General features: G+C 59.3%; 58 protein-coding genes and 1 pseudogene (1 of these 59 cut by a window edge). 42 read left to right on the top strand and 17 right to left on the bottom strand.

The window, feature by feature from the left end:
• Together L6D63_RS24535 and L6D63_RS24540 are read left to right on the top strand one after the other, a co-directional pair.
• Nucleotides 1–188: pseudogene (locus L6D63_RS24535) on the top strand (lysis protein); the annotation flags it as partial.
• Between the two features lie 518 nt (nt 189–706).
• Complete coding sequence (locus L6D63_RS24540; RefSeq protein ID WP_131671887.1) at nt 707–2,338, top strand: Na+/H+ antiporter; 1,632 nt, start codon at nt 707–709, stop codon at nt 2,336–2,338.
• 21 nt (nt 2,339–2,359) lie between these two features.
• Here the strand turns inward: L6D63_RS24540 and L6D63_RS24545 are convergent, their stop codons facing one another.
• From L6D63_RS24545 to map, 4 genes are all read right to left on the bottom strand, one after another.
• A complete protein-coding gene (locus tag L6D63_RS24545; protein WP_047291859.1) occupies nt 2,360–3,007 on the bottom strand; it encodes a zinc metalloprotease in 648 nt (215 codons plus the stop codon).
• 261 nt (nt 3,008–3,268) lie between these two features.
• A complete protein-coding gene (dapC, locus tag L6D63_RS24550; RefSeq protein ID WP_047291860.1) occupies nt 3,269–4,468 on the bottom strand; it encodes a succinyldiaminopimelate transaminase in 1,200 nt (399 codons plus the stop codon).
• 207 nt (nt 4,469–4,675) lie between these two features.
• Entirely contained in the window at nt 4,676–7,378 is a 2,703-nt protein-coding gene (locus L6D63_RS24555) for a [protein-PII] uridylyltransferase (protein WP_047291863.1), read from the bottom strand.
• A gap of 41 nt (nt 7,379–7,419) precedes the next feature.
• Nucleotides 7,420–8,202, bottom strand: coding sequence for a type I methionyl aminopeptidase (gene map, locus L6D63_RS24560; protein ID WP_047291865.1), 783 nt, complete (start codon nt 8,200–8,202; stop codon nt 7,420–7,422).
• Nucleotides 8,203–8,575: 373 nt separating this feature from the next.
• On the opposite strand from map, the gene rpsB reads away from it, so the two are divergent.
• The 23 genes from rpsB to ispD all read left to right on the top strand — a co-directional run bounded on the left by rpsB (nt 8,576) and on the right by ispD (nt 34,710).
• Entirely contained in the window at nt 8,576–9,313 is a 738-nt protein-coding gene (rpsB, locus tag L6D63_RS24565) for a 30S ribosomal protein S2 (protein ID WP_003222119.1), read from the top strand.
• A 203-nt stretch (nt 9,314–9,516) separates the two neighbouring features.
• The gene (gene tsf / locus L6D63_RS24570) at nt 9,517–10,380 is read left to right on the top strand and encodes a translation elongation factor Ts (protein ID WP_025110889.1); all 864 of its coding nucleotides are present in this window, start codon (nt 9,517–9,519) and stop codon (nt 10,378–10,380) included.
• Nucleotides 10,381–10,592: 212 nt separating this feature from the next.
• Nucleotides 10,593–11,336 carry a UMP kinase gene (gene pyrH, locus L6D63_RS24575; protein WP_003222124.1) on the top strand — a complete coding sequence of 248 codons (744 nt, stop codon included), beginning with the start codon at nt 10,593–10,595 and terminating at the stop codon, nt 11,334–11,336.
• Nucleotides 11,333–11,890, top strand: a complete 558-nt coding sequence (gene frr / locus L6D63_RS24580) for a ribosome recycling factor (protein ID WP_047291868.1) — start codon at nt 11,333–11,335, stop codon at nt 11,888–11,890. Before pyrH ends, frr begins: the two co-directional genes overlap by 4 nt.
• A 13-nt stretch (nt 11,891–11,903) precedes the next feature.
• Complete coding sequence (uppS, locus tag L6D63_RS24585) at nt 11,904–12,659, top strand: polyprenyl diphosphate synthase (RefSeq protein WP_041072340.1); 756 nt, start codon at nt 11,904–11,906, stop codon at nt 12,657–12,659.
• The gene (locus tag L6D63_RS24590) at nt 12,659–13,465 is read left to right on the top strand and encodes a phosphatidate cytidylyltransferase (protein WP_095667395.1); all 807 of its coding nucleotides are present in this window, start codon (nt 12,659–12,661) and stop codon (nt 13,463–13,465) included. Before uppS ends, L6D63_RS24590 begins: the two co-directional genes overlap by 1 nt.
• Complete coding sequence (ispC, locus tag L6D63_RS24595; protein WP_095667394.1) at nt 13,462–14,652, top strand: 1-deoxy-D-xylulose-5-phosphate reductoisomerase; 1,191 nt, start codon at nt 13,462–13,464, stop codon at nt 14,650–14,652. The genes L6D63_RS24590 and ispC overlap by 4 nt, the downstream gene beginning before the upstream one ends.
• Before the next feature lie 54 nt (nt 14,653–14,706).
• Nucleotides 14,707–16,059: a sigma E protease regulator RseP gene (gene rseP / locus L6D63_RS24600; protein ID WP_047291874.1), complete on the top strand. Its 1,353-nt coding sequence runs from the start codon at nt 14,707–14,709 to the stop codon at nt 16,057–16,059.
• Nucleotides 16,060–16,133: 74 nt separating this feature from the next.
• Nucleotides 16,134–18,521 carry an outer membrane protein assembly factor BamA gene (bamA, locus tag L6D63_RS24605; protein WP_047291877.1) on the top strand — a complete coding sequence of 796 codons (2,388 nt, stop codon included), beginning with the start codon at nt 16,134–16,136 and terminating at the stop codon, nt 18,519–18,521.
• 45 nt (nt 18,522–18,566) lie between these two features.
• Nucleotides 18,567–19,070: an OmpH/Skp family outer membrane protein gene (locus L6D63_RS24610; protein WP_003222140.1), complete on the top strand. Its 504-nt coding sequence runs from the start codon at nt 18,567–18,569 to the stop codon at nt 19,068–19,070.
• Between the two features lie 3 nt (nt 19,071–19,073).
• A complete protein-coding gene (gene lpxD, locus L6D63_RS24615) occupies nt 19,074–20,129 on the top strand; it encodes a UDP-3-O-(3-hydroxymyristoyl)glucosamine N-acyltransferase (protein WP_131671886.1) in 1,056 nt (351 codons plus the stop codon).
• Between the two features lie 106 nt (nt 20,130–20,235).
• Complete coding sequence (gene fabZ / locus L6D63_RS24620) at nt 20,236–20,676, top strand: 3-hydroxyacyl-ACP dehydratase FabZ (protein WP_003222142.1); 441 nt, start codon at nt 20,236–20,238, stop codon at nt 20,674–20,676.
• Nucleotides 20,673–21,449, top strand: a complete 777-nt coding sequence (lpxA, locus tag L6D63_RS24625) for an acyl-ACP--UDP-N-acetylglucosamine O-acyltransferase (protein WP_047291883.1) — start codon at nt 20,673–20,675, stop codon at nt 21,447–21,449. Before fabZ ends, lpxA begins: the two co-directional genes overlap by 4 nt.
• Nucleotides 21,450–21,451: 2 nt before the next feature.
• Complete coding sequence (gene lpxB / locus L6D63_RS24630; RefSeq protein WP_047291885.1) at nt 21,452–22,582, top strand: lipid-A-disaccharide synthase; 1,131 nt, start codon at nt 21,452–21,454, stop codon at nt 22,580–22,582.
• 8 nt (nt 22,583–22,590) lie between these two features.
• Nucleotides 22,591–23,217 carry a ribonuclease HII gene (rnhB, locus tag L6D63_RS24635; protein WP_025110878.1) on the top strand — a complete coding sequence of 209 codons (627 nt, stop codon included), beginning with the start codon at nt 22,591–22,593 and terminating at the stop codon, nt 23,215–23,217.
• Between the two features lie 76 nt (nt 23,218–23,293).
• Nucleotides 23,294–26,815, top strand: coding sequence for a DNA polymerase III subunit alpha (dnaE, locus tag L6D63_RS24640; protein ID WP_095667391.1), 3,522 nt, complete (start codon nt 23,294–23,296; stop codon nt 26,813–26,815).
• 139 nt (nt 26,816–26,954) lie between these two features.
• A complete protein-coding gene (locus L6D63_RS24645; RefSeq protein ID WP_041072320.1) occupies nt 26,955–27,902 on the top strand; it encodes an acetyl-CoA carboxylase carboxyltransferase subunit alpha in 948 nt (315 codons plus the stop codon).
• A 123-nt stretch (nt 27,903–28,025) separates the two neighbouring features.
• Nucleotides 28,026–29,354 carry a tRNA lysidine(34) synthetase TilS gene (gene tilS, locus L6D63_RS24650; protein WP_131671885.1) on the top strand — a complete coding sequence of 443 codons (1,329 nt, stop codon included), beginning with the start codon at nt 28,026–28,028 and terminating at the stop codon, nt 29,352–29,354.
• A 274-nt stretch (nt 29,355–29,628) separates the two neighbouring features.
• Nucleotides 29,629–31,260: a CTP synthase gene (locus L6D63_RS24655; protein ID WP_003222153.1), complete on the top strand. Its 1,632-nt coding sequence runs from the start codon at nt 29,629–29,631 to the stop codon at nt 31,258–31,260.
• A gap of 4 nt (nt 31,261–31,264) precedes the next feature.
• A complete protein-coding gene (gene kdsA / locus L6D63_RS24660; RefSeq protein ID WP_007954807.1) occupies nt 31,265–32,110 on the top strand; it encodes a 3-deoxy-8-phosphooctulonate synthase in 846 nt (281 codons plus the stop codon).
• 156 nt (nt 32,111–32,266) lie between these two features.
• Nucleotides 32,267–33,556, top strand: coding sequence for a phosphopyruvate hydratase (gene eno, locus L6D63_RS24665; protein WP_041072316.1), 1,290 nt, complete (start codon nt 32,267–32,269; stop codon nt 33,554–33,556).
• A gap of 171 nt (nt 33,557–33,727) precedes the next feature.
• On the top strand, nt 33,728–34,006 hold the full coding sequence (gene ftsB / locus L6D63_RS24670; protein WP_007964293.1) for a cell division protein FtsB: 279 nt from the start codon (nt 33,728–33,730) through the stop codon (nt 34,004–34,006).
• Nucleotides 34,003–34,710, top strand: a complete 708-nt coding sequence (gene ispD / locus L6D63_RS24675; RefSeq protein WP_047291894.1) for a 2-C-methyl-D-erythritol 4-phosphate cytidylyltransferase — start codon at nt 34,003–34,005, stop codon at nt 34,708–34,710. The genes ftsB and ispD overlap by 4 nt, the downstream gene beginning before the upstream one ends.
• 88 nt (nt 34,711–34,798) lie before the next feature.
• On the opposite strand, the gene L6D63_RS24680 is transcribed toward ispD, so the two are convergent.
• Nucleotides 34,799–35,695 carry a LysR substrate-binding domain-containing protein gene (locus tag L6D63_RS24680; protein ID WP_047291896.1) on the bottom strand — a complete coding sequence of 299 codons (897 nt, stop codon included), beginning with the start codon at nt 35,693–35,695 and terminating at the stop codon, nt 34,799–34,801.
• 116 nt (nt 35,696–35,811) lie between these two features.
• On the opposite strand from L6D63_RS24680, the gene L6D63_RS24685 reads away from it, so the two are divergent.
• The 8 genes from L6D63_RS24685 (at nt 35,812) to rpoS (ending at nt 43,034) form a co-directional block, all read left to right on the top strand.
• The gene (locus L6D63_RS24685) at nt 35,812–36,924 is read left to right on the top strand and encodes an S-(hydroxymethyl)glutathione dehydrogenase/class III alcohol dehydrogenase (RefSeq protein ID WP_047291898.1); all 1,113 of its coding nucleotides are present in this window, start codon (nt 35,812–35,814) and stop codon (nt 36,922–36,924) included.
• 67 nt (nt 36,925–36,991) lie between these two features.
• Nucleotides 36,992–37,837 carry an S-formylglutathione hydrolase gene (fghA, locus tag L6D63_RS24690; protein ID WP_095667386.1) on the top strand — a complete coding sequence of 282 codons (846 nt, stop codon included), beginning with the start codon at nt 36,992–36,994 and terminating at the stop codon, nt 37,835–37,837.
• Nucleotides 37,838–37,881: 44 nt separating this feature from the next.
• Nucleotides 37,882–38,355 carry a 2-C-methyl-D-erythritol 2,4-cyclodiphosphate synthase gene (gene ispF, locus L6D63_RS24695; protein ID WP_027611044.1) on the top strand — a complete coding sequence of 158 codons (474 nt, stop codon included), beginning with the start codon at nt 37,882–37,884 and terminating at the stop codon, nt 38,353–38,355.
• Nucleotides 38,352–39,410 (top strand): tRNA pseudouridine(13) synthase TruD, encoded by a 1,059-nt coding sequence (gene truD, locus L6D63_RS24700; RefSeq protein ID WP_047291903.1) that lies wholly within the window; start codon nt 38,352–38,354, stop codon nt 39,408–39,410. Before ispF ends, truD begins: the two co-directional genes overlap by 4 nt.
• Nucleotides 39,398–40,147, top strand: a complete 750-nt coding sequence (gene surE / locus L6D63_RS24705; RefSeq protein ID WP_047291906.1) for a 5'/3'-nucleotidase SurE — start codon at nt 39,398–39,400, stop codon at nt 40,145–40,147. The genes truD and surE overlap by 13 nt, the downstream gene beginning before the upstream one ends.
• A gap of 41 nt (nt 40,148–40,188) precedes the next feature.
• Complete coding sequence (locus L6D63_RS24710; RefSeq protein ID WP_169841266.1) at nt 40,189–40,824, top strand: protein-L-isoaspartate(D-aspartate) O-methyltransferase; 636 nt, start codon at nt 40,189–40,191, stop codon at nt 40,822–40,824.
• A gap of 212 nt (nt 40,825–41,036) precedes the next feature.
• A complete protein-coding gene (locus L6D63_RS24715; protein WP_131671884.1) occupies nt 41,037–41,918 on the top strand; it encodes a peptidoglycan DD-metalloendopeptidase family protein in 882 nt (293 codons plus the stop codon).
• Nucleotides 41,919–42,023: 105 nt separating this feature from the next.
• Nucleotides 42,024–43,034: an RNA polymerase sigma factor RpoS gene (gene rpoS / locus L6D63_RS24720; protein ID WP_047291913.1), complete on the top strand. Its 1,011-nt coding sequence runs from the start codon at nt 42,024–42,026 to the stop codon at nt 43,032–43,034.
• Between the two features lie 577 nt (nt 43,035–43,611).
• Here rpoS and fdxA read toward each other — a convergent pair.
• From fdxA to L6D63_RS24780, 12 genes are all read right to left on the bottom strand, one after another.
• Nucleotides 43,612–43,935: a ferredoxin FdxA gene (gene fdxA, locus L6D63_RS24725; protein WP_003222178.1), complete on the bottom strand. Its 324-nt coding sequence runs from the start codon at nt 43,933–43,935 to the stop codon at nt 43,612–43,614.
• 163 nt (nt 43,936–44,098) lie between these two features.
• The gene (mutS, locus tag L6D63_RS24730) at nt 44,099–46,669 is read right to left on the bottom strand and encodes a DNA mismatch repair protein MutS (protein ID WP_236170405.1); all 2,571 of its coding nucleotides are present in this window, start codon (nt 46,667–46,669) and stop codon (nt 44,099–44,101) included.
• Between the two features lie 51 nt (nt 46,670–46,720).
• Entirely contained in the window at nt 46,721–47,710 is a 990-nt protein-coding gene (locus tag L6D63_RS24735) for a tyrosine-type recombinase/integrase (protein WP_236170406.1), read from the bottom strand.
• An 11-nt stretch (nt 47,711–47,721) separates the two neighbouring features.
• Nucleotides 47,722–47,916: a DUF4224 domain-containing protein gene (locus L6D63_RS24740; RefSeq protein WP_236170407.1), complete on the bottom strand. Its 195-nt coding sequence runs from the start codon at nt 47,914–47,916 to the stop codon at nt 47,722–47,724.
• Entirely contained in the window at nt 47,900–48,295 is a 396-nt protein-coding gene (locus tag L6D63_RS24745) for a hypothetical protein (protein ID WP_236170408.1), read from the bottom strand. The genes L6D63_RS24740 and L6D63_RS24745 overlap by 17 nt, the downstream gene beginning before the upstream one ends.
• The gene (locus L6D63_RS24750) at nt 48,288–49,025 is read right to left on the bottom strand and encodes a metallophosphoesterase (RefSeq protein ID WP_236170409.1); all 738 of its coding nucleotides are present in this window, start codon (nt 49,023–49,025) and stop codon (nt 48,288–48,290) included. Before L6D63_RS24750 ends, L6D63_RS24745 begins: the two co-directional genes overlap by 8 nt.
• Nucleotides 49,022–49,759: an Lcl C-terminal domain-containing protein gene (locus L6D63_RS24755; protein ID WP_236170410.1), complete on the bottom strand. Its 738-nt coding sequence runs from the start codon at nt 49,757–49,759 to the stop codon at nt 49,022–49,024. The genes L6D63_RS24750 and L6D63_RS24755 overlap by 4 nt, the downstream gene beginning before the upstream one ends.
• Nucleotides 49,756–50,094 (bottom strand): ead/Ea22-like family protein, encoded by a 339-nt coding sequence (locus L6D63_RS24760; protein WP_236170411.1) that lies wholly within the window; start codon nt 50,092–50,094, stop codon nt 49,756–49,758. The genes L6D63_RS24755 and L6D63_RS24760 overlap by 4 nt, the downstream gene beginning before the upstream one ends.
• Nucleotides 50,087–50,275: a hypothetical protein gene (locus L6D63_RS24765; RefSeq protein WP_236170412.1), complete on the bottom strand. Its 189-nt coding sequence runs from the start codon at nt 50,273–50,275 to the stop codon at nt 50,087–50,089. The genes L6D63_RS24760 and L6D63_RS24765 overlap by 8 nt, the downstream gene beginning before the upstream one ends.
• Complete coding sequence (locus L6D63_RS24770) at nt 50,272–50,571, bottom strand: hypothetical protein (protein ID WP_236170413.1); 300 nt, start codon at nt 50,569–50,571, stop codon at nt 50,272–50,274. Before L6D63_RS24770 ends, L6D63_RS24765 begins: the two co-directional genes overlap by 4 nt.
• A gap of 68 nt (nt 50,572–50,639) precedes the next feature.
• The gene (locus tag L6D63_RS24775; RefSeq protein ID WP_236170414.1) at nt 50,640–51,029 is read right to left on the bottom strand and encodes a LuxR C-terminal-related transcriptional regulator; all 390 of its coding nucleotides are present in this window, start codon (nt 51,027–51,029) and stop codon (nt 50,640–50,642) included.
• A 142-nt stretch (nt 51,030–51,171) separates the two neighbouring features.
• Nucleotides 51,172–51,894, bottom strand: a complete 723-nt coding sequence (locus L6D63_RS24780; protein WP_236170415.1) for an XRE family transcriptional regulator — start codon at nt 51,892–51,894, stop codon at nt 51,172–51,174.
• A gap of 88 nt (nt 51,895–51,982) precedes the next feature.
• Between L6D63_RS24780 and L6D63_RS24785 the strand changes: the two genes are divergently transcribed.
• The 9 genes from L6D63_RS24785 to L6D63_RS24825 form a co-directional block, all read left to right on the top strand.
• The gene (locus L6D63_RS24785) at nt 51,983–52,297 is read left to right on the top strand and encodes a transcriptional regulator (protein ID WP_236170416.1); all 315 of its coding nucleotides are present in this window, start codon (nt 51,983–51,985) and stop codon (nt 52,295–52,297) included.
• Nucleotides 52,298–52,441: 144 nt separating this feature from the next.
• The gene (locus tag L6D63_RS24790) at nt 52,442–52,768 is read left to right on the top strand and encodes a hypothetical protein (protein WP_236170417.1); all 327 of its coding nucleotides are present in this window, start codon (nt 52,442–52,444) and stop codon (nt 52,766–52,768) included.
• The gene (locus L6D63_RS24795; RefSeq protein ID WP_236170418.1) at nt 52,765–53,028 is read left to right on the top strand and encodes a hypothetical protein; all 264 of its coding nucleotides are present in this window, start codon (nt 52,765–52,767) and stop codon (nt 53,026–53,028) included. Before L6D63_RS24790 ends, L6D63_RS24795 begins: the two co-directional genes overlap by 4 nt.
• A complete protein-coding gene (locus L6D63_RS28675; RefSeq protein ID WP_309295587.1) occupies nt 53,025–53,486 on the top strand; it encodes a Cro/CI family transcriptional regulator in 462 nt (153 codons plus the stop codon). The genes L6D63_RS24795 and L6D63_RS28675 overlap by 4 nt, the downstream gene beginning before the upstream one ends.
• On the top strand, nt 53,483–54,265 hold the full coding sequence (locus L6D63_RS24805; RefSeq protein ID WP_236170419.1) for a phage antirepressor KilAC domain-containing protein: 783 nt from the start codon (nt 53,483–53,485) through the stop codon (nt 54,263–54,265). The genes L6D63_RS28675 and L6D63_RS24805 overlap by 4 nt, the downstream gene beginning before the upstream one ends.
• Nucleotides 54,262–54,876, top strand: coding sequence for a hypothetical protein (locus L6D63_RS24810; RefSeq protein WP_236170420.1), 615 nt, complete (start codon nt 54,262–54,264; stop codon nt 54,874–54,876). The genes L6D63_RS24805 and L6D63_RS24810 overlap by 4 nt, the downstream gene beginning before the upstream one ends.
• Nucleotides 54,873–55,109: a hypothetical protein gene (locus L6D63_RS24815; protein WP_236170421.1), complete on the top strand. Its 237-nt coding sequence runs from the start codon at nt 54,873–54,875 to the stop codon at nt 55,107–55,109. The genes L6D63_RS24810 and L6D63_RS24815 overlap by 4 nt, the downstream gene beginning before the upstream one ends.
• A complete protein-coding gene (locus tag L6D63_RS24820) occupies nt 55,106–55,597 on the top strand; it encodes an HNH endonuclease (protein WP_236170422.1) in 492 nt (163 codons plus the stop codon). The genes L6D63_RS24815 and L6D63_RS24820 overlap by 4 nt, the downstream gene beginning before the upstream one ends.
• Nucleotides 55,594–56,326 carry the 5' portion of a hypothetical protein gene (locus L6D63_RS24825; protein ID WP_236170423.1) on the top strand. The gene runs 44 nt beyond the window's last position, so only the first 733 of its 777 coding nucleotides appear in the window; it begins with the start codon at nt 55,594–55,596; its stop codon lies off the right edge, out of view. Before L6D63_RS24820 ends, L6D63_RS24825 begins: the two co-directional genes overlap by 4 nt.

Raw genomic sequence — 56,326 nt, forward strand, 5'->3', positions numbered from 1 at the left:
CAACCGACGCTGCCAAAGGCTGCGACGTGCCAACCACCTCCAGCACCGGCGGCTTGGATCATGCAGCCGTACGAGCCCGACTTGACCCGGCGCATGCTCAACGAATTATCGCCATCACCGACACCGGTGACCGTGGATTGATCGCGCTTCAGGCGTGTCAGGCTTATATGCGGGAATTGCAAAAATAGGAGTTGTGTTGGGTCGGCAGGACGCCGCAGGCGGGTGTGAAAGTCTTCCCCAAAACGCAACCGTTTGGGCCAATGTTTATTGGGTTCTGAACAGTCGCAAAATCGGGTGGTTTTCAGTGCTGATTTACGGCTCAAGGCCTTGATTTTAAAGGCCTTGATCGATTCTTATGCGGCATCCCAGGCTTTGATGCCGAAAAGGTGCAACGTTTTACTTGAAACGGTCAAGGAATCGCCCCCTTTACAGGTGCTGGAAAAAAATGGTGTCGGATTATGCCATGACCAACGCGTTTCGGGCGGCCACGGTTGTCGTAACGCTGCAAAACCTGTGGGAGCGAGCCCGCTCGCGAAGGGGCCGTGTCAGGCAATATCTCTGTTGAATCAGACACCGCATTCGCGAGCAGGCTCGCTCCCACAAGGGGACTGCGTTCCAGCAGTGCGACATAGGTGCAACGGTCAGACGCATCCTAAGCGGCTAATATGGCAGTTCAACGCTGTCGATTGTCTGAGATTTCCGCTTTATGCAAACCGCTTACACCGTCCTGATCCTGCTGATGCTGGTCAGCGTCTCGCGGCTGGTCGGACGGGTCATCCCGCTGCCGCTGCCCCTGGTGCAAATCGCCGCCGGTGCCTTGCTGGCCTGGCCGACATTGGGCCTGCACGTGGCGCTGGATCCGGAGCTGTTCCTGTTTCTGTTCCTGCCGCCGCTGCTGTTCTCCGATGGCTGGCGGATGCCCAAACGCGAGTTCTGGCATTTGCGTGGGCCGATCCTGACGCTGGCGGTCGGCCTGGTGCTGTTCACCGTGGTCGGTGCCGGGTACTTCATTCACTGGCTGTTGCCGACAATTCCACTGCCGGTAGCCTTCGCGCTGGCCGCGGTGCTGTCGCCGACCGACGCCGTGGCGGTGTCGGCGATCTCGCAGAACCGTTTGCCGACACCGCTGATGCACATACTGCAGGGCGAAGCCTTGATGAACGATGCTTCGGGTCTGGTGACGTTCAAGTTTGCCCTGGTTGCGGCGGTCACCGGAGTGTTCTCACTGGCCAATGCCAGCCTGACCTTCGTGCTGGTGGCGGTCGGAGGCTTGGCCGTCGGCGTGGTGCTGAGCTGGCTGGTCGGGCGTTTGCGCGCGTGGATGATCGCCCGGGGCTGGGACGATCCGGCCACCCACGTGGTGTTCATGTTGCTGCTGCCGTTCGCGGCTTATGTGTTGGCCGAGCGGTTGGGCGCTTCGGGCATCCTGTCGGCGGTGGCGGCGGGAATGATGCAGAGCTGGCTCGATCTGTTGCCACGACAGACCAGCACTCGCTTGCTCAACCGTAGCGTCTGGTCGCTGCTCGAATTTGCCTTCAACGGTCTGATCTTCCTGCTGCTGGGTCTGCAATTGCCGGACATCATCAAAGCGGTGGTCAGCCACGAGCCGACGTTGTGGCCGACGCTGCTGTACCGAGGTCTCGACGTGGTGGCGATTTTCCTCGCGCTGGTGCTGTTGCGCTTTATCTGGGTGCAGAGCATCTGGCGCCTGTCGGTGCTGCTGCGCCGTTTGCGCGGCAAGGGCGACCTGACGCAAGTGCCGACCGCGCGATCCTGCTGGCTGCTGACCGTCGGCGGTGTGCGCGGTGCGGTGACGCTGGCCGGTGTGATGTCGGTGCCGATGCTGATGGGGGCCAAGGCGTTCCCCGAGCGCGATCTGCTGATCTTCATCGCCGCCGGGGTGATTCTGTTGTCGCTGATTTGCGCCTGTATCGCTTTGCCATTGCTACTGCGCGGCATCGAGAAAAGTCCGGACGACAAGCGCCGTCAGGAAGTGCGCGACGCCTGGCGCAAGACCGCCGAGGCGGCGATCCATGCGCTGGAAACCGAAGAGGTCGCGCCGCAGGACGCTGCGCAGGCAGCACTCTCGGCCGAACTCAAGGCGCGGATCATGTCCGAGTACCGGCATCAGCTTGAGGTGTTCAACGATTCGGCGGAAGCCCAGGCGCTGGCGTTCCAGATGGATCTGCTGGAGCGCCGTTTGCGACTCAAGGCGTTGCGGGCGCAACGCCTTGAGTTGTATAGCCTGAGCCGTCATCACCAGATTGGTGATGACGTGCTCAGAGAAGTATTGAGCGAGCTTGATTTGAGCGAGGCAAATCTGGGGCAGGTCAAATAGTCCGATACGGACCTGGCGCGCTCACTGACTCGCGGGGTAGGGGTAAGCGTTCGACATGAAGGTTTTATCCTGTTCGCTGAGGTCCAGATTAATGAAGATCTGGAAGTCACCGAGCGTCCACGACTGGCTGACGGGATAGTGCATGATCGACTTCTGGTCGTACTCTGAGTAAATGCTTTCGTCGGGATTGCCGAGGTCAAAATACCAGTCGTGCAGTCGTTTGCGCGTCACGCTGGCCTGGTAGTTGTCCTCTTCCGGGTCGGCGGTTATTCCGTGTTGTTTATAAATGGCTGGTTTATCCCAGGGAATGTTTGCCGTGGGGTTGGTCTGTTCATGTTCTGCGCCGAGCATGTGACCGAACTCATGCATGACATTGGCTGCGAAATAACGTGCCTGGCTCGGTGGGTGTGGCCAGAGTCGCATGGTCGGCTCATCGGGATGTAACAGAGCATCGGTACCGATCAGAGAGGAAAACGTTCCCGGTTGACTGAGTATGCGGATATCGCCTTCTTCACCTTCGACGAAATCGAACTTCAAGTTGATGTGCGGCAACCAGTTGCTGGCGGCGGCGATCGTTTCGTCCTTGAATGCCTGCGTACCGTTGAGGAACGCGATGCGAAGTGTGCTGCCGGGAGTCCAGAATTTCGCCGGATTATTTTTAGCCCACATGTTTTTGAATCTCCCAAGTACATTTAATGTTGCGGGAGATGCGTGTGTGTTCGAATTGTTTGTTTGGCTGAAGCCAGGTTGATTGCATTACGGAACATCCATGTTTTCATTCTTCAGGTTTAACTTCTCGGGTTGCTTGTTGTTCCCGACAAGTTGCTTTGAATGACGGATGCTAGGGGCTGAGGTTGAATCGGTAAATTGAATATATGTACGGTTTTATGACCGGTTACCGTGCCAGCAAAACTGGCACGGTAAAGACACTTACGACTGGCGAGAGACAAACGCGCGAATCCGCTCTGCGGCCTCGACGCATTCAGCCAGTGGCGCAACCAGCGCCATGCGCACACGACCGGCGCCCGGATTCACACCGTCTACCTCGCGGGACAGATACGAGCCTGGCACCACGGTCACGTGTTCTTGCTCGAACAGGTCGCGACAGAACGCCGCGTCGTCACCTTGTACGTTCGGCCACAGGTAGAAACTGCCGTCCGGACGCTGCACGTCCATCACCGGGCTGAGGATCGCCAAGACAGCGTCGAATTTCTCGCGGTACAGCGCACGGTTGGCGCGCACGTGCACTTCGTCATTCCATGCCGCAACGCTGGCCAGTTGGGTTTGCACCGGCATCGCGCAGCCGTGGTAGGTGCGGTAGAGCAGGAAGCCTTTGAGGACATCGGCGTCGCCCGCGACGAAACCGGAACGCAGCCCCGGCAGGTTGGAGCGCTTGGACAGGCTGTGGAACACCACGCAACGCTTGAAGTCCTTGCGGCCCAGTTCGACACACGCGCTGAGCAGGCCCGGCGGTGGGGTCTGTTCGTCGAAGTACAGTTCGCTGTAGCACTCGTCGGCGGCGATCACGAAATCGTATTCGTCCGCCAGGGCGATGAGTTTTTTCAGCACTTCGACCGGGATCAGCGCGCCCGTCGGATTGCCCGGCGAACACAGGAACAGAATCTGGCAGCGTTTCCAGATGTCGGGCGAGACCGCGTCGAAATCCGGGTTGAAACCGTTTTCGTCCAGGCACGGCAGGTAATGCGGCTTGGCCCCGGCGAGGAACGCGGCGCCTTCGTAGATCTGATAGAACGGGTTCGGGCTGACCACCAGTGCATCGTCACCGCGATTGACCACGGTCTGGGTGAAGGCGAACAGCGCTTCGCGGGTGCCGTTGACCGGCAGCACGTTGCGCGCCGGATCAATCCAGCCGCTTGGTACGCCGAAGCGACGTTCGCACCAGCCGGCGATGGCTTCGCGCAGGGCCGGGATGCCGAGGGTGGTCGGGTACACCGCCATCTGATCCAGATTGTTCGCCAGCGCTTCGGCGACAAAGCTTGGCGAACGGTGTTTCGGCTCGCCGATCGACAGGGCGATCGGGCGTTTGTCCGGGTTCGGCGTCACGCTGCCGAGCAAGGCGCGGAGCTTTTCGAACGGGTAAGGCTGGAGCTGGTTCAGAGCGTTGTTCATGGGGGCCTCGTTCAATGTGGAGAGAACTCCGTGGCGAGGGGACTTATCTCCGATCGGCTGCGCAGCAGCCGCAAAACCATCGCGTGCGGTGTAACGGATACTCCGCGATTGCCGGTTCGGGGCTGCTTCGCAACCCATCGGGGATGAATCCCCTCACCACAAAAGCCCCGGCAGCTATATCTGCCTCCACAGGGGTAGTTTGCTGATTCAAATACTGATGCGCGAAAGCTTGATATCCGGTTCCTGGTTGACGCTCAGTTGCTCGACGATTGCGTCCTGCAGGCGGCTGCACAGCAGCGGGTCGGAGAGCGGCTGGTTGTGGGCGTCGGTGATGAAGAACACGTCTTCCACGCGTTCGCCCAAGGTCGCAATCTTGGCGTTCTGCAGCGACAGGTCGAACTCGAGGAAGATCCCGCCGACCCGCGCCAGCAGGCCTGGGCGATCAGGGGCGGTGAGTTCCAGCACCGTCACCGGACGCTGAGCGTCGTTGTGGATCGTTACCTGCGGCGCGAAGGCGAAGTGCTTGAGCTGGCGCGGCACCCGGCGCTGGATGATCGTCGGGTAGTCGTCCGGGTTGCGCAGCGCTTCGGTCAAACCGTCGCGAATCTGTTTGATCCGTGTCGGGTTGTCGCCGATGGATTCACCGTCGTTGTCGAGCACGATATAGGTGTCGAGGGTGAACTGGCTGCTTGAGGTGATGACCCTGGCGTCATGAATGTTCAGGTTGAGCTGATCCATCGCGGCCACGGTCACGGCGAAGAAATCGTGTTGATCCGGCGCATAGATGAAGATCTGCGTGCCGCCCTCGAACTCGCGCTGGGTGGTTTCCTTGATCAGCACCAGCGGGCCGCCATCGGCCGGTTGCTGCAGGATCGCGTCACTGTGCCAGGCCACGTCGCCAGCGGTGTGACGCAGGAAATAGTCATCGCCCAGTTGCGCCCACAACTGTTCGACGTCGTCCGGATCGGTGCCGCCACGCACGAGGATGTCCAGTGCGGCGCTCTGGGTCTGGCGGATCTGCTCTTCGCGATCCACCGGGTTTTCCAGGCCACGACGCAGAGCGCGTTTGGTCTCGGTATAGAGCTGGCGCAACAGGCTGGCGCGCCAGGAGTTCCACAGCGTCGGGTTGGTCGCGTTGATATCGGCAACCGTCAGCACGTACAGGTAGTCCAGACGGGTTTCGTCGCCGACGATCTGCGCGAAATCATGGATCACCTGCGGATCGGACAGATCCTTGCGCTGCGCGGTGGTCGACATCACCAGGTGGTTCTGCACCAGCCAGACGATCAGGCGGCTGTCCCACAGCGGCAACTGATGGCGCTGGCAGAACGCTTCGGCATCGACCGCGCCGATGTCCGAGTGATCGCCATGCCGGCCCTTGCCGATGTCGTGGTACAGGCCGGCCATGTAAATGAGCTCAGGCTTGGGCAGTTTGGCCATGAGTTTGGCGGCCAGCGGGAATTTTTCCGACACCTGGGTGTACTGCAATTTTCGCAGGTGTTTGATCAGATTCAGCGTGTGCGCATCGACCGTATAGATGTGGAACAGGTCGTGCTGCATTTGCCCGACGATAAAGCCGAACTCCGGCAGATAACGCCCGAGGATGCCGTAGCGGTTCATCCGGCGCAGGTTGCGGTGCACGCCGATCTTGCACTTGAAGAGCTCGATGAACAGGCTGGTATTGCGGATATCGTTGCGGAAATTGTCGTCGATCAGGTGCCGGTTCTCGCGCAGCAGACGAATGGTGTCGGCGCGCACACCTTTGATTTCCGGCTGCTGGGCCATCAACACGAAAATCTCGAGCATGGCGAACGGCGTGCGACGGAACACGTTGTCGTTGCGCGCTTCGATGTAGCCGTCGTGCAACTGGAAGCGCGAGTTGATCGGCTGCGGCGGCGCTTCGTCTTCCGGGGCGAGGATGACTTCCTCGAAATGCTGGATGATCAGGTCGCTGAGCTGGGCGATGCTCATCACCACGCGGAAATACTGCTGCATGAAGTTTTCGACCGCCTGTTTGGCGTCGTCGCCTTCAAAGCCGAGCAGGCCGGCGATGGTCCGTTGATGATCGAACAGCAGACGATCTTCGGAGCGACCGGCGAGCATGTGCAGGGCATAGCGCACTTTCCACAGAAATTCCTGGGACGACGCCAGCAGGGCGTTTTCGCTCTCGACCAGAAAACCTTCGCCGGCGAGGGCGCGCAGGTTCAGGGTGCCGTACTGACGCCGGGCCACCCACAGAATCGTCTGGATATCCCGCAGGCCGCCGGGCGAGCCTTTGACGTTGGGTTCCAGGTTGTATTCGGTGTCGTTGTACTTGTGGTGGCGGGCCTTCTGTTCGGCGCGCTTGGCCAGGAAAAACTCCTTGGCCGGCCACATGTGGGCCGTGCTGGTGACATCAAGCATGCGCTGACGCAGGCGCTCGGGGCCGCAGATGGTGCGGCTTTCCATCAGGTTGGTGACCACGGTCAGGTCGGCACGGGCTTCCTCGGCGCATTCATCGACCGAGCGTACGCTCTGGCCGACTTCCAGGCCGATGTCCCACAGCAGCGTTAGAAAACGCTCGATGGAGTCGCGGAAAACTTCGTGATCGGCGCTGTCCAGCAGGATCAGCAAGTCGATGTCGGAATAGGGATGCAGCTCGCCCCGGCCGTAGCCACCGACCGCGACCAGCGCGATGTCGGCGTCTTCGCTCCAGTTGAACTGCTCCCAGGCCTTTTGCAGGATGTTGTCGACGAACCATGCGCGGTCTTCGATCAGGCGGCGGATGTCGCGGCCATTGCGAAAACGCGTGTCGAGGACCTCGCGCGCCTGGCGGATCGCCTTTTTGAACGCCGCGATAGGACTCGCTTTCAGGGCCAGTTCAGCCTGGAACTGGCCGCGGTCGAAGAGTTCGGGATCCACCTGCGGCATCGATTGGCTTTCCTTCTATAAAGGTGGGAGCGTTCTAGGGGTCAGGCCGAGACGCGCGGGATCGTGTCGTCGGCGCGCAGGGTGAAGATCTCGTAGCCGGTGTCGGTCACCAGCAGGGTGTGTTCCCACTGCGCCGAGAGCTTGCGGTCCTTGGTGATCGCGGTCCAGCCGTCGCCCAGCACCTTGGTGTCGGCCTTGCCCTGGTTGATCATCGGCTCGATGGTGAAGGTCATGCCGGCCTTCAGTTCCATGCCGGTGCCGGCGCGGCCGTAGTGCAGGATCTGCGGTTCTTCGTGGAACACCTTGCCGATGCCGTGGCCGCAGAACTCGCGAACCACCGAGAAACCGTTCTTTTCCGCGTGCTTCTGGATGACTTCACCGATGTCGCCGAGGCGGCAGCCAGGTTTGACGATCTCGATTGCCTTGTACATGCATTCCTGAGTGACCTGCGACAGGCGCTCGGCCCAGACGGGCACTTCGCCAACGTGGAACATGCGGCTGGTGTCGCCGTGGTAGCCGTCCTTGATCACGGTGACGTCGATATTCAGGGTGTCACCGTTTTTCAGTGGCTTGTCGTTCGGGATGCCGTGGCAGACCACATGGTTGATCGAGGTGCAGATCGACTTCGGAAAACCCTTGTAGTTGAGCGGGGCCGGAATGGCCTGCTGCACGTTAACGATGTAGTCGTGGCAGATCTGGTTCAGTTGATCGGTGGTCACGCCCGGTTTGACGTGTTCGGCAATCATTTCCAGCACATCGGCGGCCAGTTTGCCGGCGACACGCATGCCAGCGATGTCCTCGGGGGTTTTGAGGTTGACGGTCATACAGGCTCTCTCTGCGCTCGGCGGCGCTTGCTGATACGGATAGGGTGGCAGGTGTACGTTTTGCGACCCTGAAAAACCCGATTCTAACAGACGAAAGGCGCAAATCCGCGCCTGCGTACATCGTCTCTCTCTATACAATGGTGTGCCTGACGGCGATTCCAAGGGGGCTGCGCCCATGTCCCTGGTGCGAATACAGATTCCGGGTTCCGTTTCTGCGCGCCCTGTGGTATAAAATGCGCCGCTTTCCGGGGATGCCCCGAGAAGCTTAAATCCACACACGTGTCGACACGATGACCTGGGTGCCTTTGGCTTTATGCCACTGGTTGGTCATTGGGATACGTGGAGGCCAAACCCGACTTATTAAGGAACTATCATGTCCCAAGTCAACATGCGCGATATGCTGAAGGCCGGTGTGCACTTCGGTCACCAAACCCGTTACTGGAATCCGAAAATGGGCAAGTACATTTTCGGCGCGCGTAACAAGATTCACATCATCAACCTTGAAAAAACCCTGCCAATGTTCAACGAAGCTCTGACTTTCGTAGAGCGTCTGGCCCAGGGCAAAAACAAGATTCTGTTCGTCGGCACCAAGCGTTCCGCTGGCAAGATCGTTGCTGAAGAAGCAGCACGTTGCGGTTCGCCGTACGTCGACCACCGCTGGTTGGGCGGCATGCTGACCAACTTCAAAACCATTCGTGCTTCCATCAAGCGTCTGCGTGACCTTGAAGTTCAAGCCGAAGACGGTACTTTCGCCAAGCTGACCAAGAAAGAAGCGCTGATGCGCTCCCGTGACCTGGAAAAGCTGGATCGCTCCCTGGGCGGCATCAAGGACATGGGCGGTCTGCCAGACGCACTGTTCGTGATCGACGTTGACCACGAGCGCATCGCGATCACCGAAGCCAACAAGCTGGGCATCCCGGTCATCGGCGTTGTCGATACCAACAGCAGCCCGGAAGGCGTTGACTACATCATCCCAGGCAACGATGACGCAATCCGCGCTATCCAGCTGTACATGGGTTCGATGGCTGACGCAGTGATCCGTGGTCGCAACAATGTTGCTGGCGGCACTGTTGAATTCGCAGCTGAAGAAACTCAGGCTGCAGCTGAGTAATCGACGCCCTGGCGTTGACTCAGTAAGCAAAAAGGGGGCTTGGCCCCCTTTTTGCCACCTCGAAAACCGTTTGTTGGCGCCCACGTGTGGCAGCGCACCTCCTGCATTTGTAACGTGCAGCAGCTACAAGGTGTTTCGGGAAGAATTGAACGCCCGTTCGATCGGGTGGAATGGTTGAAAACCTATCCAAGAGGAATTTGAAAATGGCAGCAATTACTGCAGCGTTGGTTAAAGAACTGCGCGAGCGTACCGGCGAAGGCATGATGGACTGCAAGAAAGCCCTGGAAAAGGCTGACGGCGACATCGAAAAAGCCATTGATGACATGCGTGCTTCGGGCGCGATCAAGGCTGCGAAAAAGGCTGGCAACGTTGCCGCTGAAGGCGCAATCGCAATCAAGGACGACGGTAAAGCTGCCGTTATCCTGGAAGTGAACTCGCAGACCGACTTCCTGGCTCTGCAAGACGACTTCAAAAACTTTGTTGCTGCCAGCGTAGAAAAAGCCTTCGCTGACAAGCTGACCGACGCTGCTCCGCTGATCGCTGCTCAAGAAGCCGCTCGCGAAGCACTGGTTGCCAAAGTAGGCGAAAACGTCAACATCCGTCGTCTGACCCGTATCGAAGGTGACGTTGTAGGTTCCTACCTGCACGGCAACAAGATCGGTGTTGTTGTGGCTCTGAAAGGCGGCGACGTCGAGCTGGCCAAAGACATCGCGATGCACGTAGCTGCAAGCAACCCTGAGTTCCTGCTGCCTTCGCAGGTTTCGGCTGAAGCGATCGAGCGTGAAAAGGCTGTGTTCCTGCAGCTGAACGAAGAGAAGATCAAAGGCAAGCCAGAAAACATTGTTGAGAACATGGTCAAAGGCCGTATCAGCAAGTTCCTGGCAGAAGCGAGCCTGGTTGAGCAGGCGTTCGTCAAGAACCCTGAGATCAAGGTTGGCGAGCTGGCCAAGAAAGGCGGCGCAGAAATCGTTTCCTTCACCTACTTCAAAGTAGGCGAAGGCATCGAGAAGCCGGTCGACAACTTCGCTGAAGAAGTTGCTGCCCAGCTGGCTGCCGCCAAGCAATAAGACGGTTTTTCAACTGTCGCCCGAAAGAGGCTGCCCGCTCACGCGCGCAGCCTCTTTTCAGATGGGGTTACCAGTTTTTAATTGGTTTCCACTGGGAACTGACTTACAAAGCCAGGTTCCGATGGCGCTGAAGCAGCGCCAAGCTAGAGTGAACGGCAGCTGTAAAACAGCTTGCACAGAATTTTTTAAATACGCCGCAGGAGAGATTCGCAATGGCTCAGCAGGGCAGTGGTTATCAGGCTCGCTATAAACGCATTCTACTCAAGCTTAGCGGCGAGGCCCTGATGGGCTCGGAAGAGTTCGGGATCGATCCAAAAGTGCTGGATCGGATGGCGCTGGAAGTCGGCCAGCTGGTCGGCATCGGCGTACAGGTCGGTCTGGTGATCGGCGGTGGCAACCTGTTCCGTGGCGAGGCCTTGAGCAAGGCCGGCATGGATCGGGTGACAGGCGACCACATGGGCATGCTGGCCACTGTGATGAACGCCCTGGCCATGCGCGACGCGCTGGAACGTGCCAATATCTCGGCCATCGTGATGTCGGCCATTTCCATGGTTGGCGTGACCGATCACTATGATCGCCGCAAAGCCATGCGCCACCTGAACTCCAAGGACGTGGTGATTTTCGCCGCCGGTACCGGCAATCCGTTCTTTACCACGGATTCGGCAGCCTGCCTGCGTGCCATCGAAATCGATGCCGACGTCGTGCTGAAAGCGACCAAGGTTGATGGCGTCTACACCGCAGACCCGTTCAAAGACCCGCATGCCGAGAAGTTCGATCATCTGACTTATGATGAAGTGCTGGATCGCAAGCTGGGCGTGATGGATCTGACTGCTATCTGCCTGTGCCGCGATCACAAGATGCCGCTGCGCGTATTCAACATGAACAAGCCCGGCGCCCTGCTGAACATCGTGCATGGCGGCGCTGAAGGCACTCTGATCGAGGAAGGTCAACAATGATCAACGAAATCAAGAAAGACGCCCAAGCGCGTATGCAGAAATCCCTGGAATCTCTGAATCACGCGTTCGGCCAGATTCGTACCGGCAAGGCTCACCCGAGCATTCTCGGTAGTGTCATGGTGCCTTACTACGGCACTGACACCCCGCTGAGCAGCGTCGCCAACGTCACCGTGAAAGATTCGCGTACCCTGCAAGTCGTGGCTTTCGAGCGCAACATGCTCGCTGCCGTCGACAAGGCGATCCAGAGCGCCGGTCTGAACCTCAATCCGACCAACCTGGGTGAGTTGCTTTTGATCCCGATGCCTGCCCTCACCGAGGAAACGCGCAAGGGCTTCACCAAGCAGGCTCGTAGCGCAGCGGAAGACGCGCGCGTTGCCGTGCGCAACATTCGTCGTGACGCATTGGGTGAGCTTAAAAAACTGGTCAAGGACAAGGAAATCAGTGAAGACGAAGAACGTCGTGCCATCGCTGATATCGATAAGCTGACCAAAGAATCCGAGGCCCAGATCACCAAGGCCACGGACGAGAAAGAAAAAGACCTGATGGCCGTATAAGGGTCGCGTTTCAATGGAAAAGACCAAGCAGTCTGCGCCGTCCGCGGTGCCGCGCCATGTCGCGATCATCATGGATGGCAATAATCGCTGGGCGAAAAAACGCTTTATGCCGGGTGTCGCCGGGCATAAAGCCGGCGTGGATGCTGTGCGGGCGGTAATCGAGGTGTGCGCCGAGGCCAAGGTCGAAGTGCTCACCCTGTTCGCCTTTTCCAGTGAAAACTGGCAGCGCCCGGCCGATGAGGTCAGTGCCTTGATGGACCTGTTCTTCAAGGCCCTGCGTCGTGAGGCCAAGCGCCTCAACGACAACAACATCAGCTTGCGCATCATCGGTGATCGCTCGCGCTTCCACCCTGAGCTTCAGGCGGCGATGCGCGAAGCCGAGGCCATGACCGCCGGTGCCAACCGCTTTATTCTGCAGATCGCCGCCAACTACGGCGGTCAGTGGGATATTGCCCAGGCGGCGCAACGTCTGGCGCGTGAGGTTCAGGCCGGGCATCTGCGTCCGGAAGACATCACTCCGGAGCTGTTGCAAACCTGTCTGGCGACCGGCGACCTGCCGCTGCCAGACTTGTGCATCCGCACTGGTGGCGAGCACCGCATCAGCAATTTCCTGCTGTGGCAACTGGCGTATGCCGAGTTGTACTTCTCCGACCTGTTCTGGCCGGACTTCAAACACGAAGCCATGCGCACTGCGCTGGCCGATTTCGCTTCGCGCCAGCGTCGCTTCGGTAAAACGAGCGAACAGGTCGAAGCTGGAGCCCGGGTTTAATGCTTAAACAACGAATCATCACTGCGCTGATCCTGCTGCCGATCGCTCTGTGCGGTTTCTTCCTGCTCGAGGGATCCGGTTTTGCGCTGTTCATCGGTCTGGTCGTGAGTCTGGGTGCCTGGGAATGGGCGCGTCTGGCGGGCTTTACCGCGCAGTCGTTCCGTGTCGGCTTTGCCGCTGTCGTCGCGCTGATGCTGTTCGTCATGTACGTCCTGCCGGGCCTGGCCCCTTGGGTGTTGGGCGCTTCGGTGTTGTGGTGGGCGGTGGCGACTTACCTGGTGCTGACGTATCCACGCTCAAGCGAGCATTGGTCCACAGCAGCCACCAAACTGGTGATCGGCTTGCTGATCCTGCTGCCGGCCTGGCAAGGTCTGGTGCAGATCAAACAGTACCCGCTGGGCAACTGGCTGATCATGGCGGTGATGGTGCTGGTCTGGGGCGCCGACATCGGTGCTTATTTCTCCGGCCGTGCTTTCGGCAAGCGCAAACTGGCGCCGCAAGTCAGTCCGGGCAAAAGCTGGGAAGGCGTTTACGGTGGCCTGGCGCTGAGTCTGTTGATCACCGCGATCGTCGGTCTGGTTCGCGACTGGACGGTGGCTGAGCTGCTCAAAGGGCTGATCGGCGCGGCATTGATCGTATTCATTTCGGTGGTGGGCGACCTCACCGAAAGCATGTTCAAGCGCCAGTCCGGCATCAAGGATAGCAGCAACCTGCTGCCAGGCCATGGCGGCGTGCTTGATCGCATCGACAGCCTGACCGCTGCGATCCCGATTTTCGCTGTATTGCTGTGGATGGCTGCACCGTGAGCCGTCCTCAACAGATCACTGTTCTGGGGGCCACCGGTTCGATTGGTCTGAGCACCCTCGACGTCATCGCGCGTCATCCCGAGCGCTATCAGGTGTTCGCCCTGAGCGGTTTCACGCGTCTGAGCGAATTGCTGGCCTTGTGCGTGCGTCATGTGCCGCAATTCGCAGTCGTGCCGGAAGTGGCGGCGGCGCGTGGTTTGCAGGACGACCTGCGGGCTGCCGGTCTGTCCACTCGCGTATTGGTGGGGGAGGAGGGCCTGTGTCAGGTTGCCTCTGCACCTGAAGTCGATGCCGTGATGGCCGCCATCGTCGGTGCCGCAGGCCTGCGACCGACCCTGGCGGCGGTGGAGGCTGGCAAGAAGATCCTGCTGGCCAATAAAGAGGCGCTGGTGATGTCCGGCGCGCTGTTCATGCAGGCCGTGCACAAGAGCGGCTCGGTGCTGCTGCCGATCGACAGCGAGCACAACGCGATCTTCCAGTGCATGCCGCAGGATTTTTCCCGTGGGCTGAGTACAGTCGGTGTGCGACGGATTTTGCTCACGGCTTCGGGCGGGCCTTTCCGCCAGACGCCGTTGAGCGAGCTGGCGCACGTTTCGCCTGATCAGGCGTGTGCGCACCCGAACTGGTCCATGGGGCGCAAGATTTCCGTGGACTCGGCCAGCATGATGAACAAGGGTCTGGAATTGATCGAGGCCTGCTGGCTGTTCGACGCCAAGCCGTCGCAGGTCGAGGTGGTGATCCATCCGCAGAGTGTGATTCACTCGCTGGTCGATTATGTCGATGGCTCGGTGCTGGCGCAGTTGGGCAATCCCGACATGCGCACGCCGATTGCCAATGCACTGGCCTGGCCTGAGCGTATCGACTCCGGTGTAGCGCCCTTGGATCTGTTTGCCATCGCGCGCCTGGATTTCGAGGCGCCGGACGAAGAGCGTTTTCCTTGCCTGCGCCTGGCGCAACAGGCGGCCGAGGCGGGTAACAGTGCGCCGGCGATGCTCAATGCGGCCAACGAAGTGGCGGTCGCCGCGTTTCTCGACGGACGTGTGGGTTATCTGGAAATCGCGAGTATCATCGAGGACGTGCTGAGCCTCGAGCCAGTGGTTGCGCTGGAGGATCTGGACGCGGTGTTTACCGCAGACGCGAAAGCGCGGACTCTGGCCGGGCAGTGGCTGAATCGTCACGGGCGATAGCCGTTGCAGTACCATGGCGTCACGCGGCACTGAACAGGATTGCGGAGAAAGTAGATGAGCGCGCTCTATATGATTGCCGGCACCCTGATCGCTTTGGGTGTGCTGGTCACCTTTCACGAATTCGGCCACTTCTGGGTCGCGCGTCGCTGTGGCGTCAAGGTTCTGCGTTTTTCCGTCGGCTTCGGCATGCCCCTGTTGCGCTGGCACGACAAGCAGGGCACTGAATTTGTCGTCGCCGCGATTCCGCTGGGCGGCTACGTCAAGATGCTCGATGAGCGTGAAGGCGAAGTCCCGGCCGATCAGCTTCATCAATCCTTCAATCGTAAATCGGTGCGCCAGCGCATCGCCATTGTCGCGGCGGGGCCGATTGCCAACTTCCTGCTGGCCCTGGTGTTTTTCTGGGTGCTGGCCATGCTCGGCAGCGAGCAGATCCGTCCGGTGATCGGTGCCGTCGAGTCCGGCAGCATTGCGGCCAGGGCCGGTTTGAGCGCGGGCCAGGAGATCGTCGCCATCGATGGTGAGCCTACCTCCGGTTGGGCTGCCGTCAATTTGCAACTGGTGCGTCGTCTGGGGGAAAGTGGTTCCCTGCAATTGCTCGTGCGCGAGCAGGGTTCGACCGTCGACGCGCCGCGTGAGCTGGCGCTGGACCATTGGCTCAAAGGCGCTGACGAGCCCGATCCCATTCGCTCGCTGGGTATTCGCCCATGGCGCCCGGCTTTGCCGCCAGTACTGGCTGAACTCGATCCAAAAGGCCCGGCACAAGCCGCCGGTCTGAAAACCGGTGATCGCCTGCTGGCGCTCGACGGCCTGGCGCTGAATGACTGGCAGCAAGTGGTCGACAGCGTTCGTACGCGTCCTGATACCAAAATCATGCTGAAAGTCGAGCGTGATGGTGCTCAAATCGACGTCCCGGTGACCCTGGCGGCGCGCGGCGAAAGCAAGTCGCCAAGCGGTTATCTCGGGGCGGGCGTAAAAGCCGTGGACTGGCCGCCAGAAATGATTCGCGAGGTCAGTTATGGTCCGTTGGCCGCGATTGGCGAGGGTGCCCGTCGTACCTGGACCATGAGCGTGCTGACGCTGGACTCGTTGAAGAAAATGCTGTTTGGCGAGCTCTCGGTAAAAAACTTGAGTGGGCCGATAACCATTGCTAAAGTGGCGGGCGCTTCTGCCCAGTCGGGCGTTGCTGATTTCCTGAATTTCCTTGCTTATCTGAGTATTAGCCTGGGGGTTCTGAATTTGCTGCCCATTCCTGTACTGGATGGGGGGCATTTGTTGTTTTATCTGATTGAGTGGGTGCGTGGTCGCCCCTTGTCGGATCGGGTGCAAGGTTGGGGGGTGCAGATCGGTATCAGTTTGGTGGTCGGAGTGATGTTGCTTGCTCTGGTCAATGATCTGGGTCGACTGTAAAGCTTCGCTGAATTGCGAATCTGCCGCATTTTGCGGCAGTTTGTTTATTGCCAGTTGGAATAAGAAAGGACTTCATGAAACGTCTGCTGCTAACTGCGGTTCTCACCGTATTGATGATCGCCGAAGTTCACGCCGAGTCCTTCACTATCTCTGATATTCGCGTCAACGGCCTCCAGCGGGTCTCCGCGGGTAGCGTCTTTGGTGCCTTGCCGTTGAACGTCGGCGAGCAGGCGGATGATCGTCGCCTGGTGGAATCCACTCGTGCGTTGTTCAAAACCGGTTTCTTTCAAGATATCCAGCTGGGCCGCGAAGGCAACGTTCTGGTGATCACGGTCGTCGAACGTCCGTCGGTCGCCAGTATCGAGATCGAGGGTAACAAGGCGATCTCTACCGAAGACCTGATGAAAGGCCTGAAGCAGTCCGGTCTGTCCGAAGGTGAAATCTTCCAGCGCGCCACCCTCGAAGGTGTCCGTAACGAGCTGCAGCGTCAGTACGTTGCCCAGGGCCGTTACTCGGCGACCGTCGATACCGAGGTGGTCTCGCAGCCGCGTAACCGTGTTGCGCTGAAAGTGAAGATCAACGAAGGCACCGTGGCCGCGATCCAGCACATCAACGTGGTGGGTAACACGGTCTTCCCTGATGACGACCTGATCGACCTGTTCGAGCTGAAAACCACCAACTGGCTGTCGTTCTTCAAGAACGATGACAAGTACGCCCGTGAAAAACTGTCCGGCGACCTGGAGCGTCTGCGTTCCTACTACCTGGACCGTGGTTACATCAACATGGATATCGCTTCGACCCAGGTATCCATCACCCCGGACAAGAAGCACGTCTACATCACCGTCAACATCACCGAAGGCGAGAAGTACACCGTACGTGACGTCAAGCTCAGCGGTGACCTGAAAGTCCCTGAAGACCAGGTCAAGTCGCTGTTGCTGGTGCAGAAAGGCCAGGTGTTCTCGCGCAAGCTGATGACCACCACTTCCGAACTGATCACTCGTCGCCTGGGTAACGAGGGTTACACCTTCGCCAACGTGAACGGCGTTCCTCAGCCGCATGACGACGATCACACCGTGGACATCCTGTTCGCCGTCGACCCGGGCAAGCGTGCCTACGTCAACCGTATCAATTTCCGTGGCAACACCAAGTCCGAAGACGAAGTGCTGCGTCGCGAAATGCGTCAGATGGAAGGCGGCTGGGCTTCGACCTACCTGATCGACCAGTCCAAGACCCGTCTTGAACGTCTGGGCTTCTTCAAGGAAGTGAACGTCGAGACTCCGGCTGTACCGGGTGTCGACGACCAGGTGGACGTGAACTACGCCGTTGAAGAACAAGCTTCCGGTTCGATCACCGCCAGCGTCGGTTTCGCCCAGAGCGCCGGTCTGATCCTCGGTGGTTCGATCACCCAGAACAACTTCCTGGGTACCGGTAACCGTGTGAGCGTGGGCCTGACCCGCAGCGAATACCAGAGCCGCTACAACTTCGGCTACGTTGACCCCTACTGGACCGCCGATGGCGTGAGCCTGGGTTACAACGCGTTCTATCGCACCACCGACTACAAAGACCTCGACGTCGACGTAGCGAGCTATGCGGTAGACAGCCTGGGTGCCGGCGTCAACGTTGGCTACCCGATCAGCGAGACTTCGCGTTTGACCTTCGGTCTGTCCGCTCAGCAGGACAAGATCAAGACCGGTCAATACACCGTTGACGAGATTTTCGACTTCGTTAACAAGGAAGGCGACAACTACCTGAACTTCAAGGCTTCGGCTGGCTGGTCCGAGTCAACCCTGAACAAGGGCGTACTGCCGACCCGTGGTCGTTCCCAGAGCCTGACCCTGGAAACCACGATTCCGGGCAGCGACCTGTCGTTCTACAAACTCGACTACCGTGGTCAGTTGTTCCAGCCGATCACCGAAAACTACACCCTGCGTCTGCACACCGAACTGGGTTATGGCGACGGTTATGGTTCGACCGACGGCTTGCCGTTCTATGAAAACTACTATGCTGGTGGTTTCAACTCGGTACGTGGCTTCAAGGACAGTACGCTGGGTCCTCGCAGTACCCCGAGTCGTGGTCAGGCGGTCACCGGTAACGCCGGTACCATTGCCGACCCGGATCAGGATCCGCTGCCGTTCGGTGGCAACGTATTGATCCAGGGTGGTGTAGAGGTTCTGTTCCCGCTGCCGTTCGTGAAAGATCAGCGATCCCTGCGTACCTCGGTATTCTGGGACGTCGGTAACGTGTTCGACTCGACTTGCAAGTCGACCACCAATGCTGACGGTACAAAAGCCAACACACAGTGCAACGACATCAGTCTGAGCAACATGGCCAGTTCCGTCGGTGTTGGCGTGACCTGGGTAACCGCACTGGGGCCTTTGAGCTTCGCGTTGGCTACACCGATCAAGAAACCGGATAACGCTGAAACTCAAGTGTTCCAATTCTCCCTCGGCCAGACGTTCTAAGCGTCTGACCCAAGATAACGACAATGGATTTTGTAGGAGTGCATCGTGCGTAAGTTGACTCAATTGGTTCTCCTGGCCTCCGTACTGGTGGCAGGCCCGGCGTTCGCCGACATGAAAATTGCCGTTCTGAACTATCAGATGGCATTGCTGGAATCCGATGCGGCCAAGAAATACGCGGTGGATGCCGAGAAGAAGTTCGGTCCGCAACTGACCAAGCTCAAGACGCTGGAAAGCAGCGCCAAGGGTATTCAGGACCGTCTGATGGCCGGTGGCGACAAGATGCAGCAGGGCGAGCGTGAGCGTCTGGAGCTTGAGTTCAAGCAAAAGGCCCGTGACTTCCAGTTCCAGTCCAAGGAACTGAACGAAGCCAAGGCAGTTGCCGACCGCGAAATGCTCAAGCAACTGAAGCCGAAACTGGATAGCGCAGTGGAAGAAGTCATCAAGAAAGGTGGTTTTGACCTGGTGTTCGAGCGTGGCGCAGTGATCGATGTCAAACCTCAGTACGACATCACGCGCCAGGTTATCGAGCGCATGAATCAGCTGAAGTAACCCATGACCGTGACTATCAAGCTCGGCCAGTTGGCCGAGTTCCTCGGCGCCACCCTGCGTGGCGACCCTGAGACGCAAATTACTGGGCTAGCCACCTTGCAGGAGGCTGGCCCAGCTCAGTTGAGCTTTCTGGCAAATCCTCAATATCGCAAATACCTGGCCAGTTCCCAGGCGGCTGCGCTATTGCTCAAGGAGGCTGATGCCGACGGTTTTGCCGGTCACGCACTGGTGGTGCCGGATCCTTACCTGGCTTATGCACGCATCTCGCACCTGTTCGATCCGAAACCGAAATCCACTGCGGGCGTTCATCCCACAGCGGTGATTGCGCCGGATGCGGTGGTTGACCCAAGTGCCAGCATTGGCCCGTTCGTGGTGATCGAGGCGGGTGCACGCATTGGTGCGCAGGTCACGTTGGGTGCCCATTGCGTCATCGGTGCCCGCAGTGAAATCGGTGAGGGCGGCTGGCTCGCTCCGCGGGTGACGCTGTACCACGACGTGCGCATCGGCAAGCGCGTAGTGATCCAGTCCGGTGCCGTGCTTGGTGGTGAAGGTTTCGGTTTTGCCAACGAGAAAGGTATCTGGCAGAAGATCGCCCAGATCGGTGGCGTGACCATCGGCGACGATGTCGAGATCGGCGTGAACACCGCCATCGACCGTGGCGCGTTGGCGGACACCGTGATCGGCAACGGCGTGAAGCTCGACAACCAGATCCAGATCGCGCACAACGTCCAGGTCGGTGATCACACCGCCATGGCGGCGTGTGTCGGTATCTCCGGCAGCACCAAAATCGGCAAGCATTGCATGCTCGCCGGTGGTGTCGGCCTGGTTGGGCACATCGATATTTGCGACAACGTTTTCCTGACCGGGATGACCATGGTGACCCACTCGATTACCGAGCCGGGTGCCTATTCGTCCGGCACAGCCATGCAACCGGCGGCCGAATGGCGCAAAAGCGCGGCCCGCATCCGTCAGCTCGATGACCTCGCGCGACGTTTGAAGCAGCTGGAAAAGCGCGTCGGGGAAGTGACCCCCGGCAGCAATGCTTCATCTGATGGCTGATACCATTTCCATATCAAGTGTGCACAGCCTCTAGACTGCCTCCTTGATTTGCTAGAGGAGTGCGCGTCAGTCGCGCTCCCAATCTTTACATAGGCTTCCCCCCGAAATGATGGACATCAACGAGATTCGCGAATACCTGCCTCACCGTTACCCGTTCCTGCTGGTGGACCGGGTGGTGGAACTGGACACTGAAGGCAAGCGCATTCGCGCCTACAAGAATGTCAGCATCAATGAGCCATTCTTCAACGGCCACTTCCCGGCGCACCCGATCATGCCGGGCGTACTGATCATCGAAGCGATGGCCCAGGCTGCCGGGATCCTCGGTTTCAAAATGCTTGACGTAAAACCGGCCGACGGCACCCTGTACTACTTCGTCGGTTCCGACAAACTGCGTTTCCGCCAGCCAGTGCTGCCGGGCGACCAGTTGATCCTTGAAGCCAAGTTCATCAGCTGCAAGCGTCAGATCTGGAAATTCGAATGCCAGGCCTCGGTCGACGGCAAGCCGGTCTGCTCGGCGGAAATCATCTGTGCGGAACGCAAGCTATGAGTTTGATTGACCCTCGTGCAATCATCGATCCGTCGGCCGTTCTGGCTGACGGCGTCGAAGTCGGCCCGTGGTCGATCGTCGGCGCAGGTGTGGAAATCGGCGAGGGTACTGTGATCGGGCCGCACGTGGTCCTCAAAGGCCCGACCCGCATCGGCAAGCACAACCGCATCTACCAGTTTTCCTCGGTAGGCGAAGACACGCCCGATCTGAAGTACAAAGGTGAAGAAACCCGTCTGGTGATCGGTGACCACAACGTCATCCGCGAAGGCGTGACCATTCACCGTGGCACCGTGCAGGACCGTTCGGAAACCACGCTGGGCGATCACAACCTGATCATGGCCTACGCCCACATCGGGCATGATAGCGTCATCGGCAACCACTGCATTCTGGTCAACAACACCGCGTTGGCCGGGCATGTGCACGTTGACGACTGGGCGATCCTGTCCGGGTTCACTTTGGTTCATCAGTATTGCCATATTGGCGCGCACAGCTTTTCCGGCATGGGCACTGCCATCGGCAAGGACGTTCCAGCGTTCGTCACCGTCTTCGGCAACCCTGCCGAAGCGCGCAGCATGAACTTTGAAGGCATGCGCCGCCGCGGTTTCAGTGAAGACGCAATTCATGCGCTGCGCCGCGCCTATAAAACGGTGTATCGCCAGGGGCTGACCGTGGAGCAAGCGCTGGCCGAACTGGTCGAACCTGCTGCGCAATTCCCGGAAGTCGCGCTGTTCCGTGATTCGATCCAGTCCTCGACTCGCGGCATCACCCGCTGATCATGGCCAATCTGCGTATTGCGCTGGTGGCGGGCGAAGCTTCCGGGGATATTTTGGGCGCCGGTCTGATGCGCGCCCTCAAGGCGCAACATCCGGCAGTCGAGTTCATCGGTGTCGGCGGTCCGTTGATGCAGGCCGAAGGCCTGACGTCGTATTTCCCCATGGAGCGCCTGTCGGTCATGGGGCTCGTGGAGGTGCTCGGTCGGCTGCGCGAGTTGCTCAAGCGCCGCAAGGACCTGATCGCTACGCTGATCGCCGAGAAACCGGACGTGTTCATCGGCATCGATGCCCCGGATTTCAACCTCAATATCGAACTCAAGCTGCGTCAGGCCGGGATCAAGACCGTGCACTACGTCAGCCCGTCGGTGTGGGCATGGCGTCAGAAGCGTGTGCTGAAAATTCGCGAAGGCTGCGATCTGATGCTCACCCTGTTGCCATTTGAAGCAAAATTCTACGAAGAGAAAGGCGTGCCGGTGCGGTTCGTCGGTCATACGCTGGCCGATACCATTCCGCTGCAGGCCGACCGCGCCGCAGCGCGTGCCGAACTCGGTTTGCCCGACGGTCCGCTGGTGGCGTTGATGCCCGGCAGTCGCGGTGGTGAAGTCGGCCGTCTCGGGGCGCTGTTCCTTGATACGGCCGAGCGTCTGCGGGCCATTCGCCCGGGGCTGCGCTTCGTCATCCCGTGTGCCAATGCCGAGCGTCGCGCGCAACTCGAAGCGTTGCTGGTTGGCCGCGACTTGCCGGTGACCCTGCTCGATGGCAAATCCCATCTGGCCCTCGCGGCGTGCAACGCGGTGCTGATCGCCTCCGGCACGGCGACGCTCGAGGCGTTGCTGTACAAGCGGCCGATGGTCGTTGCGTATCGCCTGGCACCGCTGACGTTCTGGATCCTCAAGCGAATGGTCAAGAGCCCGTACGTGTCCTTGCCCAACCTGTTGGCCCAGCGTCTGTTGGTGCCAGAGTTGTTGCAGGATGATGCGACGGTCGAGGCGTTGGCGCAGACCCTGTCGCCGTTGATCGACGGCGGCGAAGAGCAGACCCGTGGCTTCGACGAGATTCACCGCACGTTGCGGCGGGACGCTTCCAATCAGGCGGCGGATGCCGTCCTCAACCTGATCGGTCAGAAACAATGAGCAAGACGATGCAAATGGGCCTGGATTTCACATTGGTCGCCGAAGTCGAAGAACTGGTGGCCGGTGTCGACGAAGTCGGTCGTGGTCCGTTGTGCGGCGCGGTGGTGACGGCGGCGGTGATCCTCGATCCTAACCGGCCGATCCTTGGTCTCAACGACTCGAAGAAACTCACCGAAGCCCGGCGCGAGAAGCTCTACGACGAGATCATCGAAAAATCCCTGAGCTGGTGCATCGCCCGCGCCGAAGTCGAGGAAATCGACGAGCTGAACATCCTGCACGCGACCATGCTCGCCATGCAGCGCGCGGTGGCCGGGCTGCATGTGCAGCCGAAACTGGCGATGATCGACGGTAATCGTTGTCCGAAACTGCCGATGCGCGCCGAAGCGGTGGTGCAGGGCGACGGCAAGGTGCCGGCCATTGCTGCCGCGTCGATTCTGGCCAAAGTCAGCCGCGACCGGGAAATGGCGGCATTCGAATTGATCTACCCGGGGTACGGCATCGGCGGCCATAAAGGCTACCCGACGCCCGTTCATCTGGAAGCGTTGGCACGGCTGGGGCCTACACCGATTCACCGGCGCTCGTTCGCCCCGGTGCGACAGGCTTACGAGGCGCTGGAAGGTCTGACGCAGGTTTAGGCGCAAGGCTGATGTTTTGTTCGAGGCCCGGTACAATCCGGGCCTTGTTGTCTCTATGTAACTGGACAGGATCACTATGCCGGCTTCATTCGTTCATCTACGCCTGCACACTGAATACTCCCTGGTCGACGGGCTGGTGCGGATCAAGCCACTGGTCAAGGCGCTGACCGGCATGAACATGCCGGCCGTGGCGGTCACCGATCAGAACAACATGTGTTCCCTGGTCAAATTCTATAAAAACGCCATGGGCGCCGGCATCAAGCCGATCTGCGGCGCCGACCTGTGGCTGTCGAACAAGGATCCGGACGGGCCATTGAGCCGGATCAGCCTGTTGGTAATGAACGCCAAGGGCTATCGCAATCTCACCGAGCTGATCTCGCGCGGCTTCATCGAGGGTCAGCGCAATGGCATGATCATCATCGAGCGCGAATGGGTCGCCGAGGCCAACGAAGGTCTGATCATGCTGTCCGCCGCGAAGGAAGGCGAAATCGGCATGGCCATGATTGGCGGGAACCCGGCCGAAGCCGAGACGTTGGCGCGCGAGTGGATGGCGGTGTTCCCTGATCGTTTCTATCTGGAAATCCAGCGCACCAATCGCCCCAACGACGAAGAGCAATTGCACGGCGCCGTGGCCTTGGCCGACAAGCTCGGTGCGCCGCTGGTGGCGACCAACGATGTGCGCTTCATCAAGCAAGAAGACTTTGCTGCCCACGAAACCCGCGTGTGCATCGGTGAGGGCCGCGCCCTCGACGATCCGCGGCGCTCGAAGAATTACAGCGATCAGCAGTACCTGAAAAGCGCTGAGGAAATGGCCGAGCTGTTCAGTGACATTCCCGACGCGATCGAAAACACCGTCGAGATTGCCAAGCGTTGCAACATCGACGTGAAGCTGGGCAAGCACTTCCTGCCCGACTACCCGATTCCCGATGGCATGACCATCGATGAATACTTTCGCAAGGTGTCGTTCGACGGTCTGGAAGACCGCCTCAGCGTACTGCTGCCCAAGGACACCACCGAAGACTATGAGGCCAAGCGTCAGGTCTACGTCGACCGGCTGAATTTCGAGCTGGATATCATCATCCAGATGGGCTTCCCCGGTTACTTCCTGATCGTGATGGACTTTATCCAGTGGGCCAAGAACAACGGCGTGCCGGTAGGCCCTGGCCGTGGGTCGGGTGCCGGATCGCTGGTGGCCTATGTGCAGAAGATCACCGACCTCGACCCGCTGGAATACGACCTGCTGTTCGAACGTTTCCTTAACCCGGAGCGGGTCTCGATGCCCGACTTCGACGTCGACTTTTGCATGGACGGTCGTGACCGGGTGATCGACTACGTGGCCGAGAAATACGGTCGCAACGCGGTAAGCCAGATCATCACCTTCGGCTCCATGGCCGCCAAGGCAGTGGTGCGCGACGTGGCGCGGGCCCAGGGCAAGTCATTCGGCTTGGCGGATCGTCTGTCGAAGATGATTCCGTTCGAAGTCGGCATGACCCTGGAAAAAGCCTACGAGCAGGAGGAGATCCTGCGCGACTTCATCAAGGTCGATGAGGAAGCGGCGGAAATCTGGGAGATGGCGCGCAAGCTCGAGGGCGTGGTGCGTAACGTCGGCAAGCACGCCGGTGGTGTGGTAATCGCCCCGACCAAACTGACCGATTTCTCGCCGATCTATTGCGACGAGGCCGGCGATGGTCTGGTGACCCAGTTCGACAAGGACGACGTCGAGGCGGCCGGTCTGGTGAAGTTCGACTTCCTCGGCTTGCGGACCCTGACGATCATCGACTGGGCGCTGAAAACCATCAACCGCGACCGCGCCAAGGTCAACGAGCCGCCGCTGGACATCGCGTTCATCCCGCTGGATGACAAACCGACCTATCAGCTGCTGCAAAAAGCTGAAACCACTGCGGTGTTCCAGCTCGAATCCCGGGGCATGAAAGAGCTGATCAAAAAGCTCAAGCCTGACTGCCTCGAAGACTTGATCGCACTGGTGGCCCTGTTCCGTCCGGGCCCACTGCAATCGGGCATGGTGGATGACTTCATCAACCGTAAGCACGGTCGCGCCGAATTGGCTTACCCGCACCCGGATTACCAGTATGAAGGCCTGCAACCGGTACTGGCGCCGACGTACGGCATCATCCTGTATCAGGAACAGGTGATGCAGATCGCCCAGGTCATGGCCGGTTACACCCTCGGTGGTGCGGACATGCTGCGTCGGGCGATGGGTAAGAAGAAACCCGAGGAAATGGCCAAGCAGCGCGGCGGTTTCATTGAAGGTTGTGCGTCGAACAATATCGATGCGGATCTTGCCGGTAACATTTTTGACCTGGTAGAGAAATTCGCCGGTTACGGCTTCAACAAGTCCCACTCCGCCGCTTACGGCCTGGTGTCGTACCAGACCGCTTGGCTGAAAGCTCATTACCCGGCGCCGTTCATGGCGGCGGTGCTTTCGGCGGATATGCACAACACCGACAAGGTCGTGACCTTGATCGAGGAAGTGCGCACGATGAAGCTGCGCCTCGACGCGCCGGACGTGAACACTTCGGAGTTCAAGTTCACGGTGAACGACGAAGGCCGCATCGTATACGGCCTGGGCGCGATCAAAGGTGTCGGTGAAGGGCCGGTGGAAGCGATTACCGAAGCCCGTCAGGCCGGTCCGTTCAAGGATCTATTCGACTTCTGCGCCCGGGTTGACCTCAAGCGCATCAACAAACGCACGCTGGACGGTCTGATCCGCAGCGGCGCGCTGGATCGCCTCGGCCCGTACTTCCACGATGAACAAAAGGCTTATCAGGCCAACATCGACCGCAATCGCGCCGTGCTGCTGGCGGCGATGGAAGAGGCAATCAAGTCGGCCGAGCAGACAGCGCGCACCCGCGACAGCGGCCATGCCGACCTGTTCGGCGGGCTGTTCGTCGAGGAAGATGCCGACGTCTATGCAACGCACCGCAAGGCCAAGGAGCTGACCCTCAAGGAACGCCTCAAGGGTGAGAAAGACACCCTGGGTCTGTACCTGACCGGTCACCCGATCGACGAATATGAAGGCGAGATTCGTCGCTTCGCCCGGCAGCGCATCATCGACCTGAAACCGGCTCGTGACACGCAAACCGTGGCCGGGATGATCATTGCCCTGCGCGTGATGAAGAACAAAAAGGGCGACAAGATGGGCTTCATCACCCTTGATGACCGCTCGGGACGGATCGAGGCCTCGCTGTTTGCCGATGCGTTCCATTCTGCGCAGTCGCTGTTGCAGACCGACGCGATGGTGGTGGTCGAAGGCGAAGTCAGCAACGACGACTTCTCCGGCGGCCTGCGCCTGCGGGTCAAGCGGGTGATGAGCATGGAGGATGCACGGACCAATCTGGCCGAAAGCCTGCGCCTGAAGCTGCACACTCAGGATTTGAAAGGCGATCAGCTACGCTGGTTGGGTGAACTGCTCAAGCGTCACCGCGGGGCGTGCCCGATCACCATGGAGTACACCAGTCCCGATGCGAAGACCTTGCTGCAGTTCGGCGAGACCTGGCGAATCGACCCGGCGGATGCCTTGATTCAAGCCCTGCGTGACCAGTTCGGGCGAGACAACGTCTTCCTCCAATACCGTTGACCGGCAAGCGCCATCATTGCGCTTGCCCGCAACCTGAATTTTTAATCTCGACCTCAGCGCGCCTCTCCCTTAAGGTAGGGCGCGAATAGACAACCGGCCGGCCCAAGCTCACTTGGGACACGACCCAAGACGGACGCCTATGAACCCGAATTTTCTAGATTTCGAACAGCCGATCGCCGACCTGCAAGCCAAGATCGAAGAGTTGCGCTTGGTCGGTAATGACAATTCGCTGAATATCGGCGATGAGATCTCCCGCCTGCAGGACAAGAGCCGTACGCTGACCGAAGACATCTTCGGCAAGCTGACCAGCTGGCAGATCGCTCGCCTGGCGCGCCACCCGAAACGCCCGTACACCCTCGATTACATCGAACACATCTTCACCGAGTTCGACGAACTGCACGGTGACCGCCACTTCTCCGACGACGCCGCCATTGTCGGCGGCGTGGCACGTCTGGAAGACCAGCCAGTGATGGTCATCGGTCACCAGAAGGGTCGCGAAGTGCGCGAGAAGGTACGCCGCAACTTCGGCATGCCGCGTCCGGAAGGCTACCGCAAGGCTTGCCGTCTGATGGAAATGGCCGAGCGTTTCAAGATGCCGATCCTGACCTTCATCGACACCCCGGGCGCCTACCCGGGAATTGACGCCGAAGAGCGCAACCAGAGCGAAGCCATCGCCTGGAACCTGCGCGTGATGGCGCGTCTGAAAACCCCGATCATCGCCACCGTGATCGGTGAAGGTGGTTCCGGCGGTGCGTTGGCGATCGGTGTCTGCGATCAGTTGAACATGCTGCAATACTCGACCTACGCGGTGATCTCGCCGGAAGGTTGCGCTTCGATCCTGTGGAAAACCGCCGAAAAAGCGCCGGACGCTGCCGAGGCGATGGGCATCACCGCCGAGCGCCTGAAAGGTCTGGGTATCGTCGACAAGGTGATCGGCGAGCCACTGGGCGGCGCCCACCGTGATCCGGCCGCTGCTGCTGCCTCGATCCGTGCCGAACTGAGCTCGCAACTGGCGATGCTGAAGAAGTTCGACAACGAAGCGCTGCTCAAGCGCCGTTACGATCGTCTGATGAGCTACGGTCTCTAAGTCGACGGCGCAGTAACCCTGTAGGAGCTGCCGCAGGCTGCGATCTTTTGATCTTGATACAGCAAAATCAAAAGATCGCAGCCTGCGGCAGCTCCTACAGGTTTTTAAGAAGCGACCTTCTCTATGAATCCTTCGAAGAGTGATTTGCCGTCGCGGCTTATGTCGAGCCTTGAGCCTTGGCGCGACGCCGCTCACTGGCGCGTCGCGTTTTCCGGTGGTCTCGACTCCACCGTCCTGCTGCACCTGCTTGCCGATCTGGCAAAAATCGAATCATTCCCTGCGCTCAGCGCCATCCATATCCACCACGGCCTCCAGGCTGCGGCCGATGCGTGGCCGGCGCATTGTCAGTCGGTCTGCGATGCGCTGGGTGTGCCGCTGCACGTAATGCGGGTGACGGTGCAAACCGGCGCCAGCCTGGAGCGGGCGGCGCGGGAGGCGCGTTACGCGGCGTTCATGTCGCTGACCGAAGCGGATGACGTGCTGTTGACCGGGCAGCACCGTGATGATCAGGCCGAAACCCTGTTGTTTCGCCTGATGCGCGGTGCCGGCGTCCGCGGACTTTCGGCGATGCCGGCGCAGCGGCCGTTGGGGCAGGGCACGCTGTTGCGGCCTCTTCTCGATGTCTCGCGTGCCGAGCTTGAGGCGTACGCCCGTGCGCATCAGTTGCACTGGATCGAAGACCCGTCAAACCAGGATCGACAGTTCTCGCGCAACTATCTGCGTCATCAGGTGCTGCCGCTGCTCACCGCGCGCTGGCCGCAAGCGCAGGCGAGCATGGCGCGCAGCGCGGCGCACCTGCGTGAGGCGCAAGGCCTGCTCGATGAGCTGGCGCAGCTCGATCTGGCACACGCCGCCACGCCGAGCGGGTTGCTATGGCTGGCCCTGCCGTCGCTGGAGTTGGCGCCGCTGGCGAAGTTGTCCGCCGCTCGTCAGCGCAATGCACTCAGCCACTGGCTCGAACCGCTGACCCGCCTGCCCGATACTGACCATTGGTCGGGTTGGGACAACCTGTGCGGCGCTGCCGGCGATGCATCCCCGGTCTGGCGTCTGGCCGATGGCGAGGTCCATCGCAGCGCCGGTCGGATATGGTGGTTGAGCGGCGACTGGTTGTGTGTGCCAGCGGCCAGCGTTGACTGGCATGACCCGTCGACGCCGCTACGCTTGGCGAATAACGGGCGTGTCATGTTCAGCGGGCAGACTCCCATCGGGCCGTTGCGGATTGGCTATCGACAGGGCGGCGAAGTCATGCACCTGGCCGATCGCGGGCACCGCGATCTCAAGCGCCTGCTCAATGAGCGCGCGCTGCCGGGCTTCGTCCGTGGCAGATTGCCGCTGCTGTTTCGCGGCGCAGAATTGCTCGCCGTGGCGAACCTGCCGGGGCTTGACGGGCAGGAGTCGGACGGCTGGAAATTGCATTGGCAGCCAACAGACGAAGATCAAGGTTTGAGATGAAAGGGGCATTCCGGTAGACTACGCTCCCTTCTTGATACAACTTCTGTGGATTCGCCTGAATTGCAGGAGTTGCCGATTACCAAGCAGTCTTTGCTGGGCGATTCCAAAAAATGTGTAGCGAGCAACGTACCGGTGTTTCATCTGCCGGTCTGTCCCAACGCGGCGGTTTTTTTGAAAGGTGCACTGTGATTAATGCAGGTGATCGGGGGCTTCGGCCTTCCTTCGCTTTCCCCGGCGGCTCGTACCGCTTTAACGCAGACTTCTAGGGTTTTTCATGACGCGCTACATATTCGTCACGGGCGGTGTTGTTTCTTCATTGGGGAAAGGCATTGCCTCGGCTTCATTGGCGGCCATCCTGGAGGCGCGGGGGCTTAAGGTCACCATGCTTAAGCTGGATCCGTACATCAACGTCGACCCGGGCACCATGAGCCCGTTCCAGCACGGTGAAGTGTTCGTCACCCACGACGGCGCCGAGACCGACCTGGACCTGGGCCATTACGAGCGGTTCATCCGCACGACCATGACCCAGAACAACAACTTCACCACCGGCCGTGTCTACGAGCACGTGCTGCGCAAAGAGCGCCGTGGTGACTACCTGGGTGCAACCATCCAGGTGATTCCGCACATCACCGACGAAATCAAGCGTCGCATCATCAAGGGTGCCGGCGATGCCGACGTGGCCCTGGTGGAAATCGGCGGTACCGTGGGCGACATCGAATCGCAACCGTTCCTCGAAGCCATCCGTCAACTGCGTGTGGAAGTCGGTTCCAAGCGCGCGATGCTGATGCACCTGACCCTGGTTCCGTACATCGCCACCGCTGGCGAAACCAAGACCAAGCCAACCCAGCACTCGGTAAAAGAGCTGCGCTCGATCGGCCTGCAGCCTGACGTGCTGATCTGCCGCTCCGACCATCCGGTGGATGTGTCGTCGCGTCGCAAGATCGCGCTGTTCACCAACGTTGAAGAACGTGCGGTGATCTCCCTGGAAGACGTCGACACCATCTACAAGATCCCGGCCGTGCTGCACGCCCAGGGTCTGGACGATTTCGTCGTCGAGCGTTTCGGCCTGCAATGCAACGGCGCCGACCTGTCCGAGTGGGAAAAGGTCGTCGATGCCAAGCTCAATCCAGAGCACGAAGTGACCATCGCGATGGTCGGCAAGTACATGGAACTGCTGGACGCCTACAAGTCGCTGATCGAAGCGATGAGTCACGCCGGCATCACCAACCGTACCAAGGTCAACCTGCGTTACATCGATTCCGAAGACATCGAGAACCAGGGCACCGCGCTGCTCGAAGGTGTCGACGCGATCCTCGTCCCGGGCGGCTTCGGTCTGCGCGGCGTGGAAGGCAAGATCACGGCCGTTCAGTACGCTCGTGAGAACAAGGTTCCATACCTGGGCATCTGCCTGGGCATGCAAGTGGCGGTCATCGAGTTCGCCCGTAACGTGCTGGGCTGGAAAGACGCCAACTCCACCGAGTTTGATCGCGCCAGCGGCCATCCGGTCGTGGGTCTGATCACCGAGTGGGAAGATGCCACCGGCGCGGTTGAAGTGCGTACCGAAGCGTCCGATCTGGGCGGCACCATGCGCCTCGGCGCTCAGGAATGCCTGCTCGAAGCCGGCTCCAAGGTGCACGACTGCTATGGCAAGGACGTCATTGTTGAACGTCACCGCCACCGCTACGAAGTGAACAACAACCTGCTGCCACAAATCATCGAAGCCGGCCTGAAAATTTCCGGTCGCTCCGCTGACGCCGCGCTGGTTGAAGTGGTTGAAGCACCGGATCATCCATGGTTCGTCGCTTGCCAGTTCCACCCTGAGTTCACCTCGACGCCTCGTGACGGTCACCCGCTGTTCAGCGGTTTCGTAAAAGCAGCGTTGGCTCAACACCAGAAGAAGGCGTAACCCGATGGCACAGAAGATCATCCGCGTCGGCGACATCGAGATTGCCAACGACAAACCCATGGTGCTGTTCGGCGGCATGAACGTGCTGGAAAGCCGCGACATGGCCATGCAGGTTTGCGAGGAGTACGTGAAGGTCACCGAGAAACTCGGTATCCCTTACGTGTTCAAGGCCAGCTTCGACAAGGCCAACCGCTCTTCTGTGACCTCGTATCGCGGCCCTGGCCTGGAAGAAGGCATGCGCATCTTCCAGGACATCAAGCAAGCCTTCGGCGTGCCGATCATCACCGACGTCCACGAGCCTGACCAGGCCGCGGTCGTCGCTGAAGTCTGCGACATCATCCAGCTGCCGGCCTTCCTGTCGCGTCAGACCGATCTGGTCGTCGCGATGGCCAAGACCAACGCGGTGATCAACATCAAGAAAGCCCAGTTCCTCGCGCCTCAGGAAATGAAACACATCCTGAACAAGTGCGTGGAAGCGGGTAACGATCAATTGATTCTCTGCGAGCGTGGTTCGAGCTTCGGCTACAACAACCTCGTGGTCGACATGCTCGGCTTCGGCATCATGAAGCAGTTCGAGTACCCGGTATTCTTCGACGTGACCCACTCGCTGCAAATGCCTGGCGGTCGTTCCGACTCCGCCGGCGGTCGCCGCGCCCAGGTCACCGATCTGGCCAAGGCAGGCATGAGCCAGTCGCTGGCCGGTCTGTTCCTTGAAGCGCATCCGGATCCGGACAACGCCAAATGCGACGGCCCTTGCGCCTTGCGTCTGGACAAACTGGAGCCATTCCTGGCCCAGCTCAAAGCCCTGGACGAACTGGTGAAGAGTTTTCCGACGGTAGAAACCGCGTAAACCTCAATTCTCCGGTAAAGTACCGCACGATTTGTCGCACATGCCCTCGGGCATGTGCGTTGTCGTCTGCAAGCTGCCCGCTGCACACCACTTGCCGACGGTAAAAAGATTTCCTCTAGCTGCGTCGTTTTCGTCAACTTTGGAGTGTTTACAACAATGGCAAAAATCGTCGACATCAAAGGTCGTGAAGTTCTCGACTCCCGTGGCAATCCCACCGTGGAAGCGGACGTGCTTCTCGACAACGGCATCATCGGCAGCGCCTGCGCGCCGTCCGGTGCATCCACTGGCTCGCGTGAAGCGCTCGAGCTGCGTGATGGCGACAAGAGCCGTTACCTGGGCAAAGGTGTGCTCAAGGCGGTAGCCAACATCAACGGTCCGATCCGCGATCTGCTGCTGGGCACTGACCCAAGCGACCAGAAAGCCCTCGACCACGCGATGATCAAGCTCGACGGTACCGAAAACAAGGCAACCCTGGGCGCCAACGCCATCCTCGCCGTGTCCCTGGCTGCGGCCAAGGCGGCTGCACAGGACCAGGATCTGCCACTGTACGCCCACATCGCCAACCTGAACGGCACTCCGGGTGTGTACTCGATGCCGGTGCCGATGATGAACATCATCAACGGTGGCGAGCATGCCGATAACAACGTCGACATCCAGGAATTCATGGTGCAGCCGGTTGGCGCCAAGACCTTCTCGGAAGGTCTGCGCATGGGCACCGAGATTTTCCATCACCTCAAAGCCGTGCTGAAGGCCCGTGGCCTGAGCACCGCCGTTGGCGACGAAGGCGGTTTCGCACCGAACCTGGCATCCAACGAAGACGCGTTGAAAGTGATCTCCGAAGCCGTGGCCAACGCCGGTTACAAGCTGGGCACCGACGTGACCCTGGCGCTGGACTGCGCTGCCAGCGAGTTCTTCGAAGACGGCAAGTACAACCTGTCCGGCGAAGGCCAGGTGTTCACCGCTGAAGGTTTCGCCGATTATCTGAAAGGCCTGACCGAACGTTATCCGATCATCTCGATCGAAGACGGTCTGGACGAGTCCGACTGGGCTGGCTGGAAGATCCTCACCGACAAGATCGGCGAGAAAACCCAACTGGTCGGCGACGACCTGTTCGTGACCAACACCAAGATCCTGAAAGAAGGCATCGATAAAAAGATCGCCAACTCGATCCTGATCAAGTTCAACCAGATCGGCACCCTGACCGAAACCCTGGAAGCCATCCAGATGGCCAAGGCCGCCGGTTACACCGCCGTGATCTCGCACCGTTCGGGCGAAACCGAAGATTCGACCATTGCCGACCTGGCCGTGGGCACCTCGGCTGGCCAGATCAAGACCGGTTCGCTGTGCCGTTCCGACCGCGTTTCCAAGTACAACCAACTGCTGCGTATCGAAGAGCAGTTGAATGGCAAAGCCAAGTACAACGGTCGCGCCGAGTTCCGCGGTTAAGCTGTAGATGGTAAAAAGACACCGGATTGTGTCGGAAAAGTCGTGACAGCGATGGATTTGCCACTAATCTGATGCCTTACATGCACAAGCCTGGATCTTCCAGGCTTCGTGCTATCAGACGTTTCAAAGTTTTCGCGTGGCTGTCTTTTTTCACTGGATACCTGATATTCGATGCGCAGTCCTTACTGGTTGTTTCTCGTTTTGCTCTTGCTGCTGGCCGGTCTGCAGTACCGCCTGTGGGTGGGCAATGGCAGTCTGGCGCAGGTCGCCGAGCTGAAGCAGCAGATTGCTGATCAGCACGCCGAGAACGAAGGCCTGCTGGAGCGCAATCGGGTGATGGATGCTGAAGTCAGCGAGTTGAAAAAAGGCATGGAGACCGTTGAAGAGCGGGCTCGCCATGAGCTGGGCATGGTCAAGGACGGTGAAACCCTTTACCAGCTCGCGCAATGATCGATTCCCTGCCGGCCTTCTGGGCCGTGATTCCTGCCGCGGGCGTCGGTGCCCGAATGGCTGCGGACCGTCCCAAGCAATACCTGCAACTGGGCGGACGGACAATTCTCGAACACAGCCTTGGCTGTTTCCTTGATCACCCACGCCTCAAAGGGCTGGTGGTCAGTCTTGCTGTTGATGATCCTTACTGGCCAAGTCTGGCCTGCGCAAGCGACCCGCGGATTCAGCGGGTCGAGGGTGGTGCGGAGCGTTCCGGGTCGGTGCTCAATGCCTTGCTGCATTTGCATGCGCAAGGTGCCGACGATGAAGACTGGGTGCTGGTGCACGATGCCGCGCGCCCGAATCTGAGCCGTGACGATCTCGACAAATTGCTGGCTGAGCTGGCGGACGATGCCGTCGGTGGTCTGCTGGCCGTGCCGGCGCGCGACACCTTGAAGCGGGTCGACAAGCACGGTCGTGTGGTGGAAACCGTGGATCGCAGCGTGATCTGGCAAGCCTACACACCGCAGATGTTCCGCCTCGGTGCCTTGCATCGGGCGTTGGCTGACAGTCTGGTGGCGGACGCGGTGATTACCGATGAAGCCTCGGCAATGGAGTGGGCTGGTCTGGCACCGCGTTTGATCGAAGGGCGGGCGGACAACCTCAAAGTCACCCGGCCGGAAGATCTGGAGTGGTTGCGTCAGCGTTGGGCTAACCGCCGCTGAAAGATCAAAGGATCGCAGCCTGCGGCAGCTCCTACAGGGAGTTCGCGGTTTCCCTGTAGGAGCTGCCGCAGGCTGCGATCTTTTGCTTTTAAATTCGATACTCCGGCCGCTCGGCCAACCCTTCCTTCAAGAAATCCACCAGCTTGCGCACCTTCGGCGACAAATGCCGCTGCTGCGGATACAAGGCCCACACCGCCGTATTCGGCGGCTGATGCGCCTCCAGCAGCGAAATCAGTGCCCCGCTGTGCAAATGCTCAAGCACGTAATAGTCCGGCAACTGACATAAACCGACCCCTTGCAGCGCCGCATCCAGTACCGCCTGCCCACTGTTGCAGCGCCAGTTTCCCTGAACACGTTGGGAAAATTCCCGCCCGTTCTGTTCCAGTTGCCACAGATCCGAGCTGCCGATCAGGCAATTGTGCCGGCTCAGTTCCGACAAACTGTGTGGGCGGCCATACCGTTCCACGTAGGACGGAGACGCGCACAGGTACATCCGACGCGGCGCCAGGCGAGTGGCGACCAATCGCGAATCCTGTAACCGGCCCAATCGGATCGCCAAATCCAGCCCCTCATGCACCAGGTCGAGTTGGCGGTTGGTTAACTCGACGTCGACGCGCAGTTGCGGGTATTGCCCCATGAAGCGTGTCACGAGCGGCACGATGAACCGCTCGCCATAGGCCACGGCGCAGGTCATGCGCAACATGCCTTTGGGCTCGCTGGTCAGATCGCCAACCGCGCGCAGAGCTTCTTCGCGACCGTCCTGCAGGCGTTGGCAATGCTGCAGGAAGGTTTGTCCGGCTTCGGTCAGCGTCACGCGGCGGGTACTGCGATAGAGCAGACGCGTCTGCAAGCGCTCTTCCAGTCGTACGATCTGTCGACTGATATGCGAGGAAGAAACGCCCAGACGTTCCGCAGCGGCGGTGAATTGGCTGCATTCGGCAACGGCGACGAACTCGTCAATGCCTTCCCAGCGGTTTTCCGACATTGGGATTATCCCTGTATGGCAATAATGTTTTGCTTTGGCCCGGATTATTCACCAGATCGCGCTGTACTACACTGCCGGTCTGGTTTTTTATTCAATGGATTCACTGGAGAGTCAGCATGATCAAGTCGCGCGCCGCCGTTGCCTTCGAGGCCAAGAAGCCGCTGGAAATCGTAGAAGTCGATGTGGCCATGCCCAAGGCCGGTGAAGTATTGCTGCGCGTGGTGGCTTCTGGAGTCTGCCACACGGACGCCTACACCCTGTCCGGTGCGGATCCGGAAGGTATCTTCCCGTCGATCCTTGGCCACGAAGGTGGCGCAATCGTTGAAGCGATCGGCGAGGGCGTTACCTCGGTCGCCGTCGGTGACCACGTGATTCCGCTGTACACCCCGGAATGCGGCCAGTGCAAATTCTGTAAGTCGGGCAAGACCAACCTGTGTCAGGCGATTCGCGCTACTCAGGGCAAAGGTCTGATGCCGGACGGCACTTCGCGCTTTTCCTATAAGGGCGAGACGATTTTCCACTACATGGGCACGTCGACCTTCTCCGAGTACACCGTGCTCCCGGAAATCTCCGTGGCGAAAATCGCCAAGGATGCGCCACTGGAAAAGGTCTGCCTGCTCGGTTGCGGCGTGACCACCGGTATCGGTGCGGTGATCAACACCGCCAAGGTCAAGCCGGGTGACACCGTGGCGATTTTCGGTCTGGGCGGCATCGGTCTTTCGGCCGTCATTGGTGCGGTGAAAGCCAAGGCCGCGCGGATCATCGCCATCGACATCAACCCGGCCAAGTTCGAAATCGCCAAACAGTTGGGCGCCACCGATTGCGTCAATCCGAAAGACTTCGATCGTCCGATCCAGGAAGTGATCGTCGACATGACCGACGGCGGCGTCGACTTCTCGTTCGAGTGCATCGGCAACGTGCAACTGATGCGCGCGGCGTTGGAATGCTGCCACAAGGGCTGGGGCGAATCGGTGATCATCGGCGTGGCCGGTGCCGGTCAGGAAATTTCGACCCGTCCTTTCCAATTGGTGACCGGGCGCGTCTGGCGCGGTTCGGCGTTTGGCGGCGTGCGTGGCCGTACCGAGTTGCCAAGCTATGTCGACATGGCGCAAAGCGGCGAGATCCCGCTGGATACCTTCATTACCCACACCATGGGTCTGGAAGACATCAACAAGGCCTTCGACCTGATGCACGAAGGCAAGAGCATCCGCACCGTCATTCATTTCTGATCAATCGCGACGTCCCGGCTACAGAACCTTGAAGGGTTTGTAACCGGGGCCGCGTAGGAGTCTTTACATGAGTCTGGAAAACATCTCCTGTCAGAAAAGTTTCGGCGGCTGGCACAAGCGCTATCGCCACCGTTCCGATGTGCTTGGTTGCGACATGGTGTTTGCCGTGTACCTGCCGCCGCAAGCGGAACAGGGCGGCAAGTTGCCGGTGCTTTACTGGCTGTCCGGTCTGACCTGCACCGACGAGAACTTCATGCAAAAGGCCGGCGCGATGCGCATGGCCGCCGAACTTGGCCTGATCATCGTCGCACCGGACACCAGTCCGCGCGGCCCGGATGTCCCGGGTGATCCGGATGGCGCCTGGGATTTCGGCCTCGGCGCCGGGTTCTACCTGAATGCCACGCAGGAACCATGGGCGCGGCACTATCGGATGCATGACTATGTCGTGCAGGAATTGCCTTCATTGGTTGAAGCGCATTTCCCGGCGTCGGACAAACGCAGCATCAGCGGCCATTCCATGGGCGGCCACGGCGCTTTGGTTTGTGCGCTGCGCAATCCGGGGCGTTACCAGTCGGTGTCGGCGTTTTCGCCGATCAACAATCCGATGGATTGCCCGTGGGGACAGAAGGCGTTCTCGCGCTATCTGGGTGAAGACCGTTCGAAGTGGAAAGAATGGGATGCTTGCGCGCTGATTGCCGAGGCCGGCGAAAAACTGCCTTTACTGGTCGATCAGGGTGATCGCGACGACTTCCTCGAAAACCAGCTCAAGCCCGAAGCCCTGCAACAAGCGGCAAAACAAGCGGGTCATCCGCTGACGTTGCGCCTGCAACCGGGCTACGACCACAGCTATTTCTTCATCTCAAGCTTCATAGATGACCACTTGCAGCATCACGCACGCGCCCTGCGCGGTTAATGCAGGTAGAATCACGCCCTGACAAAAATCGGGGCGTTTTTTTTATGCGTATTGGCCACGGCTACGATGTGCACCGTTTCGCTGAAGGCGATTTCATTACTCTGGGCGGCGTGCGCATTGCACACGGCTTCGGGCTGCTCGCTCACTCCGACGGTGACGTCCTGCTGCACGCCTTGAGCGATGCCTTGCTCGGCGCGGCCGCGCTGGGTGATATCGGCAAACACTTTCCGGACACCGACCCGCAATTCAAGGGCGCCGACAGCCGCGTGCTGCTGCGTCATGTGGTCGCGCTGATCCACGCCAAGGGCTGGAAAGTCGGCAACGTCGACAACACCATCGTCGCCCAGGCACCGAAAATGGCCCCGCATATCGAAGCGATGCGTGCGTTGATCGCCGCCGATCTTCAAGTTGAACTGGATCAAGTGAACGTGAAAGCTACCACCACTGAAAAGCTCGGCTTTGTCGGTCGCGAAGAAGGCATCGCCGTGCATTCCGTTGCCTTGTTGCTGCGCGCATGAACGAACTGCAACTGCTCGGCCCGCGCGCCTATGGCGAACCCCTCGGCACTGCGGTTCTGAAAGCCATCGCCGAAGATTTTCAGGTCGATGAGGTGCTCGACATCCCGTTCAGCGGTGATGGCGAACACCTGTGGATCTGGGTGGAAAAACGCGGTTTGAACACCGAAGAGGCAGCGCGGCGGATTGCCAAGGCCGCCGGGGTGCCGTTGCGCACCGTCAGTTATGCCGGGCTCAAGGATCGTCAGGCGCTGACCCGTCAGTGGTTCAGCGTGCAACTGCCGGGCAAGGCTGATCCGGATCTGTCGGCGGCGGAAAACGACACGCTGAAGATCCTCAAGACCACGCGCCACAAACGCAAGCTGCAACGCGGCGCGCATTCGGCCAACGGCTTCACCTTGCGCCTGACCCAGTTCGCCGGCGACAAGGACGCAATCGAGCAGCGTCTGCAACTGATCGCCAGGCAAGGCATTCCCAATTATTTCGGTGCCCAGCGTTTCGGCCATGATGGCGGCAACGTCGTCGATGCGCGTGCGTGGGCGGCGCGCAAGGCGTTGCCGGAGCAACGCAATGTGCGTTCGCGTCTGCTGTCGACGGCGCGCAGTTTTCTGTTCAATCAAGTGCTGGCGGCGCGGGTGGCCGATGGCACCTGGCAGCAGGCGCAAGTCGGCGATCTGCTGGCGTTCACCGACAGCCGCAGTTTTTTCCCGGCCGGTGAGGCCGAATGCAGCGATCCGCGCCTGGCGATTCTCGACCTGCACCCGACCGGCCCGCAGTGGGGCGAAGGTGACTCACCGGCCACCGGCGCTGTCCATGATCTGGAGCAGGGGATTGCTGCTCGCGAGGCGGATCTGCGCGATTGGCTGATCAATGCCGGAATGAGCCACGAACGTCGCATCCTGCGGCTGCCCATTGGCGGGTTGTCGTGGCATTATCCCCAGCCTGACATTCTGCAACTGGAATTCGTCCTCCCGGCCGGATGCTTCGCCACCGTATTGGTGCGCGAACTCGTTGATCTGGTGCCGGTGGGGCAGACGGACAGCCCATGCGTATTCTGATTTCTAACGACGATGGGGTAACCGCACCCGGTCTCGCCGCGCTTTATGCTGCGCTGGCGGATTACACCGAATGCGTGGTTATCGCCCCGGAGCAGGACAAAAGCGGCGCCAGCAGTTCGCTGACGCTCGACCGTCCGCTGCACCCGCAATACCTGGCCAATGGTTTCATCAGCCTCAACGGAACACCGACCGACTGCGTGCATCTGGGCCTCAACGGCCTGCTGGAGCGTGAACCGGACATGGTGGTTTCCGGGATCAATCTCGGTGCCAATCTGGGCGATGACGTGCTCTATTCCGGCACGGTGGCCGCCGCCCTCGAAGGGCGCTTTCTCGAGCGCCCTTCGTTTGCGTTTTCGCTGTGTTCGCGCCAGGTGGACAACCTGGCGACAGCCGCACATTTCGCGCGCAAACTGGTCGAGGCCCATGCCGGGCTGGACCTTCCACCGCGCACGGTGCTGAACGTGAACATTCCCAATCTGCCGATCGACCATATTCGTGGCATTCAACTGACCCGTCTGGGCCATCGCGCCCGCGCCGCAGCCCCCATGAAAGTGGTCGACCCGCGTGGCAAGGCCGGTTACTGGATTGCCGCTGCCGGCGATGCCGAAGACGGCGGGCCAGGTACCGACTTTCATGCGGTGATGCAGGGCTACGTTTCCATCACCCCGTTGCGGCTCGATCGCACCTTCAATGATGCCTTCAGGCATCTCGACGGCTGGCTGGAGGGACTGCGCTAATGGCTCGTGAACACGAAGACAGAATGCGCAGCGGCATCGGCATGACGTCGCAGCGTACGCGCGAACGTCTGATCCAGCGCCTCTATGAAGAAGGCCTGTCCAACGCCAAGGTGCTGGAAGTGATCCGCCGTACGCCGCGTCATCTGTTTGTCGATGAAGCGCTGGCGCACCGTGCCTATGAAGATACCGCGCTGCCGATTGGCCATAACCAGACCATCTCCCAGCCTTATATGGTGGCGCGCATGAGCGAGCTGCTGCTGGAGGCCGGGCCTTTGGACAAGGTGCTGGAAATCGGTACCGGTTCGGGCTATCAGACGGCGGTGCTGTCGCAACTGGTTGAGCGGGTGTTCTCGGTCGAGCGCATCAAGGTCCTGCAGGACCGGGCCAAGGAACGTCTGGTCGAGCTGAACTTGCGCAACGTGGTGTTCCGCTGGGGCGATGGCTGGGAAGGCTGGCCGGCGTTGGCGCCGTACAACGGCATCATCGTCACCGCCGTTGCGACCGACGTGCCGCAGGCGTTGCTCGATCAGCTGGCACCGGGCGGGCGGATGGTGATTCCGGTCGGCTCCGGAGAAGTGCAGCAACTGATGCTGATCGTGCGTGAAGAACACGGTTTTTCCCGTCACGTGCTGGGGGCGGTGCGCTTCGTGCCATTGCTCAATGGCCCACTGGCCTGAGCATTTATTTGCGCGCGCTGAATTCCTTGCGTTGGCCTGTGTCTTACACCGGCAGCGAAGGTTTAAACGCTACGAATTGCCCAAAGGCAAACGTGTGCGTGAAGCGTTTTCGCATCTTTAACGGTAAAGCCCATTCGGCCCGTTATACTTGCGACACTACTTGCCGCGATTCGGCATTCCACATATTTAAGCCACCACAAAGGGAGCGGCGGGTGAGTCTCACAGTCATTGCGCAGCGTATGGGTAACACGAGCTTTCAGCGCCTGGTGACTGGCCTTGTATTGAGCACCTTGCTGGTCGGTTGCTCCAGCACCAAATCGAGCAACGTGCGGGTGGTCGATCGCAACAGTGCGGCGGCTCAACGTCCCGTGGTAACGACCGGGCAGTATGTAGTCCGTCCGGGTGATACGCTGTTTTCCATCGCTTTTCGCTACGGCTGGGACTACAAAGCCCTCGCGGCCCGGAACAATATTCCTACGCCGTATACGATCCACCCGGGTCAGACAATTCGCTTTGACGGCCGCACCGGCTCAACGCCGACGGCGGTGGTCAGCAACAGCAGCTCTTCGCCGTCTTCGTCGAGTAAAACCACGGTAATCCGGCGTCAGGCGAATGGCACGACGACCACTACCGTGACCGGTTCCGGCGCCGGTTCTGCGGGGGCTGCACCGTCCGTCGCGAGCAAACCGGCCCCGGCTCCGCTGCCTCCACCGGGGCCAGCCCCGACCGGCTGGGGATGGCCATCTAATGGCATTCTGATTGGAAAATTCTCTTCAAACGGTAGTTTGAATAAAGGAATTGATATCGCCGGAGATTTGGGACAGCCTGTTTTAGCTGCGTCTGATGGGACGGTGGTTTACGCCGGGAGTGGCTTAAGGGGCTACGGCGAATTAGTCATCATCAAACACAGCGAAACCTACGTCAGTGCCTACGGACATAACCGCAGGCTGTTGGTACGGGAGGGGCAGCAGGTCAAGGTCGGACAGACAATTGCCGAAATGGGGTCAACGGGTACAGACCGGGTGAAACTGCATTTTGAGATTCGCCGACAAGGTAAACCTGTAGATCCGCTGCAGTTCCTGCCCAGACGTTGATTTGAGGCCAGCCTGTTCCGTCGCGTAGAGGGGACAGGCTCCAGCGCTGCCAAGGATAAAGGCGTCGCTTGAGCTTGGGGTCGAACTCACCAAAGGACTATAACAATGGCTCTCAGTAAAGAAGTGCCGGAGTTTGACATCGACGATGAGGTTCTCCTTATGGAGGCCGGCATCGATTCGGATTCTTCGATGTCGAATGATGAAGGGGCTGCTCCACCTTCCGTTCGTTCCAAATCCAAACACTCCGCTTCACTTAAACAGCACAAGTACATCGACTACACTCGGGCACTCGATGCCACGCAGCTGTATCTCAACGAAATCGGCTTTTCACCACTGCTCTCCCCGGAGGAAGAAGTTCATTTTGCGCGTCTGTCGCAAAGTGGCGACCCTGCCGGGCGCAAGCGCATGATTGAAAGTAACCTGCGGCTGGTCGTGAAGATCGCCCGGCGTTATGTCAATCGGGGGCTGTCGCTGCTGGATCTGATCGAAGAGGGCAACCTCGGCTTGATCCGCGCGGTGGAAAAGTTCGATCCCGAGCGCGGCTTCCGCTTCTCGACCTACGCCACTTGGTGGATTCGTCAGACCATCGAGCGTGCGATCATGAATCAGACCCGGACCATCCGGCTGCCGATCCATGTGGTCAAGGAGCTCAACGTGTACCTGCGGGCGGCACGCGAGCTGACGCAAAAGCTCGATCACGAACCTTCACCCGAAGAAATCGCCAACCTGCTGGAAAAACCGGTGGGCGAGGTCAAGCGCATGCTCGGCCTGAACGAGCGGGTTTCTTCGGTTGACGTCTCGCTGGGTCCGGATTCGGATAAAACCCTGCTGGACACCCTGACGGATGACCGTCCGACCGATCCATGCGAACTGCTGCAGGATGACGACCTGTCGCAGAGCATCGATCAATGGCTTTCGGAACTGACCGACAAGCAGCGCGAGGTGGTCGTTCGCCGCTTTGGCCTGCGCGGCCATGAGAGCAGCACGCTGGAGGATGTAGGCCTGGAAATCGGCCTGACCCGGGAACGGGTGCGGCAGATCCAGGTAGAGGGCCTCAAGCGCCTTCGTGAAATCCTTGAGAAGAATGGCCTGTCGAGCGAGTCGCTGTTTCAGTAAGCGCCTCTGAGAACCGTCCATAAAAGCCCCGAATGGTTCGGGGCTTTTTTATTGCCTGAAATCTCTCCCTGTAGGAACTGCCGAAGGCTGCGATCTTTTGATCTTGCTTTAAAGATCAAAATCAAAAGATCGCAGCCTTCGGCAGTTCCTACAGATACAGAGGAGAGGGCTGGGATTTGTAGTCTCGCGGCGTAAGCCTTGGCTTACTCTTTCGTAAGCGTTCCCTATTTTTGCAGGACGGCAGACGTCGATTGCTTCCCGACAATAAACATAACCTACTGATTCATATGCTTATTTTTTAATGTGAAGGACTTATTTCAGTCCTTTCCAGCCTGGAAGGCTGATTGCTCTCGGCAGGGAACTCTCTAATATCAGCACTGTGTCGACGGACAGACACGCCCTTCAAGGACGAGGGGAACGGACATCGCAGGACGCGATTCATCAGGACGATGAATAGGAATACAGGGAATAGGGAAAAATGTGGGCGGGTCAAACCGCCCCTTTTTTTGCCTGTAGAAAAGCAAAACCCGCAAAAGCAAAAAGGCCCGCAAGGGGCCTTTTCGTAACGCGCGACAGATCAGCGTTCGAGGTCTTTGATCTTGCCTTTGACGCCATCCCACTCTTCGGCATCCGGCAGCGATTCTTTCTTCTCGGTGATGTTCGGCCAGATTTCAGCCAATTCAACGTTCAGTTGAATGAACTCCTGCATATCCTCCGGAACTTCGTCCTCGGAGAAAATCGCGACGGCCGGGCATTCCGGTTCGCACAGGGCGCAGTCGATGCACTCGTCCGGGTGAATCACCAGGAAGTTCGGGCCTTCGTAAAAGCAGTCCACCGGACAGACTTCTACGCAGTCGGTGTACTTGCACTTGATGCAGTTGTCGGTGACGACGAAGGTCATTTCTAATTTTCTCCTCAGGCGGCGGCAGCGTAGCCCCTTCACGGTTGGGGTCGCCAGGTTCGGGAGCGATGTCTGCCAGCCAGGCTATTAACCGGCAGCATCCCGAACCGCGCGAGATTCTAACAGCTTGAAGCCGTTTGCGTTATATCCGGTTCTTTGCTGCTTAGATCCGGTTCTTAAGTGCATATAACAATTCGAGTGCTCGACGCGGGGTAAGGTCATCGAGATCCACTTTCGCCAATTCGTCCAGCACCGGATGCGGCAGGCTGGCAAACATGTCGCTTTGCTGCGGGGTCGCCGGTTTGCCTTTGATGGCAGGCTTGGGCGCTTCGTGCGGCAATGCGGTGTCTTCCAGCCGGCTCAGATGCTCACGGGCGCGCGCGATCACTTCGCTCGGTACACCGGCCAGTTGCGCCACGGCCAGGCCGTAGCTTTGGCTGGCAGGTCCCGGCAAGACGTGGTGCAGGAACACGATGCGCTCGTTGTGCTCGGTCGCGTTGAGGTGCACGTTGGCCACCAGCGGCTCGGCTTCCGGCAACACGGTCAGTTCGAAATAGTGTGTGGCAAATAAAGTATAGGCGCGCAGATGTGCCAGGCGCTCGGCAGCGGCCCATGCCAGCGACAGACCGTCGAAGGTGCTGGTACCGCGACCGACCTCGTCCATCAGCACCAGACTGCGTTCGGTGGCGTTGTGCAGAATGTTGGCGGTTTCGCTCATCTCGACCATGAAGGTCGAGCGGCCGCCGGCCAGGTCGTCGCTGGAGCCGATCCGGGTGAAGATCCGGTCCACCAGCGACAACTCGCAACTGGCCGCCGGGACGAAGCTGCCGATATGCGCCAGCAGCACGATCAATGCGGTTTGGCGCATGTAGGTGGATTTACCGCCCATGTTCGGCCCGGTGATCACCAACATCCGGGTGTTGTCATCCAGGCTCAGGTCGTTGGCCACAAACGGCGTGGTCAGCACCTGCTCAACCACCGGGTGACGCCCCTGGGTGATACGCATGCACGGCTCGCTGACGAAACGCGGGCAGTTCAGGTCAAGGTTCAGCGCACGCTCGGCAAGGTTGCTCAGCACGTCCAGCTCGGCCAGTGCAGCAGCGGTGTCCTGCAACGGCGGCAACTGGCTGATCAGATCTTCCAGCAGCGCCTCGTAGAGCATTTTCTCGCGGGCCAAGGCACGGCTCTTGGCCGACAGCGCCTTGTCTTCGAATGCTTTCAGCTCCGGCGTGATGAAACGCTCGGCGCCCTTGAGTGTCTGGCGACGGATGTAGTCTGCCGGAGCCGATTCCGCCTGCTTGCTCGGCAATTCGATGAAGTAGCCGTGAATGCGGTTGTAGCCGACTTTCAGGTTGGCCAGGCCGGTGCGGGCCTTTTCCCGGGCTTCGAGGTCGATCAGGAATTGGCCGGCGTTCTCGCTCAACGATTGCAGCTCGTCGAGTTCGCTGTCGTAACCGGTTTTCAATACGCCGCCGTCGCGGATTACCGCGGGCGGGTTGTCGATGATGGCTTTTTCCAGCAGCGCCGCCAGTTCCGGGTAGGTGCTGGTGGTGGCTGCCAGGCGCTGCAGGTGCGGCGCTTCCAGGTCGGTCATCGCCACTTGCAGTTGCGGCAGGGCACCGAGGGCATCGCGCAGACGAGCGAGGTCACGGGGGCGCGCGTTGCGCAGGCCGATCCGCGCCAGAATCCGCTCGATGTCGCCGATTTCCTTGAGCTGCGGCTGCAGCTTTTCGAAACGATAGCCATCGAGCAGACAAGTGATCGAGGTCTGCCGCGCCAGCAGCACGGTCAAATCGCGCAGTGGACGGTTCAGCCAACGAGTCAGCAGGCGGCTGCCCATCGCGGTCTGGCAACGATCGACCACCGATTGCAACGTGTTGTCGCGCCCGCCCGCCAGGTTGGTATCGAGTTCCAGGTTGCGGCGGCTCGCGCCGTCGAGCACCACGGTGTCGTCCAGACGCTCATGACGCAGGCTGCGCAGATGGGGCAGGGCGGTGCGCTGGGTTTCCTTGGCATACGCCAGCAGGCAACCGGCGGCGCCGATGGCCAGGGTCAGGGCTTCGCAACCGAAGCCTTTCAGGTCTTGCGTGGAAAACTGCTGGCAGAGACTTTTCAACGCCGAATCGCGCTCGAAATCCCACGGCGCGCGACGACGCACGCCACGGCGTTTTTCCGCCGGCAGGTCTTTTGGCCAGTCGTCCGGGATCAGCAGTTCCACCGGGTTGACCCGTTCCAGTTCCGCCAGCAGATTTTCCCAGCCCTTGATCTCCAGCACGGTGAAGTTGCCGCTGGTGATGTCCAGGACGGCCAGACCGAACAGGCGCTCGTCGCCCAGCACCGCCGCAATCAGGTTGTCGCGACGCTCATCAAGCAGCGCTTCATCGCTGACCGTACCCGGGGTGATGATCCGCACAACCTGACGTTCCACCGGGCCCTTGCTGGTGGCGGGGTCGCCGACCTGCTCGCAGATCACCACCGACTCGCCGAGCTTGACCAGTTTCGCCAGGTAACCTTCCGCCGCGTGGTAGGGAATCCCGCACATCGGAATCGCCTGGCCCGCCGACTGACCGCGCGCGGTCAGGGTGATGTCGAGCAACTTGGCAGCCTTCTTCGCGTCTTCATAGAAGATCTCGTAGAAGTCGCCCATGCGATAGAACATCAGCTGATCCGGGTGCTGATTCTTCAGGCGCCAGTATTGCTGCATCATTGGGGTGTGGCTTGAAAGGTCTGTCATACGCGGGGTTCAGCTCTACCTGTCTATTTGACAACTCACATCTGTCTAATACTACAGGGATTTTTTCGGCATTGTCGGCGGCAGTCCCACGTTGATTTTGCGAAGACGCAGATAACGTTGCGTCATCTTGGCGTCTGTATGTCCGCCCAGCTTCTGCGCATCGTTCCCCTGATCATCGGTGTCTGTAAGGGACTTCGCACGAAGGTCATGAAGTGAAGCATCCTCGACGCCAGCCTTCTTGCAGCTGATCGCAAATGCATCTTTGACCGAGCTGTAATGAACAGGCTTTCCGCCGCGCGGAGAGCAGAAAAGTGTGAGGCCACGTATCTTGCGAGGAAGCGCCTTAGTTCGTGCAATCAGCGCTTCAAGATCTGGAGTCATTTGAACTATAAGTTTGGCGCTGGTCTTTTCTTGTTTGAACGCTATTCCGTCAGCTGTTATATCGGCAAGTCGAATGGCAAGAACGTCACCGATGCGCTGCCCGGTCAGATAGCACATTTCATAAATCACACGCATGTTTTCGCTTGAATTAGCGCAGATCGCTTCGAATTCGGCGTGAGTGATGTAACGGTCTCGTTTGTGTTCGGGATGACGTTTAACACCGATGCACGGATTTGAATCCACCAGCTGTTTTTCCAGGGCGTAATTGAATACCGCGCGCAGAACCGAGATTACTCGGTTCGACATATTTGGCGTGCTCGCCCCGTGCATTTTCAGGGCGACAACGTGCCGCTGCATCACTTCCCTCGGCTCGAAGTCGGCGAACGTCTCCTTGAGCTGTCCGCAAGCGGCCTCGTACTGCGTAATAGTGTTTGGCTTGAGTTTGGGCTTCACCCGGTTGCGCATGTGCTCGAGGGCGTCATCAATCAGCTTAGGCATTCCGCCCTGGCTGCCCTTGTCGAGCAGCTTGGCGTACTCAGCGAGCGAGGCTTGAAAGTCCGAGCCCAAGCGCTTCCATTTGCCTTTGCGCACCAGGTAATAGGCGCCATGTTTCTCGTACATGCACGCCGGCAGGTGCCGGTCTTTCTTGCGAGGACGCATCTGTAATCACCTCACCCCAGCCGAAGTTCCGGCTCCTTCCTTGATTGAACTCCACCCATCCTGCCAATGACAACTTGGCGTAGGACTTTCGGGTGCCCATCCCCACCGACTGCAAAGCCATATCTTTCGGCTGTAAGCCACCGCATTTGCGCTGCCGGCCGCTTGTAGCCGGTCAGATCTGCAACCTCTTCAGGCGTCAGAAACATAACCGCCCCCTTCGTGTCGCGACACGATTTCTTGATTTGAGTTTTGTGTCGCGTCACGCCCATGCGTCACGCGAGCTGGAAATGCCACGCCTTCCCACTTGCCGGCCAGTCCACGGATGTGGTGCCGATCGACGTGCTGACGATGTGGCTTGCTTGCGAACAGGCTGGCGCAGGCGGCGAACCGCTCGACGTCGCCCACCGCGTCGACCAGCACCTGGTGCTCTGTCGAGTTGACCTTGACCCAGCCGTCTTTCGTTTTCCCGTGGTCGCTGGTGCGGCTCAGGATGAATCGACGGCCGCTGTTCTTGGCGCCTACCGATGACTCGTTCAGGTAGTAGGCGATCGCGCCTTCGCGCACTCGTAGGATCGTCTTAGCCACGACCGTCCTCCCAGTCCCAGCTCAGCTTTGGATCAGTCGGCGGAATGGTTTCGAGCGTGTGCAGGTTCAGCAGCGTGAAGTGCCCATCCATCCAGCCGCCGGTGTCGATGTAGTACACGTTGCCGAGGATCGCCGGGCGCCGAACTGGCGTGTGGCCGACAACGACCGCGCGCACGTTTGTGATTCCGTCGTGGTTCTCGCTGGTGATGCGCTGGCGTGACCATTGGCACATCGCCTCAACCTGCTGGCGCCCGTGAAGCCCTCGCTCAAGCTGGTTACGCAGCGTGATCCAGTCAGGGAAGGGGACGTCCGCATGCACGATGCTTACCAGGCCTTCCGGCGTTTCCACCTCAATAACCAGCGGAAGATCCGCCAGCAGTTCCGCATAGCAGCCACGCTCAACGAATGAGCGGCCGTACAACCACGCGCCGCCGTTGATCATGTGCATGTCTCTCATTCGTCCCTCCGGATCTGCCCGGTAGGCGTCCACCACCATCTGCTCATGGTTGCCGCGCACGGCGTGAAACCATGGTTTGGCGAGCCAGGTGTCGACCTCGGCAGACTCTGGCCCGCGGTCGATCAGATCGCCAACGCTGAACAGACGATCAGCGCTAGGATCGAACCCGGCCGCGTCCAGCGCGTTCTGTAGGCGAGTGAAGTGTCCGTGCACGTCGCCGACGGCGAAGTCCCGGCCAGCGGTGTTGATTCCAAAACTCTGCAATCCGCTCATGTGCGGCCTCCTGCAATTGCTGCCAGCTCGGCCACCAGCGCATCGGTGCGCCCGTAGAACCTGCCGGCGTCTTCGTTCACGAACCGCTCGATCACGCTGGCCACGGCCGCCTGGTTGGCCAGGCCTCGCAGATCCGTGTCGATCAACGGCGAGTCGCTCGACGGCGCATGAACGAATGCACCGGCCTTGATCGGAAGTGTGCGCACCGGGCGAACTGCCTTTTCCTTGCTCGTCCAGTTCGTGTCCGGTGTGCACCAGGGCAGCATGTGAAGGCACCAGGCGCTGCCGGCGGATGACTTCTGCGTGCTGGACCAGTATTCGCGCAATGCGAAGGCCTGGGCAGGCCCGCCAGCACCATCGGCCGGCCAGTGCTTGCCCCATGGTTCCAGCTGCAGCAGGTTGGCGCGCATCACCTGCAACTCCTCGATGGCGGGAATGTGCCAACCCCGGTGACCACGGATCGAAATAGCCAGCACCTTCTGCGCGATCGCGCTTCCGGCTTCGGCCATCGCCCGGGTGTTGGCCAGACCGTCGTGATAGGACTTGCTGCCGCGCACATTCAGGCGTGGGCCTGCCCGGTCCCACCACTGCGCGGGTTGCTCGAACTCGCGGCCAGCGTCGATGAGCGCGTGCTCGGCGCCGCCGAAGAACAGTCGCCCAGCGTAGAAGCCGCCGGCGAACGGCTGGCCGATGGCGGGCATGGCGGCGGGCGAGATTGCTTGGCGCTTGATCATTGAGGACCCCCGGCAGCAGGTTCGGCCGCGATGAGCGTGTTGACCTTGTTTTGCAGTCGTTCGATTTCATTTGTCAGCATCAGCACCGCTTTGGGGTTCGCTCCAGCAATGAACGCGGCGTTTGCCCGGCACTGCTCATCGGTCTTGACCAGGCAGTTGGCGAAGGCGCCAGCAATACGCCCGCCTGAGCGTCGGCCGCTCGCGACGTAGGAGTAGAGGACGTAACCGTGCTCGTTCACGTGGTCGCCATCAGTGGCCCACGGCCCCGGCGTTGCGGCTTTGGCCAGCGCTGCCAGATCAGCGGCGAGCTTTTGCGCGGCATTTGGCTTACTCATCGCGATCGCCTCCCGACTCACTCACCGTCCGCAGTTTGAGCGAGATCCCGCAGGCGCCTGCCAGCTTCGACAACTCGCTGACGGTGGTGCTGGGCTCTTGAAGCGCCTGGCCGAAGCGAACGAGGCGGGCGCCAAGACTAGCCGCCTGGGTGATAATCGATCCGTTCGTCATATTGCTCATAACCGGAACCTCTCGTCCTGTGGGAGCGGGATCGACACCAATGACTCCTTTTCTTGGGCTGAACTGGCTTGAGAGGCCCGGCCTGCATCGCTTGATGGGGTGGCCTGCTGTGGGAGCGAACCGAGTTGACGGTCCGGCAGGCAACTGATGCCGCCTTGCGGGGTGATCCAGCAAGTAACCTTGCGGCTGGAATCATGCTGAACGCTGATGACCTGCTCACCGGCGTTGGCCTGGAGGGCCATCAGCAGCGACAAGATCGCCAGAAGGGTAGGGGTGAATATCACGCTTTTTTTCATGGCTTCACTTTCTCCAGGCAAGCCGGTAGCCCGCCGCATTATTGGCTTTCGCGAAAAATCAGGTTGGGTTAAGCGGTGTAAGCGACCTCGATGCGCCGGACGGCTACGCGCGTTTCTACGCGGCGCTCACCGCTGCCTCGACGAACTCGAAGCATCTGGTCATCACCAATCATTCCGTGAATAGCCAGAACCAGCGCAAGCGTCGCAGCCATAGGGCTGATCACGCCTTTGCGCATCGCCTCGGCAACCAATTGAGCGCGACGGGTGACGCCGAGCTTTGTGCTGGCGGCGAGCACACGCTTCTTGATTGATTCAGGTTGAACGCCTAGATCACGCGCCAGCTCTTTCGAAGTCTGGCCCGAGGCAATGCCCAGCACGCACTGCAGCTCACGCAAGGCCAGACCCATGCCGAGGTGGCCAGTCCAGTTACCGAAGGTGATCGTGGTTGCTGCGTTCATGCTGGTAGCTCCATGCGGGTTGCGATGGAATGAATATGATCTATCCCATATTTTCAGTCAAGGGGTTGACTCATATTTTTATGAGTTAAAATGCGCAACGCAAAAAAAAACCGGCAAAAGCCGGTTTAATTTATGAAAATTCCTACAGAATCACTGAGTACCAGAACGCCTTCCCCAGGATAACAAGCTTGTTTTCGATCAGCTCCTCGAAGGTGTATTCCTCGTCTGGGTGTTCAGCCTGGTTGTAACTACGTAGACGCATTCCGCCTTGCCGCAGCCGATACAAAATCTTCACTCGCAAGTGACCATCATGGTCAATGGCGTAAATTTTCCCATCGATCACATCCGTACTCGCCATGTTGATGGCCACAGTGCTCCCGTCAGGCATAACTGGCTCCATGCTATTTCCAAGCACGGCAACACATACGGCATCTTCTGTGTGAATTCCTTGACGCTGAAGAATCTGACGATCAAAGCGAAGCTTATGATCCGTCACCATCACGATTTTGAAATGGTGCTTACTGGTGTCCTCTGGAACCTCTCGCAGGAAGGGAAGGTAGATCTCCGATTCGTGCAAAGGTGTCTCATGATCCCAGATATTGAATGGTCCCACAGCCTGAGCGTTGCTGGGTGTAGGCCGGTCGATGATTGCAAAGTCGGCATTCATTTCACCAAGGCCCGCTTCAAGCCAGATAGCACTCACACCGCAGACACGCGCAATGCTGGCTGTATGGGATGAGCCTTGGGACTTCCCTCTTTCAAGATTAGAAATCGAAGTCTGATCAATACCTACTAGGCGCGCGAGCTCTGACTGAGTTAGCCCGGCGTGCTTTCTTGCTGCTCTGATTCTTTCGCTGTAGTTCATTTCCATATCTTCAAGGGATTTCCCCTATGGTTGCAAATGAGTATTCCCGTGATGTAGCCTAGGGGAAAGCTCATAAAAGGTATTCTCGATGGGAACCATCATAGAGGAGCTGGTGAGGTACTTCGGCACTCAGCAGAAGACCGCGACAGCCTTAAATATTGATCAAACAACTGTGTCTGGCTGGATTAGGGGGAAGCATTCAGTTTCTCCAAAAATTGCTGCTCGGATTGAATCTGTCACCAAGGGAGCTTTTCGCCGCTCCGCTCTGTGCCCTGATTTCCCGTGGGGGTCTGAGTTAGACCATCCGCCGACCTTGAACGCAAATGTACGCCCAATCTCCGCAGCAGGGCAGTCAACTGTTGGTGCTGGTGTTTTATCCAGTACCCAGCAGGCCACCCCATGAACCCCGACCAAACCTCCCAGTTTTTGCTGAGCGGCTGATTTTTCAGTCGCCCACAAAAAAGCCCGACCTGAGTCGAGCTTCTTAATCGGTACTCGCGCCAACGAGTGCCTAGGTATTTCTTTGTCTTCGAAAGGACAAAACAACATGCAATCAGAAAATAGCACCAACCCCATCGCATCGCAAGAGCTGGTAACAGCCCTTGTCGGTTTTTACAACACGCCGATCGATAACCGGGGCATTCAAATGCTCAACGTCGCGCCAGGCACGAACGCCGAGGATGCGCTCCAGGCCGCAAAGGTCCTGTCTTCTGGTTTGGGGCAGATCTGCAGCCACATGCACGACAGCCTGAACATGGGCGAGCTGGCTTATTGCGACGGCATGGCTGCGCTGGGCTTCCTCGCTGAGACGGTCAGCGCGCTGGTTTGGTCGGTTCAAAAGGGCGCGGCAGTTGATGGCGAGGTCTCCCAATGAAGACCCCACTTCCAACCATGCAAGAAGCGGCTCAAGAAGCCGAGTTTCAACTGCTCGCGGCCAAGGATTTGCTCGAATGGCAGTGTACGCTAAGCAGCGCTATTCACCTTGATCATCTGCACAACGGTGGAAAGTCCGCCGGCGCCTTGGCCGAGCTGGCGAAATACTTCAGCGATACCGGGTTCGGGGGCGTGTACAGCGCCATCGACCAGTTCAAGCAGCTAGCTGAATCTGCGCAGGCTCAAGGCGGTGCGGCATGAATTCTCTCGCCCGCACCATTCAAGACATCGCCCACGACGCCCATGAGGATCTCGGAAGCGCCCATATCGCGCTGAGTAGGATCGAGTCTTTGCTGTACTCCACGCTGTCCGACAAGACCATGAGTCCGCATATCCGCAACCTGGTGCATATCGCTTGGAACTTGGCATGTGACGCTGCCAACACTGCCGACGTGGATTTTGAGGCGATTAGCAAGGCTCTTAGTGATTGCGCGCCACAGGGTCCGCAATTCGAAAACGTGGCGCGGATTCCGCTGAAGGAATTCGCGAAGGGGCGACAGCACGCTGCGGCACAAGAACTTGGAGTTCAACAGGCCGCAATTAGCAAGGCCATACGTGTTGGGCGGGAAATCTACGTGACGCGCCACGCCGATGGCAGCATCACCGCTACGGAGGTTCGTGCATTCCCAAGTTCCACAACTGAGAGGGACCCGCTATGACCATCGCCAAATTCCAAGGCGGCGATGCCGTCACGATGACCAGCCTCGAACTGGTCGACTTCATCAACGGTCGTCGCGCAGAAGATGATCCAGTTTTGGATCATGCCGACTTCATGAAGAAGGTGCCGCGGGTGCTGAAAAAAGATGCCGGAAAATTTTCCGATATCTATTTCGACAGCATGAATCGTCGCCAGAAGTGCTACCGCTTCCAGAAACGCGAATCGTGCCTGATGGCCATGTCCTACAGCTACGACCTGCAGGCCGCGGTGTTCGATTACATGACCGAGCTGGAACAGAAGCTGGCCAACCCCCAGGCCAGTGTAATGGCTGCTCTCAGCGATCCGGCCGTACTGCAAAGCTTGTTGCTGGAGAACGTCAGCAAAGTCGTGGCTCTCACGGCTGACAACAAGGAGCTGTCCAGCGAAAACCTGCTGCTCGAGCAAAAGGTTGTTGCCGACGCGCCCAAGGTTGAGTTCCACGACCAGGTCGTTGTTTCTCATGGCGTTCACTACGTTCGCGAGGTGGCGCAGGCCATCGGTACTGGCCAGAACCGTCTGTTCGAGTTCCTCAAACAGAAGCGCTGGGTTGACCGCTACAACCAGCCGTACCAGGCCAAGATCGAGGCCGGCTATCTCGTTGCTTCCGCTCACTCCTATAGGGACGAAGAGACGGGGGAGCGCAAAACCAAATTTACCTGCCGTGTAACTGGAAAGGGCTTCGCCAAGATCCAGGAGCTTTGGGCAAAACGCGACCATGATCTGCTGGAGGATCGGACGTGAACACAATCAACCTCGAAGTAGCGCAGAAAATCGCCAAAATTGCCCGCAAAGACCTCTCTCAGCGCGACATGATGATCCTTATGCGACGGGTCATCCGGAATAGCCTAAGGCATCGCGCCCAGATCCATGACGAGCGTCGTATTTTTCGCCGAGAGGCCGGGAAGCTCAAACCATACCTTCCTTTCGCGCAAGGCCAGATGGACATGCTGATGCAGAAGTCCAAAAGCCACCGCGACGAAGAGCTCAAAGTCATCAAGCAGGGGCTCGTAGGGTTTGGCTACAACCTGATCAAGGATACCGAGGGCGCTTTTGAAGCCATCGGCTTTGTCGGGCTGTGCGACTTGCTCAGCATCAATCCTGTTCACAGGGAGGAGGCGAGCAAGGAGGAGCAAAGCCTGGCAGGTTTGATCTATGTCGCCCGCCTAGAGAACAGCGTCAGCCCGAAGTCTGAGGCATGGGGCGAAGGTGGCCCGCTGTTCGAGGCCTGCTTCCTGGCCATGGTCGATTGGATCAAGACAGCGCCAGAAGGGGATCTGCCTGATTTGTTCGGCGCCGACTCTCCTTTTGCTGGCGCCCAGGTCGTTCAGGCCAAGCAGGAGACGCTGCAATGACCAGCCATGTCGAATCAACTACCGATATCTCGGCAGTTTCGCCAACCACCGCCGAAGTGTTCGCCGGACCCTGGCCCAACTACTCGAACTGCCGCCACCTTCCAGAGCGTGATCGCTGGGAGATGTATAGGTCGGCGAAAGCTCTCCGTCAGGCGTTGGAAGATCAGGGGCTGGTGATGGCGGAGGGGTATGACGCATTCATTCGCCGCGTGACAGGGGAGTTGGACCTATGAGTATGGAAGCGATGATTTGGGCACTGTCGCAGCAGAGCCTTGAGCCCGTCGATAAGTTCGTCCTGCTGAGCATGTGTGACGTGGCGCTGGATAATTTCTGCACGGTCACTGATGCGAGCGTTGCTCGTTACACCAACTTGCCGGCGAGCGAAGTTCCGACGGCAATCGACCGGCTTATAAGTCAGGGATTTGTCGTCAGGAGCGCCAAGGATAAATACATCCTGGACTTCCCGGTATATGCGCCAGTTGCGCGGAGCTACCGCAAGAGAGTCATTGGTTCAAAATTGCGACTGATGGTGTTCGAGCGCGACGGTTACACCTGCCTACGTTGCGGTAGCCAGAAGGAACTGAGGGCTGATCATGTGGTTCCGGAAAGCGCAGGCGGCAAGACAGCTCTCGAAAATCTCCAGACCCTCTGTGCTAGCTGCAATAGCTGGAAGGGTACCAAAGCTATCGATTTCCGTGCATTTTCGAGGGCTTCCGCATGAGCATCATTCGCGCCCCTCGCCCTGAGGGGAACTTCTACCTGCTGAGCAAAAACATCAGTGAGGACCAGCGATTGAGCTGGGGCGCACGCGGGATGCTGGTGTTTCTGCTGGGCAAGCCCGATCACTGGAAAGTCTCCCCTGCGCATCTGCGCGGAGAGACTGCTGCATCCGCAAAGCCGACAGGTCGTGATGGAATCTACGGGCTCCTGGACGAGTTGATCAACGCCGGTTACGTGCGTCGTGAACAGCCGCGAAGCGAGTCCGGCGTGCTTGGCGAAGTGAGCTATTTGGTCTCGGAATCACCGCTTCCGGATTTACCGTATCCGGCTGAACCGCATCCGGCTCGACCGCATACGGCAAATCCGACACTAGTAAGTATTGAAGGTAAGCAAGGACTGAAAAAACCAGCAAACACTGAAAACCCTTCGGGTGGTGGAGAGGGGAAGTCGAAGGCTCTGAAGTTCGATCCATTGACCGCCAAACCGGCAAACGCTTCCGAAAAGGCGTGGGCAGATTTCTGCGAAATGCGAAAGGCCAAACGGGCACCGCTGACACTCCGCGCCTGCGAGCTGATCGCCAAGAAGCTGGCCAACCATCCAGAGCCTGACGCTGTGCTGGATAAGTCCACCACCAGCAGCTGGTCTGACATCTACCCCGACTCGGTATTGCCAGGTGCTGGCGCGAAGAACGGGAAGCCTTCGACGTTCACCAACTTGCCGCAACACGAAC

Origin of the sequence: Pseudomonas parakoreensis (assembly GCF_021602155.1) — a bacterium.
Taxonomy (GTDB): domain Bacteria; phylum Pseudomonadota; class Gammaproteobacteria; order Pseudomonadales; family Pseudomonadaceae; genus Aquipseudomonas; species Aquipseudomonas parakoreensis.

Coding starts and splice junctions, on each gene's coding strand:
- L6D63_RS24785 (WP_236170416.1), top strand. CDS start 51,983: ATGGGAACCATCATAGAGGAGCTGGTGAGGTACTTCGGCACTCAGCAG.
- bamA (WP_047291877.1), top strand. CDS start 16,134: ATGAAACGTCTGCTGCTAACTGCGGTTCTCACCGTATTGATGATCGCC.
- surE (WP_047291906.1), top strand. CDS start 39,398: ATGCGTATTCTGATTTCTAACGACGATGGGGTAACCGCACCCGGTCTC.
- kdsA (WP_007954807.1), top strand. CDS start 31,265: ATGGCACAGAAGATCATCCGCGTCGGCGACATCGAGATTGCCAACGAC.
- pyrH (WP_003222124.1), top strand. CDS start 10,593: ATGGCTCAGCAGGGCAGTGGTTATCAGGCTCGCTATAAACGCATTCTA.
- tsf (WP_025110889.1), top strand. CDS start 9,517: ATGGCAGCAATTACTGCAGCGTTGGTTAAAGAACTGCGCGAGCGTACC.
- L6D63_RS24760 (WP_236170411.1), bottom strand. CDS start 50,094: ATGAGTAAGCCAAATGCCGCGCAAAAGCTCGCCGCTGATCTGGCAGCG.
- truD (WP_047291903.1), top strand. CDS start 38,352: ATGAACGAACTGCAACTGCTCGGCCCGCGCGCCTATGGCGAACCCCTC.
- dnaE (WP_095667391.1), top strand. CDS start 23,294: ATGCCGGCTTCATTCGTTCATCTACGCCTGCACACTGAATACTCCCTG.
- fdxA (WP_003222178.1), bottom strand. CDS start 43,935: ATGACCTTCGTCGTCACCGACAACTGCATCAAGTGCAAGTACACCGAC.
- map (WP_047291865.1), bottom strand. CDS start 8,202: ATGACCGTCAACCTCAAAACCCCCGAGGACATCGCTGGCATGCGTGTC.
- fghA (WP_095667386.1), top strand. CDS start 36,992: ATGAGTCTGGAAAACATCTCCTGTCAGAAAAGTTTCGGCGGCTGGCAC.
- L6D63_RS24780 (WP_236170415.1), bottom strand. CDS start 51,894: ATGAACTACAGCGAAAGAATCAGAGCAGCAAGAAAGCACGCCGGGCTA.
- L6D63_RS24775 (WP_236170414.1), bottom strand. CDS start 51,029: ATGAACGCAGCAACCACGATCACCTTCGGTAACTGGACTGGCCACCTC.
- rseP (WP_047291874.1), top strand. CDS start 14,707: ATGAGCGCGCTCTATATGATTGCCGGCACCCTGATCGCTTTGGGTGTG.
- L6D63_RS24740 (WP_236170407.1), bottom strand. CDS start 47,916: ATGTTTCTGACGCCTGAAGAGGTTGCAGATCTGACCGGCTACAAGCGG.
- rnhB (WP_025110878.1), top strand. CDS start 22,591: ATGCAAATGGGCCTGGATTTCACATTGGTCGCCGAAGTCGAAGAACTG.
- L6D63_RS24805 (WP_236170419.1), top strand. CDS start 53,483: ATGACCATCGCCAAATTCCAAGGCGGCGATGCCGTCACGATGACCAGC.
- lpxD (WP_131671886.1), top strand. CDS start 19,074: ATGACCGTGACTATCAAGCTCGGCCAGTTGGCCGAGTTCCTCGGCGCC.
- L6D63_RS24540 (WP_131671887.1), top strand. CDS start 707: ATGCAAACCGCTTACACCGTCCTGATCCTGCTGATGCTGGTCAGCGTC.
- frr (WP_047291868.1), top strand. CDS start 11,333: ATGATCAACGAAATCAAGAAAGACGCCCAAGCGCGTATGCAGAAATCC.
- L6D63_RS24815 (WP_236170421.1), top strand. CDS start 54,873: ATGACCAGCCATGTCGAATCAACTACCGATATCTCGGCAGTTTCGCCA.
- L6D63_RS24645 (WP_041072320.1), top strand. CDS start 26,955: ATGAACCCGAATTTTCTAGATTTCGAACAGCCGATCGCCGACCTGCAA.
- L6D63_RS24590 (WP_095667395.1), top strand. CDS start 12,659: ATGCTTAAACAACGAATCATCACTGCGCTGATCCTGCTGCCGATCGCT.
- L6D63_RS24790 (WP_236170417.1), top strand. CDS start 52,442: ATGCAATCAGAAAATAGCACCAACCCCATCGCATCGCAAGAGCTGGTA.
- uppS (WP_041072340.1), top strand. CDS start 11,904: ATGGAAAAGACCAAGCAGTCTGCGCCGTCCGCGGTGCCGCGCCATGTC.
- L6D63_RS24685 (WP_047291898.1), top strand. CDS start 35,812: ATGATCAAGTCGCGCGCCGCCGTTGCCTTCGAGGCCAAGAAGCCGCTG.
- L6D63_RS24710 (WP_169841266.1), top strand. CDS start 40,189: ATGACGTCGCAGCGTACGCGCGAACGTCTGATCCAGCGCCTCTATGAA.
- ispF (WP_027611044.1), top strand. CDS start 37,882: ATGCGTATTGGCCACGGCTACGATGTGCACCGTTTCGCTGAAGGCGAT.
- L6D63_RS24735 (WP_236170406.1), bottom strand. CDS start 47,710: ATGCGTCCTCGCAAGAAAGACCGGCACCTGCCGGCGTGCATGTACGAG.
- L6D63_RS24770 (WP_236170413.1), bottom strand. CDS start 50,571: ATGAAAAAAAGCGTGATATTCACCCCTACCCTTCTGGCGATCTTGTCG.
- L6D63_RS24680 (WP_047291896.1), bottom strand. CDS start 35,695: ATGTCGGAAAACCGCTGGGAAGGCATTGACGAGTTCGTCGCCGTTGCC.
- rpsB (WP_003222119.1), top strand. CDS start 8,576: ATGTCCCAAGTCAACATGCGCGATATGCTGAAGGCCGGTGTGCACTTC.
- L6D63_RS24750 (WP_236170409.1), bottom strand. CDS start 49,025: ATGAGCGGATTGCAGAGTTTTGGAATCAACACCGCTGGCCGGGACTTC.
- L6D63_RS24545 (WP_047291859.1), bottom strand. CDS start 3,007: ATGTGGGCTAAAAATAATCCGGCGAAATTCTGGACTCCCGGCAGCACA.
- L6D63_RS24655 (WP_003222153.1), top strand. CDS start 29,629: ATGACGCGCTACATATTCGTCACGGGCGGTGTTGTTTCTTCATTGGGG.
- L6D63_RS24795 (WP_236170418.1), top strand. CDS start 52,765: ATGAAGACCCCACTTCCAACCATGCAAGAAGCGGCTCAAGAAGCCGAG.
- dapC (WP_047291860.1), bottom strand. CDS start 4,468: ATGAACAACGCTCTGAACCAGCTCCAGCCTTACCCGTTCGAAAAGCTC.
- rpoS (WP_047291913.1), top strand. CDS start 42,024: ATGGCTCTCAGTAAAGAAGTGCCGGAGTTTGACATCGACGATGAGGTT.
- fabZ (WP_003222142.1), top strand. CDS start 20,236: ATGATGGACATCAACGAGATTCGCGAATACCTGCCTCACCGTTACCCG.
- mutS (WP_236170405.1), bottom strand. CDS start 46,669: ATGACAGACCTTTCAAGCCACACCCCAATGATGCAGCAATACTGGCGC.
- L6D63_RS24820 (WP_236170422.1), top strand. CDS start 55,106: ATGAGTATGGAAGCGATGATTTGGGCACTGTCGCAGCAGAGCCTTGAG.
- lpxB (WP_047291885.1), top strand. CDS start 21,452: ATGGCCAATCTGCGTATTGCGCTGGTGGCGGGCGAAGCTTCCGGGGAT.
- L6D63_RS24555 (WP_047291863.1), bottom strand. CDS start 7,378: ATGCCGCAGGTGGATCCCGAACTCTTCGACCGCGGCCAGTTCCAGGCT.
- ispD (WP_047291894.1), top strand. CDS start 34,003: ATGATCGATTCCCTGCCGGCCTTCTGGGCCGTGATTCCTGCCGCGGGC.
- eno (WP_041072316.1), top strand. CDS start 32,267: ATGGCAAAAATCGTCGACATCAAAGGTCGTGAAGTTCTCGACTCCCGT.
- ftsB (WP_007964293.1), top strand. CDS start 33,728: ATGCGCAGTCCTTACTGGTTGTTTCTCGTTTTGCTCTTGCTGCTGGCC.
- L6D63_RS24755 (WP_236170410.1), bottom strand. CDS start 49,759: ATGATCAAGCGCCAAGCAATCTCGCCCGCCGCCATGCCCGCCATCGGC.
- L6D63_RS28675 (WP_309295587.1), top strand. CDS start 53,025: ATGAATTCTCTCGCCCGCACCATTCAAGACATCGCCCACGACGCCCAT.
- tilS (WP_131671885.1), top strand. CDS start 28,026: ATGAATCCTTCGAAGAGTGATTTGCCGTCGCGGCTTATGTCGAGCCTT.
- lpxA (WP_047291883.1), top strand. CDS start 20,673: ATGAGTTTGATTGACCCTCGTGCAATCATCGATCCGTCGGCCGTTCTG.
- L6D63_RS24765 (WP_236170412.1), bottom strand. CDS start 50,275: ATGAGCAATATGACGAACGGATCGATTATCACCCAGGCGGCTAGTCTT.